The 56,475-nt window shown below is 64.1% G+C and carries 54 protein-coding genes and 1 pseudogene (1 of these 55 only partly in view); 22 read left to right on the forward strand and 33 right to left on the reverse strand.

Annotation, left to right across the window (positions count from 1 at the left end; genetic code table 11):
- From Q8R61_RS01035 to cheZ, 11 genes and pseudogenes are all read left to right on the forward strand, one after another.
- Positions 1-341: pseudogene (locus tag Q8R61_RS01035) on the forward strand (hypothetical protein); the annotation flags it as partial.
- A 65-nt stretch (positions 342-406) separates the two neighbouring features.
- The gene (locus Q8R61_RS01040; RefSeq protein WP_305533454.1) at positions 407-2,068 is read left to right on the forward strand and encodes a PAS domain-containing methyl-accepting chemotaxis protein; all 1,662 of its coding nucleotides are present in this window, start codon (positions 407-409) and stop codon (positions 2,066-2,068) included.
- Between the two features lie 142 nt (positions 2,069-2,210).
- Positions 2,211-2,528, forward strand: a complete 318-nt coding sequence (locus Q8R61_RS01045) for a hypothetical protein (RefSeq protein WP_305533455.1) — start codon at positions 2,211-2,213, stop codon at positions 2,526-2,528.
- A 97-nt stretch (positions 2,529-2,625) separates the two neighbouring features.
- Positions 2,626-4,314 (forward strand): PAS domain-containing methyl-accepting chemotaxis protein, encoded by a 1,689-nt coding sequence (locus Q8R61_RS01050; RefSeq protein WP_305533456.1) that lies wholly within the window; start codon positions 2,626-2,628, stop codon positions 4,312-4,314.
- 146 nt (positions 4,315-4,460) lie between these two features.
- Positions 4,461-5,333, forward strand: a complete 873-nt coding sequence (locus Q8R61_RS01055; RefSeq protein WP_305533457.1) for a CheR family methyltransferase — start codon at positions 4,461-4,463, stop codon at positions 5,331-5,333.
- Entirely contained in the window at positions 5,330-5,941 is a 612-nt protein-coding gene (gene cheD / locus Q8R61_RS01060) for a chemoreceptor glutamine deamidase CheD (protein WP_305533458.1), read from the forward strand. The genes Q8R61_RS01055 and cheD overlap by 4 nt, the downstream gene beginning before the upstream one ends.
- Positions 5,942-5,956: 15 nt before the next feature.
- Positions 5,957-7,024 carry a chemotaxis response regulator protein-glutamate methylesterase gene (locus tag Q8R61_RS01065; protein WP_305533459.1) on the forward strand — a complete coding sequence of 356 codons (1,068 nt, stop codon included), beginning with the start codon at positions 5,957-5,959 and terminating at the stop codon, positions 7,022-7,024.
- Between the two features lie 91 nt (positions 7,025-7,115).
- Positions 7,116-10,760 (forward strand): PAS domain-containing protein, encoded by a 3,645-nt coding sequence (locus Q8R61_RS01070; RefSeq protein WP_305533460.1) that lies wholly within the window; start codon positions 7,116-7,118, stop codon positions 10,758-10,760.
- 2 nt (positions 10,761-10,762) lie between these two features.
- Entirely contained in the window at positions 10,763-11,875 is a 1,113-nt protein-coding gene (locus tag Q8R61_RS01075) for an HD-GYP domain-containing protein (protein WP_305533884.1), read from the forward strand.
- A 126-nt stretch (positions 11,876-12,001) separates the two neighbouring features.
- Positions 12,002-12,400: a chemotaxis response regulator CheY gene (gene cheY, locus Q8R61_RS01080; RefSeq protein ID WP_305533461.1), complete on the forward strand. Its 399-nt coding sequence runs from the start codon at positions 12,002-12,004 to the stop codon at positions 12,398-12,400.
- A gap of 1 nt (position 12,401) precedes the next feature.
- Positions 12,402-13,070 (forward strand): protein phosphatase CheZ, encoded by a 669-nt coding sequence (gene cheZ, locus Q8R61_RS01085; protein WP_305533462.1) that lies wholly within the window; start codon positions 12,402-12,404, stop codon positions 13,068-13,070.
- Positions 13,071-13,227: 157 nt separating this feature from the next.
- Here the strand turns inward: cheZ and fliR are convergent, their stop codons facing one another.
- The 13 genes from fliR to fliF all read right to left on the reverse strand — a co-directional run bounded on the left by fliR (position 13,228) and on the right by fliF (position 24,039).
- The gene (gene fliR / locus Q8R61_RS01090; RefSeq protein WP_305533463.1) at positions 13,228-14,022 is read right to left on the reverse strand and encodes a flagellar biosynthetic protein FliR; all 795 of its coding nucleotides are present in this window, start codon (positions 14,020-14,022) and stop codon (positions 13,228-13,230) included.
- 116 nt (positions 14,023-14,138) lie between these two features.
- A complete protein-coding gene (gene fliQ, locus Q8R61_RS01095) occupies positions 14,139-14,408 on the reverse strand; it encodes a flagellar biosynthesis protein FliQ (protein ID WP_305533464.1) in 270 nt (89 codons plus the stop codon).
- An 8-nt stretch (positions 14,409-14,416) separates the two neighbouring features.
- The gene (gene fliP, locus Q8R61_RS01100; protein WP_305533886.1) at positions 14,417-15,130 is read right to left on the reverse strand and encodes a flagellar type III secretion system pore protein FliP; all 714 of its coding nucleotides are present in this window, start codon (positions 15,128-15,130) and stop codon (positions 14,417-14,419) included.
- Between the two features lie 52 nt (positions 15,131-15,182).
- Positions 15,183-15,614: a flagellar biosynthetic protein FliO gene (fliO, locus tag Q8R61_RS01105; RefSeq protein ID WP_305533465.1), complete on the reverse strand. Its 432-nt coding sequence runs from the start codon at positions 15,612-15,614 to the stop codon at positions 15,183-15,185.
- The gene (fliN, locus tag Q8R61_RS01110; protein ID WP_305533466.1) at positions 15,611-16,012 is read right to left on the reverse strand and encodes a flagellar motor switch protein FliN; all 402 of its coding nucleotides are present in this window, start codon (positions 16,010-16,012) and stop codon (positions 15,611-15,613) included. The genes fliO and fliN overlap by 4 nt, the downstream gene beginning before the upstream one ends.
- Positions 16,005-17,009, reverse strand: a complete 1,005-nt coding sequence (gene fliM, locus Q8R61_RS01115; RefSeq protein WP_305533467.1) for a flagellar motor switch protein FliM — start codon at positions 17,007-17,009, stop codon at positions 16,005-16,007. The genes fliN and fliM overlap by 8 nt, the downstream gene beginning before the upstream one ends.
- A 4-nt stretch (positions 17,010-17,013) precedes the next feature.
- Positions 17,014-17,514, reverse strand: a complete 501-nt coding sequence (gene fliL, locus Q8R61_RS01120; protein WP_305533468.1) for a flagellar basal body-associated protein FliL — start codon at positions 17,512-17,514, stop codon at positions 17,014-17,016.
- Between the two features lie 211 nt (positions 17,515-17,725).
- Complete coding sequence (locus Q8R61_RS01125; protein WP_305533469.1) at positions 17,726-18,877, reverse strand: flagellar hook-length control protein FliK; 1,152 nt, start codon at positions 18,875-18,877, stop codon at positions 17,726-17,728.
- Positions 18,878-18,892: 15 nt separating this feature from the next.
- A complete protein-coding gene (fliJ, locus tag Q8R61_RS01130) occupies positions 18,893-19,342 on the reverse strand; it encodes a flagellar export protein FliJ (protein WP_305533470.1) in 450 nt (149 codons plus the stop codon).
- Between the two features lie 15 nt (positions 19,343-19,357).
- A complete protein-coding gene (gene fliI / locus Q8R61_RS01135) occupies positions 19,358-20,767 on the reverse strand; it encodes a flagellar protein export ATPase FliI (protein ID WP_305533471.1) in 1,410 nt (469 codons plus the stop codon).
- 9 nt (positions 20,768-20,776) lie between these two features.
- Positions 20,777-21,415, reverse strand: coding sequence for a flagellar assembly protein FliH (locus tag Q8R61_RS01140; protein ID WP_305533472.1), 639 nt, complete (start codon positions 21,413-21,415; stop codon positions 20,777-20,779).
- A complete protein-coding gene (fliG, locus tag Q8R61_RS01145; RefSeq protein ID WP_305533473.1) occupies positions 21,408-22,409 on the reverse strand; it encodes a flagellar motor switch protein FliG in 1,002 nt (333 codons plus the stop codon). The genes Q8R61_RS01140 and fliG overlap by 8 nt, the downstream gene beginning before the upstream one ends.
- The gene (gene fliF / locus Q8R61_RS01150) at positions 22,402-24,039 is read right to left on the reverse strand and encodes a flagellar basal-body MS-ring/collar protein FliF (protein ID WP_305533474.1); all 1,638 of its coding nucleotides are present in this window, start codon (positions 24,037-24,039) and stop codon (positions 22,402-22,404) included. The genes fliG and fliF overlap by 8 nt, the downstream gene beginning before the upstream one ends.
- A gap of 228 nt (positions 24,040-24,267) precedes the next feature.
- Between fliF and fliE the strand changes: the two genes are divergently transcribed.
- Complete coding sequence (fliE, locus tag Q8R61_RS01155; protein WP_305533475.1) at positions 24,268-24,609, forward strand: flagellar hook-basal body complex protein FliE; 342 nt, start codon at positions 24,268-24,270, stop codon at positions 24,607-24,609.
- 12 nt (positions 24,610-24,621) lie between these two features.
- On the opposite strand, the gene Q8R61_RS01160 is transcribed toward fliE, so the two are convergent.
- From Q8R61_RS01160 to Q8R61_RS01215, 12 genes are all read right to left on the reverse strand, one after another.
- Complete coding sequence (locus tag Q8R61_RS01160; protein ID WP_305533476.1) at positions 24,622-25,587, reverse strand: chemotaxis protein; 966 nt, start codon at positions 25,585-25,587, stop codon at positions 24,622-24,624.
- A gap of 40 nt (positions 25,588-25,627) precedes the next feature.
- Positions 25,628-26,395 (reverse strand): flagellar brake protein, encoded by a 768-nt coding sequence (locus Q8R61_RS01165; protein WP_305533477.1) that lies wholly within the window; start codon positions 26,393-26,395, stop codon positions 25,628-25,630.
- A gap of 12 nt (positions 26,396-26,407) precedes the next feature.
- Entirely contained in the window at positions 26,408-26,704 is a 297-nt protein-coding gene (locus Q8R61_RS01170; RefSeq protein ID WP_371133528.1) for an EscU/YscU/HrcU family type III secretion system export apparatus switch protein, read from the reverse strand.
- Entirely contained in the window at positions 26,697-27,725 is a 1,029-nt protein-coding gene (locus Q8R61_RS01175) for a flagellar hook-length control protein FliK (RefSeq protein ID WP_305533479.1), read from the reverse strand. The genes Q8R61_RS01170 and Q8R61_RS01175 overlap by 8 nt, the downstream gene beginning before the upstream one ends.
- A gap of 11 nt (positions 27,726-27,736) precedes the next feature.
- Positions 27,737-28,066 (reverse strand): flagellar protein FliT, encoded by a 330-nt coding sequence (locus tag Q8R61_RS01180; protein WP_305533480.1) that lies wholly within the window; start codon positions 28,064-28,066, stop codon positions 27,737-27,739.
- Positions 28,067-28,079: 13 nt separating this feature from the next.
- Positions 28,080-28,505 carry a flagellar export chaperone FliS gene (fliS, locus tag Q8R61_RS01185; protein ID WP_305533481.1) on the reverse strand — a complete coding sequence of 142 codons (426 nt, stop codon included), beginning with the start codon at positions 28,503-28,505 and terminating at the stop codon, positions 28,080-28,082.
- 21 nt (positions 28,506-28,526) lie between these two features.
- Entirely contained in the window at positions 28,527-29,951 is a 1,425-nt protein-coding gene (gene fliD, locus Q8R61_RS01190; RefSeq protein WP_305533482.1) for a flagellar filament capping protein FliD, read from the reverse strand.
- Positions 29,952-29,966: 15 nt separating this feature from the next.
- Positions 29,967-30,329 (reverse strand): flagellar protein FlaG, encoded by a 363-nt coding sequence (locus Q8R61_RS01195; RefSeq protein WP_305533483.1) that lies wholly within the window; start codon positions 30,327-30,329, stop codon positions 29,967-29,969.
- 66 nt (positions 30,330-30,395) lie between these two features.
- Positions 30,396-31,112, reverse strand: a complete 717-nt coding sequence (locus Q8R61_RS01200) for a flagellin (RefSeq protein WP_305533484.1) — start codon at positions 31,110-31,112, stop codon at positions 30,396-30,398.
- Positions 31,113-31,302: 190 nt separating this feature from the next.
- Positions 31,303-32,928, reverse strand: coding sequence for a GGDEF domain-containing protein (locus tag Q8R61_RS01205; RefSeq protein ID WP_305533485.1), 1,626 nt, complete (start codon positions 32,926-32,928; stop codon positions 31,303-31,305).
- Between the two features lie 177 nt (positions 32,929-33,105).
- Positions 33,106-33,753, reverse strand: a complete 648-nt coding sequence (locus tag Q8R61_RS01210; RefSeq protein WP_305533486.1) for a response regulator transcription factor — start codon at positions 33,751-33,753, stop codon at positions 33,106-33,108.
- Positions 33,754-33,793: 40 nt separating this feature from the next.
- Positions 33,794-35,266: an ATP-binding protein gene (locus Q8R61_RS01215; protein ID WP_305533487.1), complete on the reverse strand. Its 1,473-nt coding sequence runs from the start codon at positions 35,264-35,266 to the stop codon at positions 33,794-33,796.
- Between the two features lie 151 nt (positions 35,267-35,417).
- On the opposite strand from Q8R61_RS01215, the gene amrB reads away from it, so the two are divergent.
- From amrB to Q8R61_RS01245, 6 genes are all read left to right on the forward strand, one after another.
- The gene (amrB, locus tag Q8R61_RS01220; protein WP_305533488.1) at positions 35,418-36,776 is read left to right on the forward strand and encodes an AmmeMemoRadiSam system protein B; all 1,359 of its coding nucleotides are present in this window, start codon (positions 35,418-35,420) and stop codon (positions 36,774-36,776) included.
- A gap of 94 nt (positions 36,777-36,870) precedes the next feature.
- A complete protein-coding gene (amrS, locus tag Q8R61_RS01225) occupies positions 36,871-37,965 on the forward strand; it encodes an AmmeMemoRadiSam system radical SAM enzyme (protein ID WP_305533489.1) in 1,095 nt (364 codons plus the stop codon).
- On the forward strand, positions 37,962-38,627 hold the full coding sequence (locus Q8R61_RS01230) for a dienelactone hydrolase family protein (RefSeq protein ID WP_305533490.1): 666 nt from the start codon (positions 37,962-37,964) through the stop codon (positions 38,625-38,627). Before amrS ends, Q8R61_RS01230 begins: the two co-directional genes overlap by 4 nt.
- Before the next feature lie 85 nt (positions 38,628-38,712).
- Positions 38,713-39,432 carry an ABC transporter ATP-binding protein gene (locus Q8R61_RS01235; protein ID WP_371133540.1) on the forward strand — a complete coding sequence of 240 codons (720 nt, stop codon included), beginning with the start codon at positions 38,713-38,715 and terminating at the stop codon, positions 39,430-39,432.
- A gap of 4 nt (positions 39,433-39,436) precedes the next feature.
- Positions 39,437-41,806 carry an ABC transporter permease gene (locus Q8R61_RS01240; protein ID WP_305533492.1) on the forward strand — a complete coding sequence of 790 codons (2,370 nt, stop codon included), beginning with the start codon at positions 39,437-39,439 and terminating at the stop codon, positions 41,804-41,806.
- Between the two features lie 11 nt (positions 41,807-41,817).
- Positions 41,818-43,011, forward strand: coding sequence for an efflux RND transporter periplasmic adaptor subunit (locus tag Q8R61_RS01245; protein WP_305533493.1), 1,194 nt, complete (start codon positions 41,818-41,820; stop codon positions 43,009-43,011).
- Positions 43,012-43,018: 7 nt separating this feature from the next.
- Here the strand turns inward: Q8R61_RS01245 and Q8R61_RS01250 are convergent, their stop codons facing one another.
- The 7 genes from Q8R61_RS01250 to Q8R61_RS01280 form a co-directional block, all read right to left on the reverse strand.
- Positions 43,019-43,657: a phosphoribosyltransferase gene (locus tag Q8R61_RS01250; protein ID WP_305533494.1), complete on the reverse strand. Its 639-nt coding sequence runs from the start codon at positions 43,655-43,657 to the stop codon at positions 43,019-43,021.
- A 26-nt stretch (positions 43,658-43,683) separates the two neighbouring features.
- Positions 43,684-45,927 carry a PAS domain S-box protein gene (locus tag Q8R61_RS01255; RefSeq protein WP_305533495.1) on the reverse strand — a complete coding sequence of 748 codons (2,244 nt, stop codon included), beginning with the start codon at positions 45,925-45,927 and terminating at the stop codon, positions 43,684-43,686.
- A 67-nt stretch (positions 45,928-45,994) separates the two neighbouring features.
- On the reverse strand, positions 45,995-47,284 hold the full coding sequence (locus tag Q8R61_RS01260; protein ID WP_305533496.1) for an ATP-binding protein: 1,290 nt from the start codon (positions 47,282-47,284) through the stop codon (positions 45,995-45,997).
- Positions 47,284-48,123 carry a phosphate/phosphite/phosphonate ABC transporter substrate-binding protein gene (gene phnD / locus Q8R61_RS01265; protein ID WP_305533497.1) on the reverse strand — a complete coding sequence of 280 codons (840 nt, stop codon included), beginning with the start codon at positions 48,121-48,123 and terminating at the stop codon, positions 47,284-47,286. The genes Q8R61_RS01260 and phnD overlap by 1 nt, the downstream gene beginning before the upstream one ends.
- Before the next feature lie 26 nt (positions 48,124-48,149).
- Complete coding sequence (locus Q8R61_RS01270; protein WP_305533498.1) at positions 48,150-49,868, reverse strand: ATP-binding protein; 1,719 nt, start codon at positions 49,866-49,868, stop codon at positions 48,150-48,152.
- 69 nt (positions 49,869-49,937) lie between these two features.
- A complete protein-coding gene (locus tag Q8R61_RS01275) occupies positions 49,938-51,632 on the reverse strand; it encodes a GGDEF domain-containing response regulator (protein ID WP_305533499.1) in 1,695 nt (564 codons plus the stop codon).
- 3 nt (positions 51,633-51,635) lie between these two features.
- Positions 51,636-52,082: a response regulator gene (locus Q8R61_RS01280; RefSeq protein ID WP_305533500.1), complete on the reverse strand. Its 447-nt coding sequence runs from the start codon at positions 52,080-52,082 to the stop codon at positions 51,636-51,638.
- Between the two features lie 297 nt (positions 52,083-52,379).
- Here Q8R61_RS01280 and Q8R61_RS01285 point away from each other — a divergent pair, with 297 nt between their 5' ends.
- Positions 52,380-53,882 carry a CoA-acylating methylmalonate-semialdehyde dehydrogenase gene (locus tag Q8R61_RS01285; protein WP_305533501.1) on the forward strand — a complete coding sequence of 501 codons (1,503 nt, stop codon included), beginning with the start codon at positions 52,380-52,382 and terminating at the stop codon, positions 53,880-53,882.
- Positions 53,883-54,020: 138 nt separating this feature from the next.
- Complete coding sequence (locus tag Q8R61_RS01290; protein WP_305533502.1) at positions 54,021-54,413, forward strand: HIT family protein; 393 nt, start codon at positions 54,021-54,023, stop codon at positions 54,411-54,413.
- A gap of 134 nt (positions 54,414-54,547) precedes the next feature.
- Here the strand turns inward: Q8R61_RS01290 and Q8R61_RS01295 are convergent, their stop codons facing one another.
- Positions 54,548-54,892, reverse strand: a complete 345-nt coding sequence (locus tag Q8R61_RS01295; protein ID WP_305533503.1) for a hypothetical protein — start codon at positions 54,890-54,892, stop codon at positions 54,548-54,550.
- A gap of 350 nt (positions 54,893-55,242) precedes the next feature.
- Between Q8R61_RS01295 and Q8R61_RS01300 the strand changes: the two genes are divergently transcribed.
- Positions 55,243-56,091: an adenylyl-sulfate reductase gene (locus tag Q8R61_RS01300; RefSeq protein ID WP_305533504.1), complete on the forward strand. Its 849-nt coding sequence runs from the start codon at positions 55,243-55,245 to the stop codon at positions 56,089-56,091.
- A 52-nt stretch (positions 56,092-56,143) separates the two neighbouring features.
- Positions 56,144-56,475, forward strand: the 5' portion of a protein-coding gene (gene aprB / locus Q8R61_RS01305; RefSeq protein ID WP_305533505.1) for an adenylyl-sulfate reductase subunit beta. Its footprint extends 151 nt past the window's final position; the window shows 332 of its 483 coding nt (coding positions 1-332); the start codon lies at positions 56,144-56,146; its stop codon lies off the right edge, out of view.

The following is a 56,475-nucleotide window of genomic DNA, read 5'->3' on the forward strand; positions in this document are numbered from 1 at the left end:
TGAGCGAGATCGCGGCGGCGAGCCAGGAACAGAGTTCCGGTATCGAGCAGGTCAACCAGGCGGTGGTGCAGATGGACGACGCCACCCAGCAGAACGCTGCGTTGGTGGAAGAGGCTGCGGCCGCGGCCGAGAGCCTGCAGAACCAGGCGGCCAGGCTGGCCGAGGCGGTGAGCGTATTCAAGCTGGGGGCGGGTGCCTACCAAACGCGTCCCGAAGTGTCGACCCCGCGGCGCGAGCCTGCCGCCTTGCCGAAAGCCCGCACCGGCACGTCGCCGGCCCGAGCGATCGCGCGCCCCGTCAAGAGCAAGAGCGCCGGCAACGAGGACTGGGAGGAATTCTGAGCGGCGTTGGCCGTGCCCTGTGCCCTGTATGGGGCTGTTGAAATCGTAAAACTAAGGACACACACATGCGCACCAACATGCCCGTGACCCAGGTTGAATACGTCCTCAAGGACGGTGAGGCACTGACCTCGAAGACGGACATTCACGGCAATATCACGTTCGTCAACCAGGACTTCGTCAACATCAGCGGTTTTTCCGAAGCCGAGTTGCTGGGGGCGCCGCAGAACATCGTGCGCCATCCCGACATGCCGGCAGAAGCATTCGCCGACTTCTGGCGTACGCTGAAGGCCGGCAAGACCTGGACCGGACTGGTGAAGAACCGATGCAAGAACGGCGACCACTACTGGGTCGAGGCCAGCGCGTCGCCCGTTATCGAAAACGGGCAGATCGTCGGCTACATCTCGGTGCGCGACAAACCCAGCCGCGAACAGGTGCAGGCGGCCGATGCCGCCTACCGTGCCATCAAGTCCGGCGATCGATCGCTGATGATCCGCGAGGGCAAGGCGGTACGCCGCTCCTTGCTGCCGCGGCTCTCCGACCTCGCCTCGCTGAAGTCGCTGCTGACGGCGGCGGTGGTGGCAATGGCGATCCTGTTCGCGGGGGTCGGCGCACTGGCCTCGACATCGACTGCCGGCGGCTGGCTGATGGGGATCGGCGTGTTTGGCGTCGTCATGGCCGGCGTGTTCGGCTACGCGGTGCATCGGCTGGTGATGCTGCCACTGGCGCGCACCCGGCAGGAAATCGAGCGCATGGGCACGGGCGACCTGACCGCCACGATTGAAACCGCTGGCCTGGCGGATGTCGTGGCGCCGCTGGAATCGTTGCGCGTCCTACAGGTCAACCTGAAGTGGCTACTCGGGCATATTCGCGAGGTATCCGAACACGTGACGTCGGGTGCGATCGAGATTGCTGCCGGCAACCTCGATCTGTCGAGCCGCACCGAATCGCAGGCATCGAGCCTGGAGCAAACCGCCAGCTCGATGGAAGAGCTGACCAGCACTGTCAAGCAGAATGCCGACAGCGCCCACCAGGCGAGCAAGCTGGTGATGTCCACCGCCGACATCGCGGCCGACGGCGGCGAGGTGGTGGGTCAGGTGGTCGACACCATGGCGTCGATCAAGGACAGCTCGAGGAAGATTGCCGACATCATCGGCGTCATCGACGGCATTGCGTTCCAGACGAACATCCTGGCGCTGAACGCTGCGGTGGAAGCCGCGCGTGCGGGCGAACAGGGCCGCGGCTTTGCGGTCGTCGCGTCCGAAGTGCGCAATCTGGCGCAGCGTTCGGCCGGTGCCGCGAAGGAGATCAAGTCGCTGATCGAGGATTCGGTCGGCAAGGTCGACACCGGCGGCAAGCTGGTGGGTGGCGCGGGCGAATCGATGGACGACGTCGTGACCTCGATCCAGCTGGTCAGCAGCATCATGAACGAGATCGCCACCGCCAGCCTCGAGCAGAGCGCCGGCATCGAGCAGGTCAACCAGGCCATCGCCCAGATGGACGACATCACCCAGCAGAATGCGGCGCTGGTGGAACAGGCCGCCGCGGCGTCCGAGAGTCTGCAGCTGCAGGCCGAGAAGTTGGAAGAGTTGATGAAGGCCTTCCGCTTGGTGCGTGTGGGAAAAACGACGGCGAAGCCCCGTCCGATCGGGGCCTCAAAGGCCCTGTCCGGAGGCAAGTCGGCGCTTGCGCTGGCGTCGGCCAGCCGCGCTCGCAACGCGATGCATTAAACAGTATCAATCAACCATTAAATAATTAAGGTTACTGGGCTGGCAGCCGTAATACAGGTGTCGGCCTGCCCATAGCCAAAAGAGGGTTATTGCAGGCTTACCGGATGCAGGCGCGCACGCCTGTCCTGGAGAGGAATAAGCCATGCATACCCTGCCGCGGATCACCCCCTTGATGATGCTGTCCACAAGGACAGCTCACGCCGGCCAGCCCCTCAGGCAGGTCGCATGGCCGGCAGCCCACCCGCCGCGCGCGCGGCACGCCTACGACATCCCCGATTTCAAATCTGGCTCGATGTGCCTGAACGCTGTGCGTGCGGCACAGGCGGCGCTGCGTTGTGTCCGGACGAAACGCGGAGGGGCGCTGCCAACCGCGCTGAATTCGCGTCATTTTTTTCATGAGGTACAGCTTATTCGAATCGTCCTTGACGCATTCGGCAGGACGGCTGTGCTCGGAGAGTAAGGCGTGTGGTGGGGAGGAACGGTTTCTCCGCAAACGCACGGTAGCAGCACAGGCCTGTGAACAGGTCTTCATATAAAACCAAGGAGGGAACAAGCGCATGAGAAACAATATGCCGGTCACGCATGTCGAGTACGTCCTCAAGGACCACGAAACCGTGGTGTCGAAGACTGACCTGCAAGGCAAGATCACCTATGTCAACCAGGACTTCGTCAACATCAGCGGCTTTCCCGAGGACGAACTGCTGGGATCGCCGCAGAACATCGTGCGCCATCCCGACATGCCGGCAGAAGCATTCGCCGACTTCTGGCGTACGCTGAAGGCCGGCAAGGCCTGGACCGGTCTGGTGAAGAACCGCTGCAAGAACGGCGACCACTACTGGGTCGAGGCCAACGCCGCGCCCATTATCGAAAATGGCCAGATCGTCGGCTACACCTCGGTGCGCACCAAACCTGCGCGCGATCTGGTGCAGGCCGCGGAAGCGGCCTACCGTGCCATCAAGGCCGGCGACAGGGCGTTGAAGATCGAGGAAGGCCGCGCGATTCGGCCGAATTTTCTGGAGCGGTGCTGCCTCAGTCTCATGAAAGACCTGTCCCTGAAGTCGATTCTGACGGTGGCGGCGGTGTCGATGATGATCCTGTTCGGGCTGATGGGCGTGCTGGCCTGGCTGGCGACCACCGAGGCCAACCAGGCGCTGACCGGCTGGTTGATGGCACTTGCCGGGCTGGGCATGCCATTGGCGGTGGGGTTCGCGGTGATGTGTCACCGCATTGTCGTGGCACCGCTGGAGCGTGCCCGTGGTGACATCGAACGCATGAGCTCGGGTGACCTGACCGGGCGGATCGTGGCCGGCGGCGTCGCCGAAGTGTCGCGTCTGATGCAGTCGCTGCGGATTCTGCAGATCAACATCAAGCTGCTGGTCGGGCAGATCAAGCAGAGCACCGGCCTGGTGGGCACGGCCGCCAGCGAAATCGCCGCCGGCAACATGGACCTGTCGAGCCGCACCGAATCGCAGGCGTCGAGCCTGGAAGAAACCGCCAGCTCGATGGAAGAGCTGACCAGTACTGTCAAGCAGAACGCCGAGAATGCGCGCCAGGCCAACCAGTTGGTCGTCGCCACCGCAGACATTGCAGCACGTGGGGGCGATGTGGTGGGTCAGGTAGTCGACACCATGGCGTCGATCAAGGACAGCTCGCGCAAGATTGCCGACATCATCGGCGTCATCGACGGCATTGCGTTCCAGACCAATATCCTGGCGCTGAACGCTGCGGTGGAAGCCGCGCGTGCGGGCGAACAGGGCCGCGGCTTTGCGGTCGTCGCGTCCGAAGTGCGCAACCTGGCGCAGCGTTCGGCCGGTGCCGCGAAGGAGATCAAGGGACTGATCGAGGATTCGGTCGGCAAGGTCGAGGCCGGTGGCAAGCTGGTCGATGTGGCCGGCGAAGCCATGCACGAGATCGTCAGTTCGGTGAAGCGCGTCACCGACATCATGAGCGAGATTGCGGCGGCGAGCCAGGAACAGAGCGCCGGTATCGAGCAGGTCAACCAGGCCATCACCCAGATGGACGACATGACCCAGCAGAACGCTGCGCTGGTGGAAGAGGCTGCGGCGTCGTCGGAAAGCATGCAGACGCAGGCGGAGAAGCTGACGGAGCTGGTGGCAGCCTTTACGCTGGTGCAGGGGGGTCAGACGGCGTCGCACCGTCGCACGGCGGTGGTGCACCATCGGGAGGAGGGCAGACACGCTTCGCCCACCCGTTCGGCGGGGCAAAAGCGGCTGACGGCAAGCTGATCTGCCGGGCCGGGATGTCCGGCCCGCCCCACTGGATGGACCAGTCAAGAATGCGGCAATGCGGCCGATAACACAGGTATCGCGGGCGCGCATGAACTGTGCGCAGGAATCGAATGCCCTGTATTGAGCACACTTAGAATGTCGGCATGAAACCCGCCCCAAACAAGCAGCCGGATCCCGGCAAGATTTTCGAGTTCACGCCGCGTGACTTTGCGCGCGTGCGCGCCCTGATCTACCGGCAGGCCGGCATCTCGCTGTCTGACGGCAAACACGAAATGGTCTACAGCAGGCTGGCACGCCGCCTGCGGGCGCGCGGCATGAATTCCTTTGCGGAATACCTCGACAGCCTGGAAAACGGCACGGACGACAGCGAGGAGTGGGTGGCCTTCACCAATGCGCTGACCACCAACCTGACGGCTTTTTTCCGCGAGGCGCACCATTTTCCGGTACTGGCCGAGCATATCCGCGGGCGTGCGACGCCGTTGTCGATCTGGTGTTCGGCCAGCTCGACCGGCGAAGAACCGTATTCGATTGCGATGACGGTGTGCGAGGTGTTCGGCACGCTGACGCCGCCGGTCACCATTGTCGCCACCGACATCGATACCAATGTGCTGCAGACGGCGGCCAACGGCGTCTATCCGATGGAGCGCGTCGAGAAAATGGAACGCGAGCGGCTGAAGCAGTTCTTCCAGCGCGGCAAGGGCGCACAGTCCGGCATGGTGCGGGTGCGGCCCGAACTGCGGCAGCTGGTCACGTTCCAGCCGCTGAATCTGCTGGCGCCCAGCTGGGCGCTGAACGGACCATTCGACGCCATTTTCTGCCGCAACGTGATGATTTATTTCGACAAGCCCACGCAGAGCCGGATCCTGACCCGCTTCGTGCCGCTGATGAAGCCAGAGGGCCTGCTGTTTGCCGGCCATTCGGAAAATTTCATGTACGCCTCCGACGCCTTCAAGCTGCGCGGCAAGACGGTCTATGTGCTGAGCCCGGGGCAGGGTGGATCGAGGGTGTCTGCATGAATCCCGCCATCGAAGAGCAGCTTGCAACCAACCTGTACTACGACCGCAACTTCGAGTGCGACACCGCCAAGATCCTGCCTGGCGAGTACTACTTCACCGGCAAGCCGATGCTGATCGTGACGGTGCTGGGATCGTGCGTGGCCGCCTGCGTGCGCGATCGCGTGTCCGGCATCGGCGGCATGAACCATTTCATGCTACCGGACGGCGGCGGCGACACCAACAACCCCGCGTCCGCCTCGATGCGCTATGGCGCCTACGCGATGGAAGTGCTGATCAACCAGTTGCTGAAGGCGGGCGCACGCCGCGAAAACCTCGAGGCCAAGGTGTTCGGTGGCGGCAATGTGCTGCGCGGCTTCACCACCATGAACGTGGGCGAGCGCAACGCCCAGTTCGTGCGCGATTACCTGCACACCGAAAACATCCGAATCGTGGCCGAGGACCTGAACGACGTGCACCCTCGCAAGGTGTACTTCTTTCCGGCCACCGGGCGGGTGCTGGTCAAGAAGCTCAAGCAGCTCAACAACTACACGCTGGTCAGGCGCGAGCAGGATTACGCCAGCCGGCTCAACATCAACACGGTCGACGGCGACGTCGACCTGTTTTCATAGCGGAAAGAACGCAGCATGACTATCAAGGTTCTGATCGTGGACGATTCGGCGCTGATCCGCAGCGTGATGAAGGAAATCATCAACAGCCAGCCCGACATGGAAGTGGTCGGCGTGGCGCCCGACCCGCTGGTGGCACGCGATCTCATCAAGCAGACCAATCCGGACGTGCTGACGCTGGATGTGGAAATGCCCAAGATGGACGGGCTCGAATTCCTCGAAAAACTGATGCGGCTGCGTCCGATGCCGGTGCTGATGGTGTCGACGCTGACCGAGCGCGGCTCTGACATCACCATGCGCGCACTGGAACTGGGTGCGGTCGACTTCGTGACCAAGCCCAAGGTGTCGATCCAGAGCGGCATGCTCGAATACACGGACCTGATCGCCGAGAAAATCCGCATCACGGCGCGAGCGCAGGTCAAGCCGCGCGCGGCGCCCGGCACCGCCGCCGCCGGTCAGCCGCTGGCGTCGCTGCGCAACCCGATGACCAGCAGCGAAAAATTGATCATCGTCGGTGCCTCCACCGGCGGCACCGAGGCGATCAAGGAATTCCTGATTCATCTGCCGTCGGACTGCCCCGGCATCCTGATCACCCAGCACATGCCCGAGGGCTTCACCCGTTCGTTTGCCAATCGGCTCGACAAGCTGTGCCGGATTTCCGTGCGCGAAGCCGAGGGCGACGAGCGCGTGCTGCCCGGACACGCCTACCTGGCGCCGGGCCATTCCCATCTGCTGCTGGTCCGCAGCGGCGCCAACTATATGACGAAGCTCGACCAGGGGCCGCCGGTCAACCGCCACCGGCCCTCGGTCGACGTGCTGTTCAACTCGGCCGCGCAGGCGGCAGGCAAGAACGCGGTCGGCGTCATCCTCACCGGCATGGGCAAGGACGGCGCGGCCGGCATGCTGGCGATGAAACACGCCGGTGCCTACAACCTGGCGCAGGATGAAGCGACGTGCGTGGTGTTCGGCATGCCGAAGGAAGCCATCGCCGTCGGCGCCGTCGACGAGGTTGGGCCGATCCATGAATTGTCGGCACGGGTGATGGCCTACTTCGCCGCACACGGCAACCGCGCCATGCGGGTATGAAAACCGGTTAAAAATATTGGATTTTTCTAAAGACCTTAAGTAAATTGTGGTTTTACCGTTATTTTCCTGACGGATATAACAACAAAACCGCATGACACATCCCGATTTCAGACTGATACACCTGCTCGACGGGGATCTGGTGCAGGCTGACTGCTTGAGCCAGGCCCTGCAGAAGGGCGGCTACCGCGTGCGCGTGTTCACCGAGCCGGCAGCATTCTGTGCGGCGTGCAAGACTGCGGCTGCGGAACGCCCTGCTGCCGTGGTGATGGAAGTGAGCTTCGGCGAAGGCGATACAGCCACCGGGCTGCTGGCGGAAATCGAGGTGGATCTGGCGCGTTGTCCTCCTGTGATCCTCATTTCGGCACGTAACGACCTGCCTGCACGGCTGGCTGCCTTTCGAGCCGGAGCCGCCCGTTACCTTGTGAAGCCGGTGGAGCCTGTGCGGCTGATTGAGTTGCTGGATGCGCTTACCGGTCGTCAACCGCCGCAGCCTTACCGCGTGATGGTGGTCGACGACGACCCGCAAGCGCTCGATACCCATGCGGCAATGCTGCGCGCGGCCGGCATGACGGTACACACGCTTTCGCAGCCACTGCGGATCCTGGACGCCCTGAACGACTGCGCCCCCGATGTGGCCCTGATCGAGGCGGATATGGCCGAGGCCAGGGGTCCCGAGCTGGCTGCGGTGCTGCGCGAATGCGACGAATACCTGCATCTGCCCATCCTGTTTCTCACTGCCGAAACCAGCATATCCCGGCAATTGCAGGCCCTGCATATGGGCGGCGATGATCTATTGGTCAAACCCGTGCTGCCCGAGCATCTGGTGGCGGCCATCGCCGCGCGCGCGGGACGGGCACGGCAGAGCACGGCGATTCGGCGGCGGCTGCAGACCGCCCTGTATGAACGCGAGTGCGAACATCTGGCGCTGGACCACCATGCCATCGTCAGCATTGCCGACGCGGCGGGCAACATCACCTACGCCAACGACAAGTTCTGCGAAATCAGCGGTTATCAGCGTGGCGATCTGCTGGGCCAGAACCATCGCATCGTCAAATCGGGGGAGCATTCCCCGGCGTTCTATCAAAGCTTGTGGCACACCATTTCCCGCGGCATCGTGTGGCAGGGCGAGCTGTGCAACCGGCGCAAGGATGGCAGCCGCTATTGGGTGGAATCCACCATCGCCCCGTTTGTCGATGGCGAAGGAAAACCCTACCAGTACGTGTCGATGCGTACGGATATCACCCATGTGAAGGCAGCCGAGGAGACGTTGCGCCGGCAGGGCGACATGCAGCGTTTGATCGCAGAGGCGGGGGCCGATCTGCTGGCCGCGTCCGCGGCGGAGATGGATGCCGCCATCGATCGCACCCTGCAACGCAGCGGCGAGCACCTGAGTGCCGACCGCGCCTATCTGTTCCTGTTCTCGGAATGCGGCACGCGCATGAGCAACACCCACGAGTGGTGTGCCGCGGGCATCGTCCACCAGTGCGACAAGGTGCGCGAGATGCCGCTGGAGGCGACGCCCTGGTGGTGGGCGCAGGTCGCTGCCGGCGGCATGGTCATCGTGTCAGATGTGGACGACTTGCCGCCCGAGGCCGCGGCGGAAAAAGCGCTGCTGCAGGACCAGCAGATCCAGTCGCTGTTCGCCTTTCCCCTGCAAAAGAAGGGCCGGCCATTTGGCTTCATCGGATTTGATGCCGTGCGCAGTCGGCGCAACTGGTCGCTCGATGAGATCAGGCCATTCAAGCTCATGGCGGATATCATCAGCAGCGCCCTGGCACGCAAGCGCGCCGAGCAGGCGGCAGAATCCCACAAGGAAAGGCTCCGTCGCGGCCAGCTCTTCGCCAATATTGGCACCTGGGAATGGGCCATCCAGACCGGCGAGTTGTTCTGGACCGAACGCATCGCGCCGCTGTTCGGCCACCCCGCGGGGGACCTGGATACGTCCTACGATAATTTCCTCGCTGTGATCCACCCCGACGACCGCCAGGCGGTGATCGACGCCGTCGATGCCTGCATCGAGCGTGACGTACCCTACGAGATCGAGCATCGCGTGGTGTGGCCCGATGGCAGCGTGCGCTGGTTGCTGGAGCGGGGTGCGGTGGTGCGCGATGCCACCGGAAAGCCCTTGCAGATGCTGGGCGTGGTGCAGGATATCGATGACCGCAAACGCGCAGAACTGGCGCTGGCCGAACGCGAGCGCCAGCTGCGTGAGGCGCAGGCACTGGCGCGCATCGGCAACTGGACTGCCGATTTGACTACCGGCGAGCTCACCTGGTCGGACGAGATCTACCGCATTTTCGGCCATGAGCCGGGCAGCTTTGCCCCCAACGTCGAGGCTTTTCGCGCAGCGGTTCATCCGGATGACCGGACGCTGGTCGAGACAAGCGAAGCCGAGGCCGAGCGCGACGGCCGCCATGATGTGGTGCATCGCATTGTGCGCCCCGACGGCACCGTGCGTCATGTCCATGAGCTGGCCCAGGCCCAGGTCGATGCGACAGGAAAACTGGTCTGCCTGAGCGGAACCGTGCAGGACATCACCGAGCAGGTGGAAGTCGAGCACGCACTGATCGTTGCCCGCGACGACGCGGATCGAGCCAACCTGACCAAGTCCGAATTTCTTTCCAGCATGAGCCACGAGTTGCGCACACCGATGAATGCCATCCTCGGATTCAGCCAGCTGATGGAATATGACGCCACGCTGCCCGATGCGCATCAGGACAATGTGCGGGAGATTCTGAAGGCGGGCCATCACCTGCTCGAATTGATCAATGAAGTGCTGGATCTGTCCAAGGTCGAATCCGGCCAGATCGATCTCTCGCTGGAGCCGGTGGTGGTGTGCCCGGTCGTTGAGGACTGTCTGAATCTGGTCGCCCCGCTGGCCGACCGGCGTGCTATCCGGCTGAGCCACAAGGGGCTCAAGGGCGTGGCCGTACGGGCCGATCGGACGCGCCTCAAGCAGGCTCTGCTGAACCTGCTGTCCAATGCCATCAAATACAATGCCGATGCCGGCAGTGTGCGGGTCGAGGTGCAACTGGAGGGGGCCGACCGGCTGCGTATCCGGGTCACGGATAGCGGTCCGGGCATTCCTGCCGCACGTCAGGCAGAGCTGTTCCAGCCCTTTAACCGGCTTGATGCCGGGCACAGCGAGATCGAGGGTACCGGCATCGGCCTCACCATCACGCAACGCATTGTGGAAATGATGGGTGGCGCGGTGGGCGTCGAGAGTGAAGTGGGGGTGGGCAGCACCTTCTGGATCGAACTGCCGCTCGAATCCATGGCCGATGTTGTGGAGGTCCCCGATCCGTCAGGCCATGCGCGCGTGCCGGTCTGGCGTGCCGAAGCGACGCAGCATGTGGTGCTCTACATCGAGGACAATCCGTCCAACATAAAATTGATCGCGCAAATTCTGGGGCACCGCCCGCACATCAAATTGCTGACCGCCCATACGCCGGAGCTTGGCATCGAACTGGCGCAGTCGCGTCACCCCGAGCTGGTCCTGCTCGACATCAACATGCCGGGCATGAACGGCTACCAGGTACTGGAGGTTTTCAGGGCCGATCCGCAGCTGCAGGCGATTCCGGTCATTGCCGTGACCGCCAACGCCATGCCCCGCGATATCGAGCGCGGCCGCGAGGCGGGATTCAGTGCCTACCTGACCAAGCCCATCGACGTTGCCGGCTTCTTTAGGCTGCTGGATCGTTTCCTGTTGCCGAGCCGCGAGGGACAGGAAGCATGAACATGGAATCCCTGAACGCAGCGTGCATCCTGATCGTCGATGACGAGCCGGCCAATCTCAAACTGCTGGACAAAATACTGCGCAGCCAGGGCTATCAACGCCTGGTGCTGGTGGATGACGCACGGATGGTCATCGACCTCTATCGGGCGACGCAGCCCGCGCTGGTCCTGCTCGATATCAACATGCCGAATCTGGATGGATACCAAGTGATGGCGCAGCTGAAGGCGTTGAACGATCCTCTGCCGCCGCCCATCGTCGTCCTGACCGCCCAGCACGACAAGGAAGCTTTGCTGCGCGCGCTGGCCGCCGGTGCGCGCGATTTCATCGGTAAACCTTTCGACCGCAACGAACTGCTGATGCGCGTGCGCAACCTGCTTGAGGCGCATATGGCGCACAGTCTTCTGCACGATCAGAAGGCCGTGCTGGAAGATATGGTGCGGACCCGCACCGAGGCGTTGCGGCGGACCCGCCTGCAGATCGTGCAGCGGCTCGGCATGGCGGCGGAATACCGCGACGAGGAAACTGGCAACCACATCCTGCGCATGAGCCACACCTGCGCGCTGCTGGCTCGCGCCATCGGCTGGAGCGAGGCCGACTGCGATCTGATCCTGAACGCGAGCCCGATGCACGACATCGGCAAGATCGGTATTCCGGACGCCATCATGCTCAAGCCGGGCAGGCTTGATCCGCTGGAGTTCGAGATCATGAAGACCCATGCCGCCATGGGAAAGAAACTGCTTGATGGTGACGATTCGGACCTGATGAGCATGGCGCGCGAAATCGCGTTCACCCATCATGAAAAGTGGGATGGCAGCGGCTATCCCAGTGGGCTCAAACAGGAGGCGATCCCGTTGGTTGGCCGCATCGCGGCGCTGGCCGATGTATTCGATGCACTGACCTCCATACGCCCCTACAAACAGGCCTGGACAGTGGATGCCGCCGTGGGCTACATCCGGGAAAACAGCGGCAGACATTTCGACCCTGCACTGGCCGAGATTTTTTTGCAGGAATTGCCAGGCATCATGCGGATCCGGGAGCGCTTTGCAGAGCCCGGTTCAACTGCAGCGCCTGATGCCCTTCACATACCGTCGAATCCTGACGAAACATCGGGTTGAGACCGCGTAGCAGAAGGCGTCGGATGTGTAGATATGGCTCTATTCCACCATGTGCCGGTGCTTAAGTTTGGCGTTCAACTGCCGTTTACCTCCTTAACCGAATGAACCGCCCCAATGGAGTCCTGCATGGCCGATCCGAACACGAAATTCCTGGTTGTTGACGATTTTTCAACGATGCGCCGCATCGTGCGAAATCTGCTCAAGGAGCTGGGGTATGCCAACGTTGAAGAGGCCGAGGACGGTGTGGATGGACTGGCCAAGTTGCGTGCCGGCAGTTTCGATTTCGTCGTGTCCGACTGGAACATGCCGAACATGGATGGCCTCACCATGCTGCAGAACATCCGCGCCGACGCGGCGCTGTCCAAGCTGCCGGTGCTGATGGTCACGGCCGAGGCGAAGAAGGAAAACATCATTGCCGCGGCCCAAGCCGGTGCCAACGGCTATGTGGTCAAACCTTTCACGGCCGCCACGCTCGACGAGAAGCTCAGCAAGATTTTCGAAAAAATTGAAAAATCAGGGGCCTGACGTGGAATCGCATCTCGCCGGCCCCAGTGCGTCCGTTCCCGCCAACGTCGCTGCAGACAGCTGCGACCAGGAGGCCATGCTGGCGCGGGTGGGGCACATTACCCGCACGCTGCATGACAGCCTGCGCGAGCTCGGCCTCGACAAGGTGCTGGAAAAGGCCACCACCGATATTCCCGATTTTCGCGAGCGCCTCAACTATGTGGCGCGGATGACCGAACAGGCGGCACAGCGTGTGCTCAACGCCACTGACACCGCGATTCCCCTGCAGGAACGGATCGATGCCGGCGCGGACGAAATTCTCACCGGCTGGCAGTCGGCGCTGAAAGCCCCGTTTTCGGAAGCCAACTACCGCGACATGGCCACGTTGACCATGCAGTGCCTGGCCGACATGCGCAACGACACCAGCGCCACCAAGCAGCAATTGCTGGACATCATGATGGCGCAGGATTTTCAGGATCTGACCGGACAGGTGATTCGCAAGGTGACTGATCTTGCGCACGGTCTCGAACAGCAGCTGGTACAGCTTCTGATCGATTATGCGCCGACCGAGCTGCGCCGTGAATCGAACAATAGCTTGCTCAATGGACCGCAAATCAATCCAGACAACCGGAACGATGTCGTCGCCGACCAGAGCCAGGTCGACGATTTGCTCGACAGCCTGGGGTTCTGAGCCACCCCAGGGCGCCTCAGGGCGCATCTCCCGTCCGGCCCGCTTGCGCGGGCCGCTTTTTTTCGCCCGGTACAGGGCGGCATCCGCATCGCACGGGCGGCAGCAGCGCATTCGGCGCAGAGGATCACGAATTCGTCGCCGCAAAAATCCGCAGGTATTAGCGGGTTGCCGGCAGCAGGGTCTGGACCACCAGTCCAGTGGTCTTGAGACCATTCTGAATGGCCTGTTCGATATGCGGTGCGAGGTAGGGCAGGGTCATGTTCAGCACGATCAGTCCCACACCCAGCGTGATCGGAAAACCGATCGCAAAGATGTTGAGCTGCGGTGCCGAGCGGGTGAGGATGCCGAGTGACAGGTTGGTGATCAGCATGATGGCGATCACCGGCAGCGACAGCTGCAGGCCGACCGCGAAAATAGTCGAGCCGAACGCGGCCACGTTGTGAAAACCCGCTGCGGATAAGGGTTGCGTACTGATGGGCAGCCCCTGGAAGCTGTCTACCAGCGCGCCGATCATCAGCAGGTGGGCGTTCACTGCAAGGAACACCAGCGCCGTCATCAGGTTGAAGAAGCGGGCCAGCACCAGCGTCTGGCCGGCGCTTTGCGGGTCGAAAAAGGAGGCGAAGCCCAGACCCATCTGCAGGCCGATGATCTCGCCTGCGGCTTCGACCGCAGTGAAAATCACGCGCATGACAAAGCCCATCGCCACGCCGATCAGAAACTGCTGCACCAGGATGAACAGCCCATGCCACGAGCCCAGGCTGACGTCGGGCATGGGGGGCAGGGTGGGCGCGATGATCAGGGTGATGAACACGCCGAGTCCGATCTTGACCCGTGCGGGCACCGAGCGGTGGCCCAGCACCGGCGCCACCATGACGAGGCCGAGAATGCGGGTGAGCGGCCAGATGAAGCTGATCAGCCAGGCATTGAGCTGGGCGTCGGTGAGGCTGATCATGAATATTTAACTAGATTGGCCGTTCGAATTGGAGTCGAGACGCGAAGACAAGCCGAAGACAGTGCTGTAGCACGGTAATGCGCGGTCGACAAAGTATCGGCTCCAATTCGAACGGCCTAGCCGATGATGCCGGGCAGGCCGGTCAGTACCCGCCGCATGTAGTCGATCATCACGGTCAGCATCCACGGCCCGGCGATGGCAAACGTGACCAGCACGGCCACCACCTTGGGAATGAACGACAGGCTGGGATCGTTGATCTGGGTGGCGGCCTGGAACACGCTCACGGTCAGGCCGACGATCAGGGTGACCAGCAGCACCGGAGCCGACACCAGCAGGGTCATTTCCAGCGCTGCGCGGCCGATGGTCATTACGCTTTCGGGTGTCATGACACGTCCTAATAAAAACTTTGCGCGAGCGAACCCAGCAGCAGGTTCCAGCCGTCGACCAGCACGAACAGGATGAGCTTGAAGGGCAGGGCCACGATGGCGGGCGAGACCATCATCATGCCCATCGACATCAGGATGCTGGCAACGACCATGTCGATGATCAGAAACGGAATGAATACGGCAAAGCCGATCTGGAACGCGGTCTTCAGCTCGCTGGTGATGAAGGCGGGGATCAGCACGCGCATCGGCACGTCGGCTGCCGACTTCATCGCGCCATTGCCGGACATGCGGGCGAACAGGGCGAGGTCGCTTTCGCGCGTCTGCTTCATCATGAAGGCGCGCAGCGGAATGGCACCTTTGTCGAGCGCTTCCTGCATCTGGATCTTGTTTTCCGCCAGCGGCTGGTAGGCCTCGACGTAGATCTTGTCGAACGTCGGGCCCATCACGAACAGCGTCAGGAACAGCGCCAGTCCGATCAGCACCTGGTTGGGCGGCGACGACTGGGTGCCCAGCGCCATCCGCAGCAGCGACAGCACGATGATGATGCGGGTGAAGCTGGTCATCATCAGCAGCGCGGCCGGCAGGAAGGACAGCGAGGTGAGCAGCAGCAGGGTTTGCAGGCTCAGCGAATAGGTCTGGCCGCCGCCGCTCGCTGGCGTGCTGGTGAATGCGGGCAGGCCGGCCTGCGCCAGCGCCAGCGACGGCAGCAGCAACGCCAGCATCAGCAACACACCCTGCAACCAGCGGGGAAGGACGGTATTGGACACGGCTGTATTACGCACGGCGTTTCTCGATCAGTTGCTGCAGACGCGCAGCAAAGCCGCCGGGCACCGCTGCGGTCAGCGACCGGGCTTCGCCGCGCGGCAGGGTGGCCAGCGCATTCACGCTGCCGGGTGCCACGCCCAGGACCAGCCAGGACTCGCCCACTTCCACCACCACCACACGCTCACGCGTGCCGACGGAGGTGCTGGCGACCACCTGCAAAGGGCCCGACGCGCTGCCGGGCGCGACGCCCATGCGCTTGCCGACCCAGGCGGTGGCGACGATCAGCAGCAACACCGCGACCAGACCGATGAAGACCTGCAGCAGGCTGCCGGCGGCGGAGGCTTCGGGCGCGGCGGCGTCCATCGCAGTCGCGGCGTGCGCCAGTGCCGGCAGCAGCAGGCTGCATGCGACGGCCAGGACAGTCGGCATCGGCTTCATCATTTGTTGAGTTTCCGGATGCGCTCGGCGGGGGTGATGATGTCAGTCAGGCGTATGCCGAACTTGTCGTTCACCACCACCACTTCGCCCTGTGCGATCAGGCAACCGTTGACCAGCACATCCATCGGCTCGCCCGCCAGGCCGTCGAGCTCGACCACCGATCCCTGCGCCAGCTGCAGCAGGTTCTTGATCGAGATCTTGGTTCGACCCAGCTCCACCGTCAGCAGCACCGGGATGTCGAGAATGAAATCGATGTCATTGGCGAGCCCGCCCGACACGGTATTGCCGGCCAGTTCGGGAAAGATTTCCGATTCGGCCTTGGTTGCCGGAACGGTGGTCTGTTCGGCCATGGCGGCCGCCCAGTCGTCTTCGGCTACGGCTTGATTGGTGTCATCAGACATTGGGGTCTCCTGTGTGCATATCGGCCGAGCTGGCCGAGAGCAGTTTCTCGACGCGCAGGGTGTATTGGCCGTTGAATTTTCCGTAGGCGCATTCCATGACGGGTACGCCGTCCACCTTGGCTTCGATCGTTTTCGGGATGTCGAGCGAAATGATGTCGCCGACCTTGAGGTCGACGATGTCGCGCAGGCTGACGGATGCGGTGCCGAGGTCGGCAACGAGCTCGACTTCCGCCAGCTGGATCTGCTGCCGCATCAGACGGATCCAGCGCTTGTCCACTTCCAGGTTTTCTGCCTGCAGGCTGCTGGCGAGCTGGTCCTTGATCGGCTCGATCATCGAGTAGGGCATGCACAGGTGCATTTCGCCGCTGATCTCGCCGAGCTCGATGGCAAAGGTCACCGCCACCACCACTTCGTTGGGGGTAGCGATGTTGGCGAACTGAGTGTTCATTTCCGAGCGGATGAATTCGAATTCGACCGGGAAAACCGGTTCCCAGGACTTGGCATAGTTCTCAAACACGATATGCAGTACGCGCTGGATGATGCGATGCTCGGTCTGGGTGAAGTCGCGGCCCTCGACGCGCGTATGGAAACGCCCGTCGCCGCCGAACAGGTTGTCGACCATCAGGAAGACCAGATCGGGGTTGAAAATGATCAGCGCGGTGCCACGCAGTGGCTTGATCTGGACCAGGTTCAGGTTGGTGGGCACCACCAGGTTGCGGATGAATTCGCTGTATTTCGAGACCCGCACCGGGCCGACCGAGATTTCCACCCCGCGCCGCAGAAAGTTGTAGAGACCGATGCGCAGCAGGCGGGCAAAACGCTCGTTGATGATCTCGAGCGTCGGCATGCGGCCGCGCACGATGCGCTCCTGCGTCGCCAGGTTGTAGGGGCGCGCGCTCTTGCCGTCGACTTCTTCGCTGGGCGCCTCGTCGACGTCGCCCGTCACGCCTTTCAGCAGCGCATCGACTTCGTCCTGCGAGAGAAAGTTTTCGGCCATGGATTTACTGGATCACGAAAGAAGTGAACAGGACGTCATCGACCAGCTGGGGCTCGCCGTCCGGATGGAGCGGCTGCTTCACCTGATCCATGATTTCCAGCGCGAGCCGCAGCTTGTGCTCCGGCGTGATCAGGTCGTCCGGATGCTTGGATGACAGCAGCGTCAGCAGGCGGCTGCGTACGCGCGGCATGTGCAGTTTGAAGGTGTCCACCTGGGCCTGGTCGGTCACCTGCAGCGTGATATCGGCCTGCAGATAGCTCTCGCCGCCCTGCAGGTTCACGGTGAAGGTGTCGAGTGGCAGGAAAACCGGCGCCTTGGGCGGTTCTGCCTTCGCCTCCTTGGGCGCGTCGCCGGACGACATGAAATACCATGCCGCGCCGCCGCCTCCGCCCAGCACAAGCAGAACAAGCACGATCAGCACGATCAGTTTCGTCTTCGATTTGCCGGCGGGCTTGGCTTCGCCGGTGTCGTCGACTTCGACTGGGGGCGCTTCAGGTTTGGCCATCGATACGGTTCCTGTGGTTTAAGAATTCGGTTCTGGTAGGGGAATTATCGAAGCCCGCAAGCGGTTTCGATGTCGGAAAAAGAGGGGGAAAAGGGACGCATATCGGTTTTATCACCGGCAGCGGGCGCGCCAGTCCGGCACGTGGCCACGGTTTTTTTGTGGATCATGAGCTGCCCATCGGCCCGCAGACGGACGTGCGGCAAGGCGCTCGTCAGGCGAAGGTGTCGACCAGCCCGCGGGACTGCCGGATCGGCATCTGGCCGGTCTGCAAACCACCCAGCGCATCGTCGCTTCCCGGAAGCAGGCGGGCGATTCCCTGTGGCTGGCGTGCATCACGCTCGTTCTGCTGCGGGGTTTCGCTGCTGACCGTTGCCTGGCCCAGCTCAATACCGGCTTCGTTCATCATTTCGCGCAGACGCGGGAAGGCGGCTTCGAGCGCCTGGCGGACTTCGGGCTGGGCGGAAAAGAAACTGGCCGTGGCCTGGTCGTTCGACAGGTTGATCACCACCTGCAAGGGCCCCATGTTGGGCGGATTGAGGGTGAGCGTGGCGGTCTGCTGGGCGGCGCCCGCCATCCACACGATTTTTTCGCCCAGCGCCTGGTTCCAGGCCGTGGTGCCCACCTGGGGTGCGAGCTTGGGCGCCGCCGCTTCGTGCAGTGCCGCCAGGGTTTCAAACGCGGCGTGCGGCGCGGCGCGCAGCGTGGCGCCGGAGAGTTCCGGGGCGGCTTCGCCGGCATTCAGGGCACCGATCTTGCGGCTGCTTGCCAGCTGTTCCGAGAAGGCGGCGCTGGCGGCGAGTTTCGCGCTCGCCTGGGCGTCGGCCTTGATGGATATCGCCAACGCCTGCTTGGGCGCCCCGGCATCTGTTTTTTCGGCGGACTGGCCGGACGGAATGTCCAACGCCGCACGGCCCTTGCGGCCGGGCGGAAAAGGCTGCCCGTTGTCCGCGGCCATTCGGGTGAGGAGATCGGCGTCCGTTTCGTCCGCTGCCGCCGCATCAAGCCGGCCCAGTGCGATCAGCGGCATCGGCATGCCGGCGGGCACGGCCACGCTGGCCGGATCGGCCGCCGGCAATTCGGGTGCGGCCAATTCGACCGCGATGGGCTTGGCCTCGGGCGCGGCGTCTGCCGGCTGCGTGGTGGTGCCCGGCGGTGTGGGGGTGTCCGGCCGGGAATCGGCCTGGGCCGACTGGGCCTCGGTCGACTGCGTGGCCGCACCGTCCTTGTTGCGGCTATTCGCCATTTCGCCTGACAGCACCTCGCTGAACGGCGGTCCGGACGGGTCGGACGACGCGCGGTCTGCCTGTTTGCCGGACGTGCTCTGGGGCTGCACGGGGTTGAGGTTCAGGGCTTGTGCGTTCATGGCGTCGGTCCGGGTTCAGGAAGGGGTGGGCTTGTGTCGCGCGCTGCGGGTGGCGAATTCGTCATTCTGCTTCTGCTCGCGCCACGCATCGCGGCGCTGGGTTTCCTTGGCGGCGCGGCTGACCAGCGTGACGAAGGACATTTTCTTTTGCTCGCAGGTCTGCCAGGCGGTGCGCGCCAGCGCGACCCGCTGCTCGGCATCGCTGACGACCTTCTGCTGGCCGACGATGGCGTGGTCGAGCTTCTGCATGAAAACCTGGAAATTGTTGAAATGCGTGGTGCTGATGCCGGTGGCCAGGTTGGACTGGCAGCGCGCGGCGTAATCGTCGCGGTACTGGATCAGCAGGTCGAGCTTCTGCATCGCATCCTCGCCCGCGCGCAGCGCGATGCCGAGCAGACGAGCTGCCTCGTCGGCGTCCTTGTTGGCGAGTTCGATCAGGGTATGCAGTGCAGTGGTATTGGCCATGGGGTGCGCGATCGATTAAGTGGGGGACCGGAACAGGGCTTCGAGTTCGGCCAGGCTGGCACCGACATCGGAGCGTTCCGAAATGTTCTGCTGCAGAAAGGCCTCGAGCGCCGTCTGCAGGCGGATGGCTTCGTCCAGCAGCGGGTCGGAGCCGGCGGCATAGGCGCCGACGTTGATCAGGTCGCGGCTGCGCGCATAGCGCGAATAGAGCATTTTCAGGCGCCGTGCCAGATGCTGGTGCGACGGGCTGGTGATGGTCTGCATCACGCGGCTGATCGACTGCTCGATGTTGATCGCCGGGTAGTGACCACTTTCGGCCAGCGTGCGGTCGAGCACGATGTGGCCGTCGAGAATCGCGCGCGCGGCGTCGGCGATCGGGTCCTGCGGGTCGTCGCCTTCGGTGAGCACGGTATAGAAAGCGGTGATCGAACCGCCGCCCGCCTTGCCGTTGCCGGCGCGCTCGACCAGCGACGGCAGCTTGGCGAACACCGACGGCGGGTAGCCCTTGGTGGCGGGCGGCTCACCGATCGCCAGCGCGATTTCGCGCTGCGCCATCGCGTAGCGGGTGAGCGAGTCCATGATCAGCAGCACGTTCTTGCCCTGGTCGCGAAAATGCTCGGCGATGGTGGTGGCATAGGCGGCGCCCTGCATCCGCATCAGCGGCGGCGTGTCGGCCGGGGCGGCGACCACCACGGCGCGCGCGAGACCTTCCTCGCCGAGAATCTGCTCGATGAATTCCTTGACCTCGCGGCCGCGTTCGCCGATCAGGCCGACCACGATCACGTCGGCGCTGGTGTAGCGCGCCATCATGCCGAGCAGCACGCTCTTGCCGACGCCGGAGCCGGCGAACAGGCCCATGCGCTGGCCGCGGCCCACCGTCAGCATGCTGTTGATCGCGCGCACGCCAACGTCGAGGATTTCGGTGATCGGCGCGCGCCCGAGCGGGTTGGCGGCGCGCCGGTTGAGCGGCGCGGTGGCCATGGTTTGTAACGGGCCGAGCTCGTCGAGCGGGCGGCCGTTGCTGTCGAGCACGCGGCCGAGCAGCGCATCGCCGACCGGCAGGTGGCGGGTGCGGTCGCTGGGGCGGCGGCGCGGATGATTCACCTGGCCGATACCGGGCAGGGTGGCGGTCACTTCCACCGGAAACACGCGCGCGCCCGGGACGATGCCTTCGATGTCGCTTTGCGGCATCAGAAACAGATGGTCGCCGGAGAAGCCGACCACCTCGGCCTCGATCTGTGAGCCGTTTGGCAGCGGCACGGTGCAGGCGCTGCCCACCGGCAGCTTCAGGCCCACCGCTTCCATGACCAGCCCGGCCATGCGAGTGACGCGACCCGACACCTGCATCGGCTCGGCGATCGCAAGCAGTTCGCTGCAGTCATGCAGGTAGGCTTTCCAGCGGTCGCTATGGGTATGCGGGTTCATTTTTTCGTGTCAGACAATCAGCCAGTCGGAGTTCTTGCTCAGCGCGGCGCTCAGCCGTTGCCAGCGGGTCGGCAGGGTGGCGTCGATCTGGTTGCTGCCGGTCTCCACGCGGCAACCGCCACGCACCAGCTGGGTGTCGCCCGCCACCTGCCAGCCCATTTTGTCGAGTTCGTCGCCGATCTGGTCCTTGACCAGCCGCGCATCATCCGGATGCAGGAACAGCAGGGCGGGTTGCTGCAGAACGGGCAAGTAGCGCACCGCTTCCTTGACAATGGGGATGACCAACTCGGGCTGGATCGCCAGCGCCGAACGTAGCAGCGCTCTGGAAAAATCCAACGACAAATCAAGTATTTGCTGGGAAACGATTTCGTCGGCCTGGCGCAGTTCCGCAGTGAACGCGTCGGCCAGTTCGCGTAGCCGCACGGCTTCGAGGGCCGCTTCCGCGCGTCCGGCGGCCAGCCCTTCGGCATGGCCGCCGGCGTAACCTTCCTGTCGTGCCTGTTCCTGGATCGCGGTGATCTGCTCGATCGTCGGCAGGCTGACGCCGGGGCCGCCGCCATGCCGGGCAGAGTGCGGGTCGGCATCGAAGCTGGTCATTTCCCACGGCTGGGCAGCATGGTCCGTGCTGGAAATCACACAATTAGACATATTGCTCTTCACCCTTCGCGCCCAACGAGATCTGGCCCTCGTCGGCCAGACGGCGGACGATCATCAGGATTTCCTTCTGCTGCGCCTCGACTTCTGACAAGCGGACCGGACCTTTCGATTCCAGGTCCTCACGCATCATTTCAGCGGCACGTTGCGACATGTTCTTGAAGATTTTCTCGCGCATTTCTTCCGATGCGCCCTTGAGCGCGATGATCAGCGAGTCGGACTGCACCTCGCGCAACAGGAGCTGGATGCCGCGATCCTCGATATCCATGATGTTTTCGAACACGAACATCTCGTCCATGATCTTCTGTGCCATCTCCGGATCGTAGTTTTTCAGGTATTCCATGGCGGTGGATTCGTTCTCGCCGCTCATGAAGTTGAGGATGTCCGCTGCCGCGCGGGTGCCGCCCATCGGCTGTTTTTTCAGCACGTCGCTGCCGGACAGCAGCTTGGTCAGCACGTCGTTGAGCTCGCGCAGCGCCGCCGGCTGCACGCCGGACAGGGTGGCGATGCGCAGCAGCACGTCGTTGCGCTGGCGCTCGGTGAAGCAATTGAGCACTTCGCAGGCCTGGTCGCGCTCCAGGTGCACCAGGATGGTGGCGATGGTCTGCGGGTGTTCGTTGTGAATGAGGTCGGCCACCGATTCGGAGTCCATCCACTTCAGGCTTTCGATGCCGCTGGCGTCGCCGCCGCCGCCGAGAATCCGGTTCAGCAGCGACGAGGCCTTGTCGTCGCCCAGCGCCTTGGTCAGCACGGTGCGGATGTAATCGTTGGAGTCGAGCCCCAGCGACGAATTCATGTCCACCACCGTGTTGAAGTCTTCCAGCACGTTGACGACATCTTCCTGCGGGATTGACTTCATGCTGGTCATGGCCTCGCCAAGCTTCTGCACTTCGCGCGGACCGAGAAATTTCATCACCTGGGAGGCGCCTTCCTCTCCCAGTGCCAGCATCAGAATTGCGCCCTTGGTGACGCCGCTGTTGTCACTCATTGCTGCCCACCCAGGTCTTCACGATATTGGCGACCACGCGCGGATCCTGGTTGGCCAGCTGCTGCGCGCGGGTCAGGTTTTCTTCATAGTTGCGCTGGCCCGGCAGCAGATTCCCCCCCCCGGCATGCTGCAGCTGCTGAACCGGCGCCGGCGGCGGCAGCTTGGCCATTTCATCCAGCTTTTTCAGCATTGGCTTGAGCCCGCGCAGATACAGCAGCACCAGCGCCACAGCCATCAGCAGATACTTGCCCGCGGTTTTCGCCATTTCGATGTATTCGACGTTTCCGGACTGCTTCCAGAAGGGCAGGTCGGGGAGTGCATCCACCTCGGCGCGGGCGAAGGGCGTGTTGACCACGTTGACCGAATCGCCGCGCTCCGCATTGAAGCCCATCGCATCCTTGACCAGATTGGTGATCTGCGTGATCTCGGCCTCGGTCAGCGGCTGCATCACCACCTTGCCTTCGGCATCGGTGCTGCGCTTGTGGTTGACCACCACCGCGACGGACAGCCGCTTGAGCCCGCCGCCGCCCTGCTGGACGTATTGGATGGTCTTGTCGACTTCGTAATTGAAGGTGGCATCCTTGCGCGTGGTGGTGGCCGGGCCGGCAGCGCCGGCCGGCGCTGCCGCCTGGTCAGGCGCCACGATGGGCGCGGTGGCCGGAGCCGGCGGCTGGTTGGTCAGCGCGCCTGGCACGCCGGCGGGGTTGGCGACGCCGTTCAGCGATTCGCTGGTCTGCTGGCTGCGCACCACCATGGCCTCCGGCGTCTGGTTCGGCTTGTAGGATTCCACCGCCTGTTCGCTGCGCGAGAAGTCGACATCCGCGGTCGCCTCGGCACGCACGTTGTTGGGCCCGACGATGGGCGTGATGATCGATTCGATGCGGCGCACGACGCTTTGCTGCAGCTCCTGCACATATTTGATCTGGCTCGGGTCCATGCCGCTGCTGCTGCCGGCGTTCCGCCCCGCATCGGACAGCAGGTTGCCGTTCTGGTCGACCAGGGTCACGTTCTTGGTCATCAGTTCCGGCACGCTGCTGGCGACCAGGTGCACGATCGCGCTGATCTGCTGCGGATCGAGCGTGCGGCCGGGGTGGAGGTTGAGCAGCACCGAGGCGGTGGGTGATTTTTGTTCCGACACGAAGACCGAATCCTTGGGCATGGCCAGATGCACGCGCGCGGCCTGCACCGCCGATACCGATTCGATCGAGCGGGCCAGCTCGCCTTCCATGGCGCGCTGGAAATTGATCTGCTCGACGAACTGGGACGAGCCCAGACGCTGGTTTTCCATTAGTTCGAAGCCGACGTTGCCGCCCTTGGGCAGGCCCTGGGAGGCCAGTTTCAGGCGTGCGTCATGCACGTGGGTGGAGGGCACCAGCACGGCACCGCCGCCCTCGGCGTATTTGTAGGGGATGCCCATCTTTTCCAGCTCGGCCACGATGGCACCGCCGTCGCGATCGCTGAAATTCGAGAACAGCACCCGGTAATCCGGCTGCTGCCCCCACATCCAGACCGCGACCATGGCCGCAACCATGGCGGCCACACCCAGCGCCAGCAGGACTTTTCGACCGCCTGACGTCTGGGTAAACGACATGACGTTGCCTGGAACCACGATTTCGCCTTCTACCGCCATCTTTCCGCTCCCACCGTTCTGGCGTCATGGGCCGCCCTGTCTACGGTTGTCGTGTTCATCCGTGTTTCCCCCATGGAATGTCGCTATGTGAAGGCATTATCGGCAGTGGCGCCTGTTTCAATCGGGGGAATAACAGCCGGTTTACCGCGCTTATTGCCCTTATGGCTTGCGTCCGGCCTGATAAGGTGGTCACGTGAAAAACCGCCTGAGCAGACAAAGGAGGGCACGATGAGCATAGGTGCGATCGATACCGGCAGGATCGAGGCAATGGTGGCGCAGCTGCGGGCAGCCGCCGCGGCGGCGAGCCCGGCGGCTGAACCCGCCCAGCAGGCCAAAGCGGCCGGCTCGGTCGATTTCGCGTCGGCGTTGAAGTCTTCGCTCGACCAGGTCAACCAGACGCAGTCGCAGGCGCAGGCTCTGGCCCGGCGCTTCGAGACGGGCGATACCACGGTGAGTCTGTCCGACGCCATGATTGCCCTGCAAAAATCGAGTATTTCCTTCCAGCAGACCGTTCAGGTGCGCAACAAGCTGGTGGAGGCGTATCAGAACATCATGAACATGGGCGTCTGACCCCGCTCTACCCTACTTGTTGTTGGCGTGCATCAGCACGTAGCGCAGCGCGTTGGCGAGGTCCTCGGCAACGAATTTCGCCACATAGGCGTCCGCCCCCACCTTTTTCACGTGTGCTTCGTTGGTCGATCCGGTCAGTGACGAATGGATCACCACCGGGATGGAGTTGAAGCGCGGATCCTGTTTGATGTTGCGGGTCAGCGTGAAACCATCCATTTCGGGCATTTCCAGGTCGGTCAGTACCAGGGCGACGCGGTCCAGCACGGTTTTCCCCTCGGCCTGCGCCTTGTCGGAGATCGTCTGCAACTGATCCCAGGCTTCCTTTCCGTTCTTGCACATGATGTAGGGCAGTTTCATCGCCTCCAGACCCTGCTCGATCATGGTGCGGGCAATCAACGAATCGTCCGCTGCCAGGATGACGGTCCCCGGCTTGATGTCGACCGTGGTGTTGATGTGGGTGGTGCCGTGGTCCTCGTCGCTCGGCGGCATGACCTTGCGCAGGATGGTCTCTACGTCCAGCACCTGCACCAGGCGGTCGCTGTTCTCGCCGTCGAGGCGGGCGAGACTGGTCACCATGCCGCCGGCGGCATTGCCTTCGGCCGACATCACCTGACGCCAGTCGAGGCGCACGATATCTTCCACCGATTCGACGGCAAACGCCTGCGTGGTGCGCGCATATTCGGTGATCAGCAGGATGTTCAAGCCGGTTTTCGGGGTGCAACCGGCAAACGCCGGCAGGTCGATGACCGGAATCACCTGGCCGCGCAGGTCGACCACGCCCATCATGTGGGCATGCGAGCCGGCCACGGCAGTGATCATCGGCATCGGGATGATTTCGCGGATCTTGAATACGTTGATGCCGAACAGCTCGTTACGGTCGAGGTTGGCATCCACCCCCAGACGGAACAGCAGCAGCTCCAGCTTGTTGGAGCTGGTCAGATTGGTGCGTTCGTCGATTTCCTGCTGGATCGTTTGCATGGGGTCTCCTGGGTGTTCGGTTGAGGGCGACTGGCGCGGTTCAGAGCGAGTTGCGACGCGCGCGCTCGATATCCATGACAAAGCGCTGCAGATGGGCCGCCATGTCGTTGGGCAGATCGATGAATTTGCAGCCGAGCCGGGTCTGGAAGGCGCCGTTCTGCAGACGGATCTGCGCCGTATTGCGGACTTCCAGCATGGTCACGACGACGTCGGTTTCCGGCAGCAGCAGGCGGCAGTCGGGCAGCCGGCGGCCGGTTTCCGTTCCGAGTCGGCCGCTGGGGTCGACCAGCGCCACGCCGCCACAGCCGATGTCCACGATGTGGGTGTTGATCGCTTCGTTGTCATCCATGCCCAGCGGTACCGGGATCAGACAGCGGGCCGGATTGGCGATCGGCATCGGCACCCTGAAGTGCTCACGCCGCTGCAAGCGGACCATGGACTCGGGCAGGGCGATGCGCAGCGCCGGCAGTTTCTCGAATTCGCACAGCGTCACCGGGCCGGTGGTGAACGAGATCGACACGCCGTCGATCTGGGCGACGAATTCCGCGCCTTTGCCGGACAGCAGGTCGTGGTTGAGCGCGTCGCCGCGGGCGCTGTCGAGAATCACCGTGCCGCGGGTTTCGTTGATGGCGAGCACCGAGGTGACGATGATTTGCCGGCTGCCCTTGAGGTCGAGGTTGACCAGCAGTTTGCGTTTCTGCAGCGCACGCAGCTGGAATACGATGTCCGCGCGCGAATGCAGCGTATAGGGCGCAAGCGGATTGTCGCGGTCGACAGGGTCTGAGGTGAGGGGTGATGAAGTAGGCATTCGGGGCGGACGTCAGGGCGGCGTAGGCGCGCGGTCGTTTTTGGATTCTTCCAGATGATAAAGCCAGGCCAGCAGTTCGGCCACTGCAATATACAGCTGCGGCGGAATGTGGCTGTCGAGGTCGACCTGCATCAGCAAAGCCAGCAATTCGCGTGATTCGTGGACATACACCCCGGACGCGCGTGCACGCTCGATGATGGTATCGGCCAGAATGCCGCGCCCCTTGGCGACCACGCGCGGCGCGCCGTCGCTTTCGCGATAGGCGATGGCGGCCGCGGCGCGTTGCCGGTCGGGTTGCGGCTCAGGCATCGCCATCGTGTTCCACCGTCAGGGTCTTGAGTGCGCAGCCTGCCGCAGCCAGCTGTTCGGCGAGGCGCGCGCGGTTGCCCTGCAGCACGGGTTCGGTGTCGGACTGCTCCGGCACCATGCGGATGCTGAACGCCTGCTGCGCGTCGAGCCGGATATGCACGTTCACGGTACCCAGCTGCGGCAGCGTCAGCTTGAGATGCGATTCCCAGCCCCTGCCGGCGGTTTCGTCGCCGCCGGGGGCGGCATTTCCGTCCTGTTCCTGATCGGCATCGTGACGCAGCATCCATTCCAGCGGCTGCCCCGGCCACAGTTCGCCGCGCCAGACGAATTGCGGCGACTCCAGCACCTGCAACTGCTGAGTCAGCAGGGCGAGCAGGGGATTGGCCGGCGCCTGGGGCGCGCCACGCGGCGCTTCGGCGGCCGGGCGGTTTTGCGGCTCCTGCAGCAGCCCGTCGAGGCTGTCCTGGCCGACCACCCAGTTGGCCAGGTGCGATTCGTAGAACAGCCCGCTGCGGACCAGCGTGGTGCGCAGCGCGAGCGCAAGGATGGACGGATTGATCGTGGCCTGGTCGAGCAGCGGACCGGGTGCGGTCAGCGTCGGCAGGGCGCCGCGTCCGGGCAGCTGCTGCATCAGGTCGCTCAGCATGCGCGCGGTCTGACTCAGCTTGGGCGCATCGGTGGCGGCCGTTTCTGGCGGGTCGAGCAGGAATACCGGTTGCGGCATGTGGCCGGCAAAGCGCAAGCGCAGGGTGTCGCCCGGCGCCGTGTGCTGGGGCAGGCGCATGGCCACGTTTTGACCCTCGATCTCGACCAGCGACACGCCTTGCGTCAGGCTTTTGACCAGGCCGGTCAGCGTCTGGCCAACCTTCAGATGTTCAAAGGCGGCGCGCGGCCCGGCCTGGTCGCGCTCGGTGGCATTGAGGACGCGCTGTGCGCCCACGAGGCCGGACAGTTGACGATTCGGGCCATCCAGCGCGGGCGGGACATCCAGAATACGAGCCAGGAACTGAACCGGAAACATGGGCCCGGGTGTCAGGCCCGCTGTGCGCCGTAGGCCTCGACGCTGCGCTGACTGGTGCGAATCGCGCCGAGGCGCTGCTGCAGCATATGCATGTGCGGCTCGGTGAGGGCGCGGATTTGGGCGTCGTGTTGCAGGATGGTGCGGATGATTGCAACCTTGGCGCGCTGCTCGGTGGCGCTGAGCGGCACCGGCGCGGCATCCATCAGGCTGCCGACATAGCCGCGGCAGCGTTGTTCCAGCATGGCCAGTTCGTCCCACTCGCCCTGGCGGGCGGCGGTCAGCATGGTGCCGGTGAGGGCGGAGAGCGATTCGTAGGTGCTGAGCATTTCGTTGCTGGTCATGTCGATCTCCGGATCAGGCAGCCATGGAATGGTGGGATGCGCCGGGCGCGGCGTTGCTGATCTGTTGCCATGCGCCATGCAGGTCGCGCAGCAGGGTCAGCACTTCTTCCAGCGGGGCGGTCTGATTGTTGATGTGCGCGAGCATCAGGCGCTGGCTCATGTAGACGTACAGCGCTTCAAGCTGCTGCGCGATCTCGCCACCCTGGTGCGGATCGAGCGCGGCCTGCAGTCCTTCCACGATGATGTTGTTGGCCTTGCTGATGGCGGCGGATTTCTTCGGGATGTCGCCTTCATTGATGTGCTTGATCGCCATCCGCACGGCCAGTTCTGCGCCTTCGTACAGCATCACGATGAGCTGGTGCGGGCTGGCCGCGACGACGCCGGTCTCCAGCCCTACATTGGCATACGTGTTGGCGGCGCTTCTGAAATTCGTATACACGTCTCTCTCCTGATGGGTTCTTTAGTTGTTTGACGGCTGGCTGAGCAGTTGCTGCGTCAAAAACGTGCTGGTGCTGTTCATGCGGCTCAGCATGAGATTCAAGTTGGTGTACTCGGCGGTGTACTTTTTCTGCAGGGCCAGCATCCGGTTTTCCAGCCGGTCGACTTCCTCGCTGCGGTCCTTGACGAAGCTCTTGAGACTTTCGGTTCGGCTCTCGATCAGGCCGCCGGCGCTCAGCGCAGTCGTGGCCCACGCATCCATCCGGGTGGCGAAACCCGAAGGTGACGAGAACAGGTTGACCACATCACTGTAATCGGTCGCAATCGCGCTGTTGAGCGCGCTGCTGTCCAGCGCCAGCGTACCGTCCGCCTTGGACGTAATGCCGACCTGGGAAAGCGAGCTCAGGGTGCCGCCGGTTGCAGGCGTGATGAAAATGTTGCGAAGTTGATCCTGCATCGTGCGCAGGGCACTGTCCCCCGCGAGGACGCCGCCCGCGCTGCCTGTGCTGCCGTATGAGGAACGCGACTTGATCTGGCTGGCCAGTGCGTTATAGGCGTCGACAAAACCGGACGCTGCGGTGCTGATGGCCGCGGTGTCGCGCGCGACGGTCAGACTGGCCGGCGTGGCCGTCGTGTTCTTGAGCGTCAGCGCGACGCCCTGGATGGCCCCGCTGACCGTGTTGGACGCGCTGGTGATCGCGATGCCATTTACCGTGAGGCTGGCATTCTGGGCGGCCAGGGTCTGGTTCAGGTTTTGCGTGCCGGCAGGGTCATAGCCCAGCAGGCTGTCGATGCTGCCGTCGCCGCCGCTGGTGGTGATTTTCAGGCTGTTGCTGGCGCCGGTGCTGCTAGAGGTCAGGGCCAGACGGTAGGGCGTGCCGCTGCCGTCGTTGACGATGGTCGCAGTCACTCCCGCGGAAGCGGCATTGATCGCGTCGCGGATGCCTTCCAGCGTGTTGTTGGTGCCGTCGATGACGACGTTGACCGTGCCGCTGCCGTTGGAGGTGAACGCAGCGCCGCTGTACACCCCGTTGGTCAGCGTGCCGCCGCTGATGGTGCCGAGGTCAATCGTGACCGTGGTGGCCGTTCCGTCGCCGATGGCGACGTTGCTGGCGGTTTGCCCTGCGGCGACCAGGTTCTGGGATTGGGCAAGCTTGCTTACGTTCACGCTGTAGGTGCCGGGTACTGCGGTGCTGTCTGCCGTGGCGGACATCGCACCGGTATCGGACGGCGTGGCGGAGAGTTTCTGCAGCGTGGTATTCAGGGATTTTGCTGCGGTTTGAAATCCCGATACCAGGCTGCTGAGCGTGCCGAAGGACGAAATCTTGGTTTCGTAGCTGCTGATCTTGGCGTTGAGGCTGTCAATGGGACGGCGCTCGATCCCCATCAGCTGCGAAACGAGCGTGGGCACATCGAATGCGGTCGTGGTTGAAGCGGTGATTGCCATGATCAGCCTCCCGGCTCAAGCCTTTTGGGTGAGCAGCATACCCTGCTGGAATTGTTCGATTCCGCGAGATATGGCCAGTGTTGCTTCGGACGGAAACTGGCGAATCAATTCGCCAGTGCTGGTGTCCACCATTTTCACCACGGTTTCCCGGGTGTCGGTGTCCACGCTGAATTCAAGGTTGAGATTCGACTGTCGCATGACGCTATTGATCGCTGCAACGGCGCTTTTCAACTCGGCGGGTGTGGGTTGCACAGGGGCATTCGGAGCCGGGGCCACGGTAACAGCCGCAACGGCAGCCGCCTTGACAGGCACTGCGTCTTGGGTGCGTGCACCAGGCTGTGCAGCCTGATTCATCTGGGTACTAGTCTGGATAATCATGATGGATATCCTTTAAGCGAAATCCCAGGCCGGCCGGGCCGGACTGGGAGTCTTGCCTAGTTATGCTTAACGCAACAGCGTCAGCACGGTGCTCGGCGTCTGGTTGGCCTGCGCCAGAACCGCGGTACCAGCCTGCTGCAGAATGTTGTTGCGTGCTTGTGCCGACGTTTCAGCAGCGTAGTCGGTATCCATGATCCGGCTGAAGGACGCCGACAGGTTCACCGATTCGGTCTGCATGGTGGCCACCGCAGAAGCGAAGCGCACCATGTCGGCACCGTAGTTGGCACGGGCGGTGGTCACGGTGCCAATGTCGGTCGTGATGCCGGCAGCCGTGGTGGCGGTCGGGGCGGCGATCACGGCGCTGACGCCGGTAACCTGGGTGCCGTTGCCGTCCACGGTGGTGGCGGTGGCGGCGGTCGTCAAACCGGCGATACGCGCGTTTTCCGCGATCAGGGCAGTGGCTTCGGGGCCGGAGGCGGTGCCGCCCAGCTGCACGGCGATTTCGTACAGGCGCTTCAGGTTTTCGTGAATCTGCGCGGCATAACCGTCGTTGGTCTGTGCCTTGGAAATCGCGTCGCTGGCGTTACGGGTGGCCACGTTGGTGCCACGAATCTGCTTGTCGTAGCCGGTCGCAATGCCGAGGCCGGTCGCGTCGTCCTTGGAGCTGTTGATCCGCAGACCGGATGACAGGCGCTCCTGGGCGACTTGCAGGCCGATGGCCGACTTGTTCAGTGCTGCGCCGGCGAACAGTGCGCTGACGTTGGTGTTGATTACTTGTGCCATGATGTTTCTCCTTAAGTGGGTCGAATAGTCCGGTCTCTGATGCCGTCAACTTTGGTCTGCCCGCTGCGTGGGCCACATGAACCGCCGTTGTGAGAGGAATCGTCGGGGGTCGGAGAAAGTTAAGGCCGGCTTTCAAAAAACTTCATGGGTTGGGTGCAAACCTGTGCGATGCATTGGATATAGAGTCGCTTCATTCGGCATCCGGCGGCGCCGCCTGCGCGGCGGGGGCGAGAAACACGCGATTCTTGCCGGCCAGCTTGGCCTGATACATGGCGCCGTCGGCGCGGGCGATTGAGGCCTCCTGCGCTTCGCCGGCACTGCGCTCGGCCACGCCGGCGCTGAAGGTGATCAGCACACGCTCGTTGTTGTCGAGGAAATATTTCTTGGTGAGGCTGCGCTGCAGGCGGGTGATGATGCGTTCGGCTTCGCCCAGCGGCGTGTTGGGCAGGATGATGAGGAATTCCTCGCCGCCCAGGCGCGCGATGTGGTCGGTGATGCGCAACTCTTCCTTGGCGACCGCGACCAGATGGATCAGGGCTTCGTCGCCGGCCTTGTGGCCGCGCTTGTCGTTCAGCGACTTGAAATTGTCGACGTCGAGCACGGCCAGGCTGAACGGCGTGCCGTAGCGGTCGGCGCGCGCCGCCTCGCGCGCGAATTCGTCGTCGAGGCCGCGCCGGTTGAGGCTGCGGGTCATCGGGTCCTCGCGCACCAGCGCGCTCATCTGCGCGAGTTCGGTTTCCAGCTGGCGGATGCGGCTTTCGGCATTGATGGCGGCGTCGCGCTCCTCGATCAGCTGCAGATGGGCGCGGTGGCTATCGGCCTGCGCGCTGCGGGTTTCTTCGAGCAGGTTTTCGAGGATGCGGTTGAGCTCGACCACGTCTTCGGTATTGCTGATGCGTTCGATGTGCGAGGCGAGCTTGCCCTGGTATTCGTCGTTGGCCGCCACCACGTCGCCCATGCGGCTGACGAAGGTGGTCATGGTGGCCTTGAGGTTGGCGGTGGCTTCGCGCAGGCCGTGCTTCACCATGCTCTGCTTGTAGATCACTTCCTTGAGGCGCTTTTCGGCGTCCTGCAGCGCACGGATCTTGATCGGGCCGGCGATGACCTTTTGCACCACGTCGAGCTGGCCGCGCAGCCAGGTGTCGTCGTCGAGCAGTTCGCCGATGTTTTCCACCAGCAGCAGCAGCACGCGCTTGAGCGTGTCCTGCAGGCCACGGGCATCGGACGCCTGCATTTCAATGTTCATCCACAGCGATTTCAGGCCGCTGGCGGCGGCGTCCAGCGCGGCGGTGCTGTCGGCTTTGCGCACCGACACGGCGAGTTCGCGGGCCTTTTCCTCCAGCCGGGGAATCGGCTCGAGCTGCGGTGCGACGCCGAGTTCCAGCGTCTTCGCCAGCAGTTCGCGCAGCTGCGCCTGGGGATCCTGGGACTGACCGGCGGCGGCGCGTGCCGGCCGCTCGCGTTCTGCCGGCAGGCGGTCCTTGCCGTCCGGCTGCTTGAGCTGGCGAACGACGTCGGACAGCACCCAGCCACACTGGCGCCAGTCCTGCTTGTCGATGGCGCGGACAAGGCTGGCCGCCTGGGCCGCCAGCGCGGGGTGCTGGGTTTCGATCTCGCCCGCCAGCGCCGTCAGTGCGCTGGCGGCGCTGGGCGCCTTCGACGCGCCGGCTGCTGCACCCGTGGGTGCGCCGACGATTTCCCCGTACAGGGTCTGGTAATTGTCCGGCGTCGGGGCAATCCGACGCAGCGCCAGACGGCGCAGGGTTTCCCGCGCGACTTCGGTCGGGTTGTCCAGGTTGATGCGGGCTTCAGCCATGTTTGTGGGACCCGGTTCTAGCCGGGACGATCAGGATATTCGAATGGTAGTGCGGAAGCGGGGGAGCCAAAGGGCCAATTAAGGCGGGAAAAGCCTCGTATTTCCACGCCTGAAACCTATCACCACTTGCATGGTAGGGTCTAGCTCGGCCGCAGGGCGTCCGCACCGGGGGAAAACTCAGTCCAGCAAGCCGTTCTTGATCGCGTAATGGGTCAGTTCGGCGTTGTTCTTGAGCTGCATTTTTTTCAGCAGGCGGGCCCGGTACATGCTGATGGTCTTGACCGACAGCGCGAGCTTGTCGGCGATGGCGGAAACGGGCAGGCCGGAGGCGATCATGCACAGGGTCTGGTATTCGCGGTTGGAGAGCCCCTCGTGCGGTAGGCTGTCGCGTTCGCCGCTGACCTGGCTGGCGAGTTCCTGCGCGACTTCGGCGCTGATGTATTTCTTGCCCGAGGCGACCATGCGGATCGCATCGACCAGCTGGGCGGGTGCGCTCTGCTTGTTGAGGTAGCCGGCGGCACCGCTTTTGAGGGCGCGCACCGCGTACTGGGTTTCGCGGTGCATGGACAGCATCAGCACCTGCAGGCCGGGATGCTCCTTCTTCATCAACTCCAGCGTCTCGATGCCGCTGCGGTCGGGCATGGTGATGTCCATCAGCACCATGTCCCAGGATTCGCGGCGGGCCATTTGCAGGGCGCGGCTGGAGCAGTCGGCCTCGCCGGCGACCTCGATGTCGTCGACCTCGGCCAGGATCTGCTTGAGGCCTTCGCGTACGATGGCGTGGTCGTCGACGATGAGGATGCGATAGGGTTTGACGGCTGCCACGGAAGTCTCTGCTTGGTATCTGTTTGGATCGATTATGCCGTCATTTCGCCGACTCGGGCACCGCGGCAGACAACGGAATGCGCAGGCTGACCTGGGTGCCGCCGCGTTTGGCGGGCAGGACGCTGAGTTCGCCGCCCAGTGCGGCGGCACGCTCGCGCATGCCGAGCAACCCGAAACCCGGCCTGCCCCGCGGCTTGCCGGTCGGCTGGATGCCGCGGCCATTGTCGGTCAGGGTGAGCAGCAGGCTGTCCGGTTCGCGCACCAGCTTGAGTCTGACCCGGGTGGCGTGCGCGTGCTTGGCGACATTGGTCAGCGCTTCCTGCACGATGCGGAAAACGGCGGTGGCGGCATCCGCGTCGAGCGGAACCGGCGCGTCGGGCGCGCTGAACTGGGTGGCGATATCGGTATTGTGGGCAAAGCGCTGCAACTGCCAGTCGATGGCCGCGACGATGCCCAGGTCGAGCGCGGCCGGCCGCAGGTTGGAAGCGATGCGGTGGGCCGCCTCGAAGGTCTGGTCGACCACGCTGTCGAGATAGGCGGCGCGTTCGGCCAGCTTCTGCTGCCCGGGTGGCAACTGCTGCATCAGCCACGACAGGCCGATCTTGATTGCCGTGAGATTTCCGCCGAGGTCGTCATGCACCTCGCGCGCAAGCTTGAGGCGCTCCTGTTCCTTGACGATTTCGACGTGCGCGGCCAGCGCGCTCAACTGTGCCCGCGAGCGCAGGATTTCCGCTTCGGCCTGTTTGCTGTGGGTCACGTTCAGCATGATGCCGTCCCACAGGGTTTCATCTGCAGCAGTGCGCTGGCTGACGCGGATGGCAATCCATTTCACGTCCTTCCAGTCCTTCATCCACAGGCGCCCCACCCAGTTGAAGCTCAGGGGAACGCCGCCCGACGCGTCCAGTCCCGCCAGATAGCTGTCGCGATCTTCCTTCAGGATCAGCTTGAAGAAGCGTTCCGGCCTGGCGCGCAAGGCGGCTGCCGGGATGCCGAGCAGCTGCGCCGATTGTTCGCTGACGTAGCGCAGCGTGGGCGGGGTATCGTGCTTTTGCATGACCTGGAAGGCCATGCCGGGAATGTGCGCCACGATCGCGCGCAGGTCGGAGGCCGAATGCTCCAGCGCCTGCCGCGTGGTTTCGCGCAGGCTGACGTCGTTGGTGATGCAGATGAGCACCGGCTTCTCGCGGTCGTTCGCATAGAGCAGCCGGGTTTCGGCCGGATAGAGCGTGCCGTCCTCGCGGCGCAGGTGCACGTCGAGGGTGGTGCGGCGTTTCTTGCCGTTCTTCAGCAGCGCCAGCAGCGTGCTGAATGAGCGTCCATCCTGCGGCGACATCAGGTCCAGCGGCGTCAGCTTTTGTAGAGCCTTGAGCCCGTATTGCAGGTTGTGCTTGGCAGCCTGGTTGGCCTGGACGATTTTCAGGGTGTCCGCGTCGAACACCAGCACTTCGGTGGTCGTTTCCCGCAGGATCGACAGCAGCAGTTCGCCCTTGTCGTCGGCTATGAATGAACGCATGGTCCTCCTGGTGATTGAATCCCTGAAACGGCAACGAGCCCGCCTGGCTTGAGCGCTCCATTATGGCGGCAAACGGCAGGCCGGCCGGACCCCATTGAAATCCGGTCAATTCCCCCGCATCTACTAAGCTTGAAACGTAGAGGTATTGCCCATGTCTGCCATCCGTCCCGCTGCCGTTGCCGGCCTGTTCTACCCGGATCATCCGGCCGAGCTCAGGCGCACCCTGACCGACCTGCTTGCCCACGCGCAGCCGGGCGCGGCGGCTATCGCGCCCAAGGCGCTGATTGTGCCGCATGCCGGCTATGTTTACTCCGGCGCGGTCGCCGCCAGTGCCTATGCCCGGCTGACGGCGCTGCGCGGCCGGGTACGCCGGGTGGTGCTGCTCGGCCCCACCCATCGCGTCGCGGTACGCGGCCTGGCGCTGCCTGAGGCGGACCGCTTTGCCACCCCGCTGGGCGAGGTGACGCTGGATCAAGCCGGCATGCAGGCCCTGGCCGGGCTGCCGCAGGTGGTCCGCAGCGCGGCGGCGCATCAGATGGAGCATTCGCTGGAAGTGCAGCTGCCCTTCCTGCAGCAGGTGCTGGGCGATTTCCAGCTGCTGCCGCTGGCGGTGGGCGAAGCCACCGCGGCCGAAGTGGCCGAAGTGCTGGAGGCAGTGTGGGGCGGCGACGAGACGCTGATCGTGATCAGCTCCGATTTGTCGCATTTTCTGCCCGACGCGCTCGCCCGCAAAGTGGACGCGGGCACCGTCGATGCCATCCTGGCGCTCGATTCGCATCTCAACCACGAGCAGGCCTGCGGCGCCACGCCGGTCAATGGCCTGCTGCTGGCGGCGAAGCGGCACGGCCTGCATCCGGTGGCGCTCGACGTGCGCAATTCCAGCGACACCGCCGGTGACCCCGAGCGCGTGGTGGGCTATGCGGCTTTCGCGTTCACGGATGAGGCCGACCCCGACCCGCCGGACCCGGACAAGGGCGAAACCCTGCTGAATCTGGCGCGTTCCGAAATCGCCTCGAAGCTGGGGCAGCCGGCGATGCCCCCGGCGCAGACCGGCTGGCTGATGGAGCCCGGTGCGAGCTTCGTCACCCTGACCCGGCAGGGCGAGTTGCGCGGCTGCGTCGGTACGCTGGAAGCGCACCGGCCGCTGGGCGTGGATGTGCAGGAAAACGCCGTGGCGGCGGCATTTCGCGATCCGCGCTTCATGCCGCTGAGCCGTGACGAGTTCGACGCGATCCGCGTCGAAGTGTCGCTGCTGTCGGCCTCCGAGCCGCTGGTGGCGGCGAGTGAAGCGGACGCGCTGGCCGCCTTGCGGCCACACGTCGACGGCGTGGTGTTCGAGTACCGGCATTTCCGGAGCACTTTCTTGCCGCAGGTGTGGGAACAGCTGCCGGACCCGGCCGAATTCCTCGCGCATCTGAAGCGCAAGGCGGGCCTGCCGGTGGCATTCTGGGCGGAGGAGGTGCGGCTGTCGCGCTATACCGTCAGCAAATGGAAGGAGGGGGCCGCATGAGCAGTGTGCCTCGGCACGTGCGAACGTCCGCGAATGCGGCCGCCACCGACGTGCCATTCGATGTCAACAAGGTAAGCGCCGAAGAGGTGGCCGCATGAGCATCCCCGAGTCGCACCATCCGGCGCGCTGGTGGCACGCGCTGCCCGACGGCCGCATCCAGTGCGACCTGTGTCCGCGTGACTGCAAGCTGCACGAGGGCCAGCGCGGCCTGTGCTTCGTGCGCAAGATGGAAGGCGGCCAGATGGTGCTGACCACCTATGGTCGCTCGTCGGGCTTCTGCATCGACCCGATCGAGAAGAAGCCGCTCAACCATTTTTATCCGGGCTCGTCGGTGTTGTCCTTCGGTACCGCCGGTTGCAACCTCGCCTGCAAGTTCTGCCAGAACTGGGACATTTCCAAGTCGCGCGAGACCGACACCCTGGTCGACCGCGCGATGCCGGACGATATCGCCGCGGCCGCCGAGCAAAGCGGCTGCAAGAGCGTGGCCTTCACCTACAACGACCCGGTGATCTTCGCCGAGTACGCGATGGACGTGGCCGATGCCTGCCATGCGCGCGGCCTCCAGACCGTCGCGGTGACCGCCGGCTACATCACCGAGGCGCCCCGCCGCGAATTCTTCGCCAGGATGGACGCCGCCAACGTCGACCTCAAGGGCTTCACCGATGAGTTCTACGTCAAGCTCACCGGTGCGCATCTGCAGCCGGTGCTCGACACGCTGATCTACCTGAAGCGCGAGACGAACGTGTGGTTCGAGATCACGACGCTTTTGATCCCCGGCCACAACGATTCCGACGCCGAACTCTCGGCGCTGAGCGCGTGGATCATGAAAGAACTCGGCCCCGAGGTGCCGCTGCATTTTTCCGCCTTCCACCCCGACTGGAAAATGACCGACGTGCCGCCGACACCGCCGGCCACGCTGACCCGCGCCCGCGAGATCGCGCTGAAAGCCGGGCTGCATTACGTCTATACCGGCAACGTGCACGACACCACCGGCGGCACCACGTTCTGTCCGGGCTGCCACACGCCACTGATTGTGCGCGACTGGTATCGCATCGACGATTACAGGCTCACGCCCGATGGCCATTGTTCGCAGTGCGGCAGCGCCATCGCCGGGCGCTTCGGCGTATTCAGCCACCCCTTCGGCAACCGCCGTATTCCCATCGCCATGCATCGGGAGCACCGCGCATGACGCATGAAGCCCTGGTCCATATTCCGGCCGGGCAGGCTACGGTCGAGGGCATGCTGGTGATTCCCGAGGGCGCCGTCGGCCTGGTGCTGTTCGCCCACGGCAGCGGCTCGTCGCGCCATTCGCCGCGCAATAACTACGTCGCCGGCGAGCTGCGCGCAGCCGGTGTCGGCACGCTGCTGATGGACCTGTTGACGCCGGAGGAGGACCGCGATTATTCCCGCCGTTTTGACATCGGCCTGCTGACGCAGCGCCTGCTCGACGCGGCGCGCTGGGTGGCGGATCAGGACGTAACGAAGGCATTGCCGCTCGGCTTCTTCGGCGCCAGCACCGGTGCCGCCGCCGCACTCGAAGCCGCCGCGGCGCTGGGGGACGCGCCGCGCGCCGTGGTGTCGCGCGGCGGCCGCCCCGATCTGGCGAGCGTGCAGGCGCTGGCGCGGGTGACCGCGCCGACGCTGCTGCTAGTGGGCGGCTACGATGACGGCGTGATCGACCTCAACCAGCAGGCCTACGACCAGCTGCGCTGCAGGAAGGAAATGGTGATCGTTCCCGGCGCAACCCATCTGTTCGAGGAACCCGGCACGCTGGAAGCGGTGGCGATGCGGGCGGCGGGATGGTTTGCCGAATACCTGCCCATAGCGTCGCCCCGGCGCTTGTCCCCGTAGGGGGGAACGCCAGGGTCCAGTTAATCGAGCTGGGCCCCGGCCTGCGTGCTGGCCGCCCGCCCGGCAGCGTGGCAAGATGAGCCTCATGCCTGCCGATCCCGCCCACGCCATCTTCGTTGCCCACGGCCTCACCAAGGTTTACCGCATGGGCGAGGTCGAAGTGCATGCGCTGCGCGGCATCGACCTCACGCTCTATCGCGGCGAACTGGTGGTGCTGCTCGGCCCCTCGGGCAGCGGCAAGTCGACGCTGCTGAACATCCTCGGCGGGCTTGATGCGCCCAGCGGCGGCGAGGTGCGCTATCTCGACCATATGCTGACCGGCGCCTCCGAGGCCGAGTTGACCCGCTTCCGCCGCGAGCACGTCGGCTTCGTGTTCCAGTTCTACAACCTGATTCCCAGCCTCACCGCACGCGAGAACGTCGCCGCGGTGACCGAGATTTCGACCGCCCCGATGCGTCCGGAAGACGCGCTGGCGCTGGTCGGTCTGGGCAGCCGCCTCGATCATTTTCCGGCGCAGCTCTCGGGCGGCGAGCAGCAGCGCGTGGCAATCGCCCGAGCGGTGGCCAAGAATCCGGCGGTGCTGCTGTGCGACGAGCCGACCGGCGCGCTCGATTCGGCCACCGGCGTGGTGGTGCTGGAGGTGCTGGAAAAGGTCAACCGCGAACTCGGCACGCTGACGGTGCTGATCACCCACAACGCCGGCATCGCCGCCATGGCCGACCGCGTGATCCGTCTGTCAGACGGCCAGATCGCGGACATTCACGCCAATACCGAAAAGAAGCGGGCACACGAGTTGAGCTGGTAAGGCCATGCGCGCGCTCGACCGCAAACTCTTTCGCGACCTGTGGCACCTGCGCGGCCAGGTGCTGGCGATTGCCGCGGTGATCATGGGCGGCATCGCTACCCTGGTGATGTCGTTGTCCACCTACGAGTCGCTGACCGTGACGCGCGACCGCTTCTACAGCGAGTATCGCTTTGCCGAGGTGTTCGCCAGCCTCAAGCGCGCGCCGGAACCCGTCGCCGAGCGGCTTGCCGCGCTGCCCGGGGTGGAGCGCGTGGAAACGCGGGTGCGGGCCGGGGTCAAGCTGGAGGTGGCGGGCTTTTCCGATCCCATCACCGGCCTCCTGCTGTCGCTGCCGGACGCGGGCGAACCGCTGCTGAATGCGCTGCATCTGCGACGCGGGCGCATGGTGCAGCCGTGGAGCACGGACGAAGTGGTGCTGTCCGACACCTTCGCCGATGCGCACGGTTTCCAGCCGGGCGACACGCTCGCCGCGATCATCAACGGCAAGCGCAAGCAGCTCACCGTGGTGGGGGTCGCGGTGTCGCCGGAATACGTCTACCAGATTGCGCCCGGCTCGATGTTTCCGGATTTCAAGCGCTACGGCGTGCTGTGGATGGGTCGCAATGCGCTGGCCGCAGCCTATGACATGGAAGGCGCATTCAACCAGGTGAGCCTGACGCTGGCGCGCGACGCCATCGAGGCGGACGTGATCGACCGCGTCGACGCGGTGCTGGCAAGCAACGGCGGCACCGGTGCCTACGGGCGCGCGGACCAGTTTTCCAACCGCTTTCTCTCCGAGGAGCTGAAGCAGTTGCAGACCATGGCCACGGTGTTTCCCGCCATTTTCCTCGGCGTCGCCGCCTTCCTGCTCAACGTGGTGCTAAGCCGGCTGATCGCGCTGCAGCGAGACCAGATCGCCATCCTCAAGGCGTTCGGCTATCCCTACCTGTCGATCGGCGTGCACTACGTCAAGCTGGTGCTGCTGATGGCGGTGCTCGGCGTCGCCGGCGGCGTGGCGCTCGGCGCCTGGTTCGGTCAGGGACTGTCCAACGTGTACATGGAAACGACATTCCGCTTTCCCTATCTCGACTACCGGCTCAATGCCGGCGTGATCGGGGTCGCTTTCGGCGTCACCGCGCTGGCGGCGGTCAGCGGCACGCTGTTTTCGGTGGCGCGCGCGGTGCGGCTGCCCGCGGCCGAGGGCATGCGGCCGGAAATGCCCGAGGCCTACCGCAGCACGCTGGTCGAGCGCATCGGCCTGCAGCGGTGGTTTGCCGCGCCGACGCGGATGATCCTGCGCCACATCGAGCGGCGCCCGCTGAAATCGCTGCTGACCGTGCTCGGCATCGCCTGCGCCTGTGCGCTGATGATGGTGGGCAACTACCAGCGAGGCGCGATCGATTTCATCGTCGACGTGCAGTTCAACCAGGCTGCGCGCGAGGACCTGGCGCTGTCCTTCATCGAGCCGACGTCCGGCCGTGCGCTGCACGAGCTGGCGGCGCTGCCGGGGGTCGACTACGTGGAAGGCTTTCGCGACGTGCCGGCGGTGCTGCGCTTCGGGCCCTACCGGCATCGCGCCGCGATTTTCGGCATCCAGCCGGAGGGTCGGCTGCATCGCTCGCTCGACAGCAATCTGCAGCCGGTGGCGGTGCCGCCGGGCGGCGTGGTGCTGACCGACCACCTGGCGAACGAAATCCTGCACGTCAAGCCGGGCGACATGCTGACGGTGGAAGTGCTCGAAGGCCGCCGCCCGGTGCTGCAGGTGCCGGTGCTCGGCATCACCAAACAGTTTCTCGGCGTCTCGGCCTACATGCAGCAGGATTCGCTGAATGCGCTGATGCGCGAGGGCAGCACGGTGTCTGGCGCGTATCTCGCGGTGCAGCCGGGCATGGAAACCGAGCTCTACGCGCGGTTGCACGAACGCCCGCGCGTGCTCGGCATGGTCGCCAACAAGGCGGCGATCCAGAGCTTCTACGCCACCATCGGCGAATTCATCCTGTTCTACAACCTGATTGCCACGCTGCTCGCCGGCGCGATCGGCTTCGGTGTCGTCTACAACAGCGCGCGCATCGCGCTGTCGGAGCGCGGCCGCGAACTCGCCAGCCTGCGCGTGCTGGGCTTCACCCGTGGCGAGATCGCCTATATCCTCTTGGGAGAATTGGCGCTGCTGACACTGGCGGCGATATCGGTCGGTTTCGTGGTCGGCATCGGGCTGATCGGCATTCTTGTGATGGCGTTCCAGAACGAGCTCTACCGGCTGCCGCTGATCCTGACGCCGGAAAACTACGCCATGGGGGCGGCGGTGGTCATCGTGTCCGCGCTGCTCTCCGGTCTGCTGATGTGGGTGCGGCTGGGCCGACTCGACTTGGTGGCCGTTCTCAAGACACGCGAATAAACAGGACAGGCATGCAAACACGCGCAAAAATTGGAATGCTGGCGACGGCCGTCATTGTGGCGGCCGGCATCGCGTTTGGCCTGATGCCGCGCGCAGTGCCTGTCGATCTGGCCGAGGTGACGCGCGCGCCGCTCGCGGTGACGGTGGAAGAGGAAGGCAAGACGCGCGTCATGGAGCGCTATCAGGTGACCGCGCCGGTGGCCGGCTACGCGCGCCGCAGCGGCCTCAAGGCGGGGGATGCGGTTGCGGCCGGGCAGGTGCTCTCGGTGATCGAACCGCTGCGCGCGGTGGCGCTCGATCCGCGCACCCGCGCGCAGGCACAGGCGCAGGTGAGCGCCGCGCAGGCCGCGCTGGCGGTGGCCGGGCAGAATGCTGCCGCCGCTACGGCAGCGGCGCAACTGGCGCAGCAGGAACGCAGCCGCGCCGAATCCCTGCGCGAATCGAATTTCATTTCCGCGCAGGCGCTCGATACCGCGCGCACGGCAGAAACCCGCGCCCGTGCCGTGCAGCAGGCCGCAGCGCATTCGGTCCGGGTGGCGCGTTTCGAGCTCGACACCGCGCGCGCCGCGGTCGCCAGCACAAGCAGCTTGCAGAGCGGCGGCGCGGCCGATGTGCTGCAGGTGCGCGCACCGGTGGCGGCCCGCGTGCTGAAGCTGCTGCAGGAAAGCGAGGGCGCGGTGGCGGCCGGCCAGCCGCTGCTCGAAATCGGCAATCCAGACAGCCTCGAAGTCGAGGTCGAGGTGTTATCCACCCACGCGGTGAAAATCGCTCCCGGTTCCAAAGTCATCCTCGACCGTTGGGGCGGCGAGGCGGCCCTGGCGGGCACGGTGCGGGTGGTCGAGCCGAGCGGCTTCACCAAGATTTCGGCGCTCGGCGTGGAGGAACAGCGGGTGCGCGTGATCGTCGATTTCGCCGCGCCGCGCGAGGCCTGGCAGGCGCTGGGCGACGGCTACCGGGTGGAAGCCCGCTTCGTGCTGTGGGAGGCCGACGAGGTGTTGCAGTTGCCGACCAGCGCGCTGTTCCGTCATGGTGAAGGCTGGGCCGTGTTCACGGTGGACGCCGGCCGCGCCCGCCTGACGCCGGTCGAGGCCGGACAGCGCGCCGGGCTGGCCACCCAGGTGCTGTCGGGGCTTGCAGCCGGCACCCGCGTGATCAGCCACCCGGACGACAAGATCGGCGAGGGCACGCGGGTGAAACCGCGTTAAATGCGCGTCAACTGACCGGCGAAGTCTGTTTCAGTATGGCCTCGACTTCGCTGTCGTCGACCTGCGGAAAGTCCGCATAAAACTGCCCGACCGCCTGAAAGTACGGCGGTGTCTCCAGACACACCACCTCGTCGGCATACTCCCGGATTCTTTCCAGCGTATCCGGCGGCGCCACCGGCACCGCACAGATCAGGCGTGCCGGCCTTTTTGCCTGCAGTGCATGCAGCGCGGAAATCATGGTTGCGCCGGTGGCCAGGCCATCGTCTACCACGATCACGATCCGCCCTGCCGGATCGATCGGCGTCCGCAGCGGCGTATAGCGCGCGCGCCGCTGGCGGATGGTTTCCAGTTGCGCCTGCTTCTCCTGCTTCAGGTAGGCGGCGGTGCCGCCGGCCGCTTCGGCGTGGTCCGCCAGATAGATCCAGCCCGATTCGTCGATCGAACCGATCGCGAATTCCGGATTGAACGGCGCGCGCAGCTTGCGTACCAGCACCACGTCGAGCTCGCCCTCCAGCGCCTGTGCCAGCCGCTGGCCCATAGGTACTGCCCCGCGCGGGATCGCGAGGATCAGCGGATGCCGGCCTTGGTAGGCTTTCAAGGCTTCAGCGAGCCGGTCGGCGGCCTCGCGGCGATTGGTGAATGGCATGACGGTCCTTGGTGCGCTGGATATCTTCATAGTAGACCCGGCGGCGGGTTTGCAGACGCGGCATCAGGTGGCTGGACGGGCAGCGTGAAATGGAAGATGGCACCCTGTCCCGGCGCAGCCTCGGCCCAGATGCGCCCCCCGTGGCGATGGATGATGCGCTGCACCGTGGCCAGCCCGATGCCGGTGCCCTCGAACTCGGCACGGTGATGCAGGCGCTGGAAGGCGCCGAACAGCTTGCCGGCGTGGACCATGTCGAAGCCGACGCCGTTATCGCGAACGAAGTAGACCGTCTGGCCATCCTGCTGCAGGAGTCCGAATGTGATTTTGGCGTGAGGCGTTTTGGCGCTGTATTTCCAGGCGTTGCCCAACAGGTTGGCGAGCGCCGCATGAAGCAGTTGCGCATCGCCCCAGGCGCCCAATCCGGGCGTGATGTCGATGGCAACCTGGCGCGCCGGTTCGGCAACGGCGAGCTCGGCCAGAATCTCGTGCGCCATGGCGCTCAAATCCAGCGAGCCTGGCTTCAGGGGCTTGCGGCCAATGCGCGAGAGCTGCAGCATGGCATCGATCAGCGCGGACATGCGCTGCGTGCCGCCGCGGATCCGCTGCAGGTAGTCCTGGCCGGTGGCATCGAGCTTGCCGGCGTAGTCCTCGGTCAGTGCCAGGGCAAAACCGTCAACCGCACGCAGGGGCGAGCGCAGGTCATGCGAGACCGAGTAGTTGAAGGCTTCGAGTTCGCGGTTGGCGATATCCATCGCATCGGTGCGCGCCCTGACCAGTTCCTCGAGGTGTTCGCGATGCAGCTGTAGCTCGGCCTCGGCACGTTTGCGTTCGCTGATGTCGACATCCATGCAGACGAAGATCGGCTCGTTCACATTGCCCGGGATCTGGAACAGGGTGTAAATCACGCATATTTTTTCACCCTGTCTGTTTTGCATGTTGATTTCAGCGGGCCCGTAGGGCATGCCCTGTTGTTCGATTCCAGCGATGGCGTCGAGAAAACCGCTGAACTGCTCGGGCGTATACAGAAAATCGCGCAGGGTCTTGCCCATCGCCTGCGCGGCCGGGACGCCATACAACTGTTCGGACGCCTTGTTCCAGTACAGCACGTGGCCGTCGCGGTCATACCATTGAACGGCCACGCCGGGCGTATTGTCGAGCGTTGCGCGCAGGCGCTCCTCGCTGGCCCGCAGCGCCGCTTCGGTCTGCTTGCGCGCGCTGATGTCGCGGGCAACTGCCAGCGCGAAATCGCGGCCGTCGGCGTGGAACAGTCCGATGCGCACCTCGACCGGAAACATCGTTCCGTCTTTGCGACGATGCCGGCCTTCCAGTGTCACAGGCGTGCCGGGCTGCATGGTGGCCCAGGTTGCCATAGAGTTCGCCGGGCTTATTGCGATTTCGATATCGGCCACGCGCATCCGCATCAGCTCGTCGCGCGAGTAGCCCAGCTCGCGGCAGGCCTGCTGGTTGACATCGACGATTTGGCCCTGGGTGTCGTGCAGGTAAATCGCGTCGGTGGCCTGCTCCGCCAGGATCCGAAAGCGCGCTTCCGAGGCCACGAGCGCACTGCGGCTCGCATGCAGCTCACCGCTCAGCGTCGCGCTCATCAGCACGACCAGCGCAATGAAACCGAATTCCAGGGTATGCATTAAATTGAGGTAACCGGCATTGACCGCAATGCTGAGCAGGATGGAAATGAAGAACAGACCGAGCGCGATCGCCAGCATGACGGCGCGCCGGCGAACCCCATGGCGGAACTGGCGGACGCAGCCGTACACGGCGTGGGCCAACACCAGGGCCACCGCAGCCGACGCCATCGCAAGGGCGGTACCACTCCCTCCAACGCTCAGATCGACGATCGTCTCGCCCCACGGCAGTACGCGCTGCTGCAGCATCGGCAATTCGTCGTAATAAAGTCCGTAGGGTCGTATCCAGTGAACCAGGATCAGTCCCGCGAATGCAAGGCTGAGGAGGCGACAGGGCAGGCCCGTCCGCATGCCCGTATAGAGCGCGACAAACCATGGCAGCAGGCCCAGTATCAGCCCTGCCAGCGTTTGCTGGATGCGGCGAAACTGAACCAGCGTCTGCGGCGAGTCGGCGTGATACAGGTTGATCTGGTTGAGCGCATAGCCGCTGACGAGCAGGCACATCAGGGCGAACAGCAGGTGCAGGGCATGCCGGGGCTGCTGCAGGCCGACCCACAGATGGTGGACCGTGGCGTATAAACATACGCCCGCGAGTACGGCCAGGGTGGTCTGCAGCATGCCTTCCATGGTGCGTCTCCTCAGCGCCCTATCCGTGCGCTTTGCTGTCGCGGGTTGCCGGGGTGCGTCATGGGAGTCATGCCGGCAGTTTCGCCGCCGCAGGCGTGAGCGGCAGCGTGAAATGGAAGGTCGCGCCCTGATCGGGCATGGCCCGCGCCCATATCTGCCCGCCGTGGCGGCGAATGATGCGCTGCACCGTGGCAAGACCGATGCCGGTACCCGGGTAGTCCGAGCCGTGCAGGCGCTGGAAAGGCATGAAGAGCTTGCTGGCGTAACGCATGTCGAAGCCGGTGCCGTTGTCGCGTACGAAAAACACCGTTTGCCCTTCGCGCACATGCTTGTCGAATTCGATCCGCGCGTTTTCCCGGTGCGACGTGTATTTCCAGGCATTACCAAGCAGGTTGTCGAGCACGATGGCCATCAGCTGCCGGTCGGCGTGAGCGTGTAGACCTTCACCGATGCGGATGTCCACACTGCGCTGCGGATCGGTCATGGCCAGGCGTTGCAGGCTGTCGCGGGCCAGCGCGCCGAGGTCGATGTCGGTTGGGTGCAGGCCCTGGTGCGTCATCTGCGCCAGTCCCAGCAGGTCGTCGATCAGCTGGCCCATGCGCTGCGCCGCCGCACGCGTGCGCGCGAGGTACTGCTGTGCGGTGGGGTCCAGCACGGCGGCATAGTCTTCACTTAGCAGCAGGCTGAACCCATCGATCGCGCGCAGTGGCGTGCGCAGATCGTGCGAGACCGAATAGCTGAACGACTCCAGCTCGCGGATGGCGGATTCGAGCTCCCCCGTACGCTGCTGCAGTTCACGCTCCTTCTGCTCGCGCGCGGCGACCTGGTCTTCCAGCGGGCGGATGGCCGTGCGTTGCAGGATGCTCCACATCACCCATCCGAGCACCGTCACCAGCAGTGCGCCGGTGAGCGCGGCATTGCGTGCGATGGTCGATACGCCCTGTTCGCGGGCGGACACATCGGTGATCGCATGCAGGGTCAGCAATTGGCGGCCGTTGAATTCGACCGGCAGGTCGACCGCCAGCGTGTTTTCCACGGTATCGCGGTTCTGCGCGTTGGCCAGCGTGTAGCCGTTGGGCGTGACCGCTGCGATTTTCATCGGTTCCGGGCGCCGTTGTACCCAGGCATCGACCAGGCGTTCGACCGTCGCGTAGTCGGAGCGCAGCAGCGGCTCGATGGCCAGTTCGCCCAGCAGGGCGAGCTCGGTCTGGAATTTCGCATTCGAATCGTCACGCAGAAAGCGTCCCTGCAGCATGCCCACCACAAAGCCGGTGGCGGTCACGAGCAGCGCCAGCGAGAGCACGAAGATGAGCAGGGCGCGCCGGTTGGCAGCGCGGTGAGCATGACGGCCGGACATCAGTCGCGCACGCCCAGTTCGTGGAGTTTTTTCAGGACGGCACGCAGCGAGTCATAGTCGCTGTCCTGTACCGGTACCAGGGCATTGATGCCGGCGGTGACGGCCTGCAGCGCCTCGCGCCCTTTCGGGTCCCGATGCATGGCCAGCATGATGCCGCGCAGCTTGCTGACGAGCGCCGGCGACATGGTGCTGCTGGCGACGAACAGGTGGTCTGACATGGGCGCCGAGGTGGCGATCGCGCGCAGGCCGCGTTTTTCATACTGATAGAACACGTCTTCCTTGACCGCGCCGGCATCGAATTCGCCGGCCAGCACGCCGAGCGCAATATTGACGTGATCGCCGACGAAGCGGTAACCGGCCAGACGGTCGACTGTGATCCCCGCCTGCCAGAGCTGGTAGCGCGGCACCAGATGGCCCATGGTCGACTTGGGATCGCCGAAGGCGAAACGCTTGCCGTCCAGTCCGGCCAGATCCTTCACCGGGCTATCGGCGCGCACGAAAATCTTGCTGTGAAAAACGGGCTTATCGCCGATCCGTTGGCGCGCCAGCAGGGGTCGCTCGCCATGGGCGTCGCGCAGCTTCACATAGAGGCTTGGCCCGAGGTAGGCGATGTCGTAGGCGTTCTGTCCGGTGGCGTCGATGTGCGCCTGGTAATCCTGCGAGACGCGCAGCGTGACGGGTTGCCCGAGCTTGTTGCTCAGATACTGTGTCAGGGGGGCGAAGGCATCGACCACCCGGGTGGCGGGCTTGAAGGGGTGCACGCCGAGCACCAGCTCAGCCTGGGCCGGGCCGGACAGCCAGAGTGCGGTGAGGGCAATCAGCCAGATGTGTCTGCTCATGTGTCGCTCCATCTTGCGTGTGCGGTTCAGTCGCTGCGTGTTTCCAGGATGGCATCCGGGCGGGCAGGCGGGTCAAGCGTGAAATGAAAACGGGCGCCCCGGTCCGGTTTCGCTTCGGCCCATACCCGGCCGCCATGGCGGTGGACGATGCGGCGCACCGTGGCCAGCCCGACGCCGGTGCCCTCGAATTCGTCACGCCGGTGCAGTCGCTGAAAGGCGCCAAACAGCTTGTCGGCGTATTGCATGTCGAAGCCTGTACCGTTGTCGCACACCCGGAATACGGTTTCGCCGTCCCGCTGCGAGGCATCAAAAACGATCTGCGCGGCGGCGGTCTTGCCAGTGTATTTCCAGGCGTTACCGAGCAGATTTTCCAGCATGATGCGGAGCAGGCCGGGGTCGCCGACTGCATGCAGGCCGGGCGCGATGTCGACACGTACGTCGCGCGCGGGGTCCTGCCGGCGCAGCTGCGCGACGACTGCTTCGGCCATGCTGCCGAGGTCGACTGGCTCCGGCTGCAACGGCGCCTGGGTGACGCGCGACAGCTTCAGCATGTCGTCGATCAGCGTGCCCATGTGCTGGGCGCTGTTGCGCACGCGCTGCAGGTAATCCTTGCCGGTAGTGTCGATCAGCCCGGCGTAGTCCTCCAGCAGAGCGCGGCTGAAGCCATCGATCGCGCGCAAGGGCGCGCGCAGGTCGTGCGATACCGAATAGGAAAACGCCTTCAGCTCCTGGTTGGCTGCTTCGAGTTCGGCGGTGCGCTGCATCACGCGCTGTTCGAGTGAGGCATTGAGCTCGCGCAGGCGGTCGGTGACATCCTTGCGATCGAGCTCTGCCGCCACGCGGGTGGCGAAGACGCCGAGCAGCGGCGCCGTCCAGCGCGTCAACAGCATGGGCTTGGTGTCCATCACGGTGATGAGGCCCCGCATCCGTCCGCTGGACGAGACGAGTGGCGTGCCGAAGTAGCTTTCGACCCCCATCTGGGCCAACATCGTGTCGTCGGGATAGAGCCGGGCCGCATCGCGCGGGATCAGTTCCTTGCGCAGATCGAGGATGTCCTTGCACGGCGTGCCTTCCAGCGTGTAGTCGAAGTTGGGGGCCAACCCATCGTTGGCCCACACCGCCAGGGTGCGCACGTCCTCCCCGCTGTCGAGCAGCAGGCCGATGAAGGCATAGCGCGCGCCGTAGGCCTGGGCGAGGTTGCGCACGCAGCGCTGGAACAGATCGTCCGGATCGTCTGCACTGGTGGTGCGTGCCAGAAACTCCATCACCGTCTGCGCCTGTTTTTGTTCGCTGATGTCGAACAGAAAACCCTGCAGGTGCGTCGGGCCCTCGGTTCCACCGATGACGTTGACGTGGTCGCGCAACCATACCGTGCGGCCGTCGGCTGCCAGCATGCGGTATTCGATCTCGTGGTCTTCGCCGCGGCGGGCGGCCTCGAAGCAGAAGCGCGGCGCCCATTCGCGGTCGTCGGGGTGTATGTGCGCCTGCCAGAAGCCCGGCTCGAGCCAGGCCTCGGCCGGGTGGCCGAGTATGGCCTCGATCTGCGGGTCGATATGGGTGTAGCGGTCTTCGGCGAGATCGTATTTCCAGGGGATCGCGCGGGCGGAATTCAGCAGGCTGCGGTAGCGCGGCGGTACCGTTGAGTCAGGTGAGTGGCTGTCTATCGGCGATGCCGCTGCATCCTGCGCGTCCATGCCCGGGGTGGGCGCGTTCGGGTGTTTTCCTGCGTGAATGCGTGCTGACATGAGAGCGCTCCTGCAGACTGCACTTCTGGGCATGAGGGTCTGTCCGCCGCACGGCAGACAGACCGGAGTTCAATTGACCGGCAACGGCTCCGGCCGGTGGATACCATATCCTTGCGCATAGTCCACGCCGATTTCGACCAGGCGCGCACGCAGGGCCTCCGACTCCACGAATTCGGCAATCGTCGTGAGGCCGGCTACGTGGCCGATGTTGTTGATGGCCTCGACGATCGATGCATCCATGGGATCGTCCAGCATGTCGCGGACGAAGCCGCCGTCGATCTTCAGATAATCGGCGTGCAGGGCTTTCAGGTAGGAAAACGAACTCAGGCCGGCGCCAAAATCGTCGAGCGCGACGCGGCAGCCGAGCGTCTTGACGCCATCGATGAAGGCGAGCGCATGGTTGAGGTTGGAGATCGCCGCGGTTTCGGTGATTTCGAAGCAGACGCTGGCGGCCGGGATGCCATGCTGTTCCAGCTGGTCCTTCACAAAGGCGAGAAAATGCTCGTCGTTCAGCGTTGCGCCGGACAGGTTGATGAAGGCCAGCCCCTTGTCGAGCTCGGGTGCGGCAGCGCGGCAGGAAGAGAGGTGGCTCAGGCAATGTGCGACGACCCAGCGATCCATCGCCGGCATCAGGCCGTAGCGTTCGGCGGCGGGGATGAAGGTGCCGGGCAGGATCAGGCGACTGTTGCCCGGCTCGCGCATCCGTAGCAGGAACTCACAGCATTCGGCCGGGTGGGCGCCGTTCAGCGCAACGATGCGTTGATGGTGCAACTCGAAGAAATCGGTTTCCAGCGCGCGGTTGATGCGGTTGACCCATTCCATTTCGCCATGGCGCTGGCGCAGCTCGACGTCGTCCGGCAGGTAGAGCTGGATCCGGTTTCGCCCCTTGTCCTTGGCGGCATAGCAGGCCATGTCGGCCTGGCGTAGCGCATCGCCGAGGGTGAGGCCGGGATGGTCGAGCATCACCATGCCGAGGCTGGCACCAATGTTGAAGTTCTTGTCCTGCCAGATGAAACGGAAGTCGCGCACCAGTTCGAGCATGCGTTCGCCGATGCGCCGGGCCTGATCCGGTGGGCAATCCAGCAGCAGCACGCCGAACTCGTCGCCGCCCAGGCGGGCCAGGGTGTCGGCACCGCGGATGGGCTCCTTGAGCAGGGTGGCGACCTGGCGCAGCAACTCGTCGCCGGCCACATGGCCGCAGGTGTCGTTGATGATCTTGAACTGGTCCAAGTCGACGTAGAGCAGGGCATGGCTATGGCCATGCTCGGTGGTTTCGAGCGCACGCCGTAGTTGGTGCTCGAATTCGAAGCGGTTGTTGAGCCCGGTCAGCGCATCGTGGAAGGCCATATGCTCGATGGCCTGGCGCGCCTGTCGATGCGCCTGGCGGGTCTTGGCGTCGCGCAGTTCGCGCTGGATGGCCGGCGCCAGCCGGGCCAGATTGCCTTTCATGATGTAGTCGTGGGCGCCGCCCCGCATCGCGGCCACGGCGATGTCTTCGCCGATGCTGCCGGACACGATGATGATCGGTAGGTCGACATCGCGTTCGCGCACGATGGCGAGCGTTTCATCCGAATTGAAACCCGACATGTTGTGGTCGGTGATAACGACATCCCACTCGCCCTCGTCCAGCGCCGAGCGCAGGCCGGCTTGCGTGTCGACGCGAACATGCTCGAGGGTGAAGCCGTTTCTCGACAGCTCCCGCACCACCAGCAGGGCGTCGTCCTCGGAGTCCTCGACCAGCAGCAGGCGCAGGGGCTGGTTCATGGTTCAGGCTTGGGCAGGGGGCGGCACGTTGACCACCAGCCAATAGAGGCCCATCTGGCGCACGGCTTCCATGAACTGCTCGAAATCGACCGGTTTGCGAATATAGCTGTTGGCGCCGAGCTGATAGCTGGAAAGCACGTCTCGCTCTTCGTTGGATGTGGTGAGCACCGCCACCGGCTGCAGCGCGGTGCGCGGGTCGGCTCGCATCTGCCGCAGCACCTCGAGCCCGTCGACGCGCGGCAGCTTGAGGTCGAGCAGCACGATCTGGGGCTGGATGCGCGTATCGCGGCCGGCATAGGTGCCGGTGCCGAAAAGGTAGTCGAGTGCCTCGACGCCGTCGCGCGCCACGACGACTTCGTTGTAGATGTTGTTCTTTTTCAGCGCTCGCAGCGTGAGCGCCTCGTCATCAGGATTGTCTTCAACCAGCAGGATGACCTTGTCGGACTGCATGGCGTAGCGCCTCCATTGTTGTTTTTGGCTGGGCGCGTTCAGTTTGAATGCCCTTCTTAACAGCATACGCAATATATCTGTAATCCCATATGCGCGACAAGCGAACTGGTACAAATAGTCCATTGCTTAATTGTTTTTTAAAGTAGCTATTTCGTACTAGACGAATATCCAGTAACCCGTGCGGCCCGTCTCCGGCATGCGCCATCGCCCGCGATGAACACGCGGACTGGCCAGCGCTAAACTGAGGTCCTCGCATCGGCGGGTGTGCAGCGCGCGCCCGGCAGAAAGGAGCACGCCATGACAGTCACAAGCCTGCATCTGTGGATCAACGGTCAGCGCACCCTGTCGCAGGGCAGCCGCATGGCCGACGTGTTCAACCCGGCCAGCGGCGAAGTGATCCGGCGTGTGCCGCTGGCAAGCCGGCGCGACATCGATGCTGCGGTGATGGCGGCGCGGGCCGCGTTCCCCGCCTGGCGCGAGACCACGCCCTTGCGCCGCGCGCGCATCCTCACCCGTTTTTGCGAACTGATGGAACAGCATCGCGACGAACTCGCGCGGCTGGCCTCGGAAGAACACGGCAAGACCGTGCTCGACGCCGTCGGCTCGGTACAGCGCGGCATCGAGGTGATCGAATTCGCCTGCGGCGTGCCGCATCTGCTGAAAGGCGAGCACGCCGAAGACGTCGGCCGCGGCGTCGACTGCCATTCGATGCTGCAGCCGGTGGGGGTGTGTGCCGGCATCACGCCGTTCAATTTCCCCGCCATGGTGCCGCTGTGGATGTTTCCGGTCGCCATCGCCTGCGGCAACACCTTCGTTCTCAAGCCCTCGGAAAAAGTGCCCTCGTGCAGCCTGCGCATGGCCGAGCTGTTCAAGGACGCAGGGCTGCCCGATGGCGTCTTTAATGTCGTGCCCGGCGACAAGGAGGCGGTCGAGGCGCTGCTCGAGCATCCCGACGTCGGCGCCATTTCCTTTGTCGGCTCCACCCCGGTGGCCAGGCACATCTACGAAACAGCGGCTCGCAACGGCAAGCGCGTGCAGGCGCTGGGCGGCGCCAAGAACCATGCCGTGGTGATGCCCGACGCCGACATGGCGTTCACCGCCGATGCGCTGGTCGGCGCGGCCTACGGCTCTGCCGGGGAACGCTGCATGGCGATTTCCACCGTGGTGGCAGTGGGCGAGGCGGGCGATCGCCTGCTGCCGCTGCTGCGCGAGCGGGCGGCGCAGATCCGGGTCGGGCGCGGCGACACCGCGGACGTCGGCATGGGCCCGGTGATTTCACAGGCGCATCGCGAGCGCATCGTTGACCTGATCGGCAGCGGCGTCGACCAGGGCGCCGAACTGGTGCTCGACGGACGCGGCATCGACGTCGCCGGCGGCGAGCGCGGCTTTTTTATCGGCCCCACCCTGTTCGACCGCGTGTCGCCGGACATGGACATCTACCGCGAAGAGATTTTTGGCCCGGTGCTGATCGTGTTGCGGGCGGACAGCTTCGATGCGGCGGTCCATCTGATCAACGCCAACCCCTACGGCAACGGCACCGCGATTTTCACCGGCTCCGGCCACTGGGCGCGCCGCTTCGAAAACGAGATCGAAGTCGGCATGGTCGGCGTCAACGTGCCGATCCCGGTGCCGATGGCCTTCTTCTCCTTTGGCGGCTGGAAAGCCTCGCTGTTCGGCGACCTTCACATGCACGGCATGGAAGGCGTGGTCTTCTACACGCGCACCAAGGTCGTCACCCGCCGCTGGCCGGCGCCGGCCGAGCGCACCGACAGCTCGCTGGCCATGCCCACCCTGGGCTGAAGTGCCTGCCCCGGGCGGCTGAAACGAGCCGCGCATCGGTTAAACTCGAATCCGCGCAAGCCTCTGCAGCATCCTCCGGTCGCGACCGCGCGGCCGGATCGAAACGATTCATGACAACGACACGAGCACACCCAAGGCATGACCTCAGCTGAAACCCGACCCTGTCCATTCTGCCAACTGGACCCGCACCGCATCGTCGCCGAAGAGGAACTGGCCGTCGCCTACCGCGATGGATTTCCCGTCTCGCTCGGCCACAGCGTCATCATTCCGCGCCGCCACTTCGCCACCCTGTTCGAAGCCACCGAGGCCGAGCATCTGGCGATGTTCCGCATGCTGGCGCAGGCCAAGGACATCCTCGACCGCCATCACCAGCCCGACGGCTACAACATTGGCATCAATCACGGCCAGGCCGGCGGGCAGAGCGTGCCCCACCTGCACATCCACCTGATCCCGCGCTATCGCGGCGACAAGGAAGACGCACGCGGCGGTGTGCGCTGGGTGCTGCCGGACAAGGCGAAGTATTGGGCGTGAACTGCACGCATTGAGAATTCCGGAATGAAAAATGCCCGCCGCTATGCGGGCATTTTTGTATTTCGCTCCCCGACCTGGGTCCGAACCAGGGCCTGCGAAACCAGCCCCAGGCGAGTGTCGACGACGCTGCCGATCTATCGGGTCCGGGCGGATTTCACGAACGCGAGCGAAGCCTGAAACAGTTCGAGATCCTTCTCGTACTCGGCCGCATCGGCGCGGTCGATCTGTACCCATTCCCGAGTGCTGGCCATACCGCCGGGCTGGAACGAGACGACATCGCCCCTTGAGAACTGCAGTTCGGTCGCGGTGGCGGCGGGCAGGCGCAGTCCGACGCCGCGACCGCTGATGCAGGCGAACATCTTGTCGCTGACGAAGTAGGCATCAAGGCCGCTGATTTTTCTTGCGCTCACGCCAGGGAGCTTGAGAAGCAGGGCGTCGATCAGCGCCTTGCGACTTGATTCGGGTGTATCAGTATCCAAGGGGGATCCGCCAGGGTGTCATTGAACAATGAGATGGATCATAAAGGCAAAGTCTGGCACGACTCATCTATTCATGTTTCCCGCGCACAAGTTTGATATTGATCTATTTATATGTCCGGTTCTCGACCATTCCATGATCTGGCGGCTTGATAGGCAAATTGACCAATCCTGAGCATGTTTATTTTCATGGTCTAACATGCATCTGTAGTCTGCAGCATTGAGTTCGACGATTTTTGCCATTAAGTACCGCTTTCCTGCGTGCCACGGTTCCTCGCCATTGATTTTCTTAGCTGTTTCGTAAACGAAGGACGCGTGTTCGTGTTTTAGAGACTCTTAGGAGACCTGAGCCCATGTTCGCTAGTAACCCCTTCGCCGAACTCGCCGCCGTCATACCCCCGACTGCCATGCAGGCATACGTCGTGCTGATGATCCTTCTGGTGGTGGCCGGGACGATACTCGACATGCTCCACAAGAAAAGCGCCCAGTACTTTTTCGAGAATGCCAGGAAGGCCAAAAAGAACGCGACGCGTACGCTCGGTGCGGGTGAAAAAGGCGCACTGGCCTTGAAGACCGTCGCCAATGAGGTGCTGACCTCGGGCGAATTCGCCAATCCGAAGCGCCGCATTTCGCACCTCTTCACCATGTACGGCTTCATCGTTTTTGTCGTCACCACGGCGATACTGATCTTTGCCTATCCGACCCTGGAAGATCCGGCACCGACTATCCTGCCGCTGCTTTGGCACCTGGGCGCGGCCATGCTGTGCCTGGGGGGTTACTGGTTCTGGTTCAGCATCCGGGTCGATGTCGCCTCCGAGGGCGTCAAGTGGTATCAGCTGAACGGACGCGGCGACCTTTTCATCATCGGCCTGCTTGGCATGGCCACCTTCGCGCTGCTCTGGTCTTTCACCCTGGGCGTCGACACGCTGAACATGCTGTTCTTCGTATTGTTCGTCGCCTTTAGCACGCTGCTTTTCGGCTCGGTGTACTGGTCCAAGTTCGCACACATGTTCTTCAAGCCTGCGGCCGCTTTCCAGAAGCGCATCATCAAGGCGGATGGTTCGAGAGAGAACATGCCCGCCATCTACGATTTGTCGGATCCTGACGTGCAGGCGAGGTTTCCGGATATCCCGACCTACATGGGCGCCAACCCGCCCAACATGGGACTGGGCATCAAGCGTGAACCGTCCAGCCATTTTTAATCGCCCCATCAATTAACAACCCCGGCAATCCAACAGAATCGAGAGGAACCCCATGCCTACCTTTGTGTACATGACGCGTTGCGATGGCTGCGGACACTGCGTTGACATCTGTCCGTCAGACATCATGCACATCGATAAAGTCACGCGGCGCGCCTACAACATCGAGCCGAACATGTGCTGGGAGTGCTACTCGTGCGTCAAGGCCTGCCCGCATGACGCGATCGATGTGCGCGGTTACGCCGACTTCGCCCCGCTGGGCCATTCGGTGCGCGTCCGCCGCGACGAGGAAAAAGGCGTCATTGCCTGGCGCATCAAGTTCCGCAACGGCGAAAAAGACATGGAGCTGCTGGCGCCGATCACGACCAAACCCTGGGGCAAACACAT

The sequence above is a fragment of the Thiobacillus sp. genome, assembly GCF_030696885.1.
GTDB lineage: Bacteria > Pseudomonadota > Gammaproteobacteria > Burkholderiales > Thiobacillaceae > Thiobacillus.

Coding starts and splice junctions, on each gene's coding strand:
- Q8R61_RS01040 (WP_305533454.1), top strand. CDS start 407: ATGCGCACCAACATGCCCGTGACCCAGGTTGAATACGTCCTCAAGGAC.
- Q8R61_RS01045 (WP_305533455.1), top strand. CDS start 2,211: ATGCATACCCTGCCGCGGATCACCCCCTTGATGATGCTGTCCACAAGG.
- Q8R61_RS01050 (WP_305533456.1), top strand. CDS start 2,626: ATGAGAAACAATATGCCGGTCACGCATGTCGAGTACGTCCTCAAGGAC.
- Q8R61_RS01055 (WP_305533457.1), top strand. CDS start 4,461: ATGAAACCCGCCCCAAACAAGCAGCCGGATCCCGGCAAGATTTTCGAG.
- cheD (WP_305533458.1), top strand. CDS start 5,330: ATGAATCCCGCCATCGAAGAGCAGCTTGCAACCAACCTGTACTACGAC.
- Q8R61_RS01065 (WP_305533459.1), top strand. CDS start 5,957: ATGACTATCAAGGTTCTGATCGTGGACGATTCGGCGCTGATCCGCAGC.
- Q8R61_RS01070 (WP_305533460.1), top strand. CDS start 7,116: ATGACACATCCCGATTTCAGACTGATACACCTGCTCGACGGGGATCTG.
- Q8R61_RS01075 (WP_305533884.1), top strand. CDS start 10,763: ATGGAATCCCTGAACGCAGCGTGCATCCTGATCGTCGATGACGAGCCG.
- cheY (WP_305533461.1), top strand. CDS start 12,002: ATGGCCGATCCGAACACGAAATTCCTGGTTGTTGACGATTTTTCAACG.
- fliR (WP_305533463.1), bottom strand. CDS start 14,022: ATGATCAGCCTCACCGACGCCCAGCTCAATGCCTGGCTGATCAGCTTC.
- fliQ (WP_305533464.1), bottom strand. CDS start 14,408: ATGACACCCGAAAGCGTAATGACCATCGGCCGCGCAGCGCTGGAAATG.
- fliP (WP_305533886.1), bottom strand. CDS start 15,130: ATGCTGGCGTTGCTGCTGCCGTCGCTGGCGCTGGCGCAGGCCGGCCTG.
- fliO (WP_305533465.1), bottom strand. CDS start 15,614: ATGATGAAGCCGATGCCGACTGTCCTGGCCGTCGCATGCAGCCTGCTG.
- fliN (WP_305533466.1), bottom strand. CDS start 16,012: ATGTCTGATGACACCAATCAAGCCGTAGCCGAAGACGACTGGGCGGCC.
- fliM (WP_305533467.1), bottom strand. CDS start 17,009: ATGGCCGAAAACTTTCTCTCGCAGGACGAAGTCGATGCGCTGCTGAAA.
- fliL (WP_305533468.1), bottom strand. CDS start 17,514: ATGGCCAAACCTGAAGCGCCCCCAGTCGAAGTCGACGACACCGGCGAA.
- Q8R61_RS01125 (WP_305533469.1), bottom strand. CDS start 18,877: ATGAACGCACAAGCCCTGAACCTCAACCCCGTGCAGCCCCAGAGCACG.
- fliJ (WP_305533470.1), bottom strand. CDS start 19,342: ATGGCCAATACCACTGCACTGCATACCCTGATCGAACTCGCCAACAAG.
- fliI (WP_305533471.1), bottom strand. CDS start 20,767: ATGAACCCGCATACCCATAGCGACCGCTGGAAAGCCTACCTGCATGAC.
- Q8R61_RS01140 (WP_305533472.1), bottom strand. CDS start 21,415: ATGTCTAATTGTGTGATTTCCAGCACGGACCATGCTGCCCAGCCGTGG.
- fliG (WP_305533473.1), bottom strand. CDS start 22,409: ATGAGTGACAACAGCGGCGTCACCAAGGGCGCAATTCTGATGCTGGCA.
- fliF (WP_305533474.1), bottom strand. CDS start 24,039: ATGGCGGTAGAAGGCGAAATCGTGGTTCCAGGCAACGTCATGTCGTTT.
- fliE (WP_305533475.1), top strand. CDS start 24,268: ATGAGCATAGGTGCGATCGATACCGGCAGGATCGAGGCAATGGTGGCG.
- Q8R61_RS01160 (WP_305533476.1), bottom strand. CDS start 25,587: ATGCAAACGATCCAGCAGGAAATCGACGAACGCACCAATCTGACCAGC.
- Q8R61_RS01165 (WP_305533477.1), bottom strand. CDS start 26,395: ATGCCTACTTCATCACCCCTCACCTCAGACCCTGTCGACCGCGACAAT.
- Q8R61_RS01170 (WP_371133528.1), bottom strand. CDS start 26,704: ATGCCTGAGCCGCAACCCGACCGGCAACGCGCCGCGGCCGCCATCGCC.
- Q8R61_RS01175 (WP_305533479.1), bottom strand. CDS start 27,725: ATGTTTCCGGTTCAGTTCCTGGCTCGTATTCTGGATGTCCCGCCCGCG.
- Q8R61_RS01180 (WP_305533480.1), bottom strand. CDS start 28,066: ATGACCAGCAACGAAATGCTCAGCACCTACGAATCGCTCTCCGCCCTC.
- fliD (WP_305533482.1), bottom strand. CDS start 29,951: ATGGCAATCACCGCTTCAACCACGACCGCATTCGATGTGCCCACGCTC.
- Q8R61_RS01195 (WP_305533483.1), bottom strand. CDS start 30,329: ATGATTATCCAGACTAGTACCCAGATGAATCAGGCTGCACAGCCTGGT.
- Q8R61_RS01200 (WP_305533484.1), bottom strand. CDS start 31,112: ATGGCACAAGTAATCAACACCAACGTCAGCGCACTGTTCGCCGGCGCA.
- Q8R61_RS01205 (WP_305533485.1), bottom strand. CDS start 32,928: ATGGCTGAAGCCCGCATCAACCTGGACAACCCGACCGAAGTCGCGCGG.
- Q8R61_RS01215 (WP_305533487.1), bottom strand. CDS start 35,266: ATGCGTTCATTCATAGCCGACGACAAGGGCGAACTGCTGCTGTCGATC.
- amrB (WP_305533488.1), top strand. CDS start 35,418: ATGTCTGCCATCCGTCCCGCTGCCGTTGCCGGCCTGTTCTACCCGGAT.
- amrS (WP_305533489.1), top strand. CDS start 36,871: ATGAGCATCCCCGAGTCGCACCATCCGGCGCGCTGGTGGCACGCGCTG.
- Q8R61_RS01230 (WP_305533490.1), top strand. CDS start 37,962: ATGACGCATGAAGCCCTGGTCCATATTCCGGCCGGGCAGGCTACGGTC.
- Q8R61_RS01235 (WP_371133540.1), top strand. CDS start 38,713: ATGCCTGCCGATCCCGCCCACGCCATCTTCGTTGCCCACGGCCTCACC.
- Q8R61_RS01240 (WP_305533492.1), top strand. CDS start 39,437: ATGCGCGCGCTCGACCGCAAACTCTTTCGCGACCTGTGGCACCTGCGC.
- Q8R61_RS01245 (WP_305533493.1), top strand. CDS start 41,818: ATGCAAACACGCGCAAAAATTGGAATGCTGGCGACGGCCGTCATTGTG.
- Q8R61_RS01250 (WP_305533494.1), bottom strand. CDS start 43,657: ATGCCATTCACCAATCGCCGCGAGGCCGCCGACCGGCTCGCTGAAGCC.
- Q8R61_RS01255 (WP_305533495.1), bottom strand. CDS start 45,927: ATGGAAGGCATGCTGCAGACCACCCTGGCCGTACTCGCGGGCGTATGT.
- Q8R61_RS01260 (WP_305533496.1), bottom strand. CDS start 47,284: ATGTCCGGCCGTCATGCTCACCGCGCTGCCAACCGGCGCGCCCTGCTC.
- phnD (WP_305533497.1), bottom strand. CDS start 48,123: ATGAGCAGACACATCTGGCTGATTGCCCTCACCGCACTCTGGCTGTCC.
- Q8R61_RS01270 (WP_305533498.1), bottom strand. CDS start 49,868: ATGTCAGCACGCATTCACGCAGGAAAACACCCGAACGCGCCCACCCCG.
- Q8R61_RS01275 (WP_305533499.1), bottom strand. CDS start 51,632: ATGAACCAGCCCCTGCGCCTGCTGCTGGTCGAGGACTCCGAGGACGAC.
- Q8R61_RS01280 (WP_305533500.1), bottom strand. CDS start 52,082: ATGCAGTCCGACAAGGTCATCCTGCTGGTTGAAGACAATCCTGATGAC.
- Q8R61_RS01285 (WP_305533501.1), top strand. CDS start 52,380: ATGACAGTCACAAGCCTGCATCTGTGGATCAACGGTCAGCGCACCCTG.
- Q8R61_RS01290 (WP_305533502.1), top strand. CDS start 54,021: ATGACCTCAGCTGAAACCCGACCCTGTCCATTCTGCCAACTGGACCCG.
- Q8R61_RS01300 (WP_305533504.1), top strand. CDS start 55,243: ATGTTCGCTAGTAACCCCTTCGCCGAACTCGCCGCCGTCATACCCCCG.